General features: G+C 64.4%; 52 protein-coding genes (2 of these 52 running past the window's edge). 16 read left to right on the top strand and 36 right to left on the bottom strand.

The window, feature by feature from the left end:
- The 6 genes from JQ635_RS04555 to JQ635_RS04530 form a co-directional block, all read right to left on the bottom strand.
- Positions 1-28: the 5' portion of a cytochrome c gene (locus JQ635_RS04555; RefSeq protein ID WP_211408675.1), read on the bottom strand. 422 nt of this gene lie to the left of the window's left edge; the window shows 28 of its 450 coding nt (coding positions 1-28); it begins with the start codon at positions 26-28; its stop codon lies off the left edge, out of view.
- Between the two features lie 248 nt (positions 29-276).
- Complete coding sequence (locus JQ635_RS04550) at positions 277-2,586, bottom strand: xanthine dehydrogenase family protein molybdopterin-binding subunit (protein ID WP_211408674.1); 2,310 nt, start codon at positions 2,584-2,586, stop codon at positions 277-279.
- A 230-nt stretch (positions 2,587-2,816) separates the two neighbouring features.
- Entirely contained in the window at positions 2,817-3,092 is a 276-nt protein-coding gene (locus JQ635_RS04545) for a DUF1127 domain-containing protein (protein ID WP_211408673.1), read from the bottom strand.
- 208 nt (positions 3,093-3,300) lie between these two features.
- Positions 3,301-3,582, bottom strand: a complete 282-nt coding sequence (locus tag JQ635_RS04540) for a hypothetical protein (protein WP_246583307.1) — start codon at positions 3,580-3,582, stop codon at positions 3,301-3,303.
- A gap of 217 nt (positions 3,583-3,799) precedes the next feature.
- On the bottom strand, positions 3,800-4,225 hold the full coding sequence (locus tag JQ635_RS04535; RefSeq protein WP_211408672.1) for a GFA family protein: 426 nt from the start codon (positions 4,223-4,225) through the stop codon (positions 3,800-3,802).
- Between the two features lie 57 nt (positions 4,226-4,282).
- A complete protein-coding gene (locus JQ635_RS04530) occupies positions 4,283-4,795 on the bottom strand; it encodes an SRPBCC family protein (protein WP_211408671.1) in 513 nt (170 codons plus the stop codon).
- 230 nt (positions 4,796-5,025) lie between these two features.
- Here JQ635_RS04530 and JQ635_RS04525 point away from each other — a divergent pair, with 230 nt between their 5' ends.
- Together JQ635_RS04525 and JQ635_RS04520 are read left to right on the top strand one after the other, a co-directional pair.
- Positions 5,026-5,724: a winged helix-turn-helix transcriptional regulator gene (locus JQ635_RS04525; RefSeq protein ID WP_211408957.1), complete on the top strand. Its 699-nt coding sequence runs from the start codon at positions 5,026-5,028 to the stop codon at positions 5,722-5,724.
- Between the two features lie 362 nt (positions 5,725-6,086).
- The gene (locus JQ635_RS04520) at positions 6,087-7,478 is read left to right on the top strand and encodes a DUF1963 domain-containing protein (RefSeq protein WP_211408670.1); all 1,392 of its coding nucleotides are present in this window, start codon (positions 6,087-6,089) and stop codon (positions 7,476-7,478) included.
- A 54-nt stretch (positions 7,479-7,532) separates the two neighbouring features.
- On the opposite strand, the gene murJ is transcribed toward JQ635_RS04520, so the two are convergent.
- The 5 genes from murJ to JQ635_RS04495 form a co-directional block, all read right to left on the bottom strand.
- Positions 7,533-9,062 carry a murein biosynthesis integral membrane protein MurJ gene (murJ, locus tag JQ635_RS04515; RefSeq protein ID WP_211408669.1) on the bottom strand — a complete coding sequence of 510 codons (1,530 nt, stop codon included), beginning with the start codon at positions 9,060-9,062 and terminating at the stop codon, positions 7,533-7,535.
- A gap of 263 nt (positions 9,063-9,325) precedes the next feature.
- Entirely contained in the window at positions 9,326-10,477 is a 1,152-nt protein-coding gene (locus tag JQ635_RS04510) for a DegT/DnrJ/EryC1/StrS family aminotransferase (RefSeq protein ID WP_211408668.1), read from the bottom strand.
- 33 nt (positions 10,478-10,510) lie between these two features.
- Entirely contained in the window at positions 10,511-11,515 is a 1,005-nt protein-coding gene (locus JQ635_RS04505) for a Gfo/Idh/MocA family protein (protein WP_211408667.1), read from the bottom strand.
- 183 nt (positions 11,516-11,698) lie between these two features.
- Entirely contained in the window at positions 11,699-13,111 is a 1,413-nt protein-coding gene (locus tag JQ635_RS04500) for a mannose-1-phosphate guanylyltransferase/mannose-6-phosphate isomerase (protein ID WP_211408666.1), read from the bottom strand.
- A 7-nt stretch (positions 13,112-13,118) separates the two neighbouring features.
- On the bottom strand, positions 13,119-14,108 hold the full coding sequence (locus JQ635_RS04495; protein WP_211408665.1) for an SDR family NAD(P)-dependent oxidoreductase: 990 nt from the start codon (positions 14,106-14,108) through the stop codon (positions 13,119-13,121).
- 242 nt (positions 14,109-14,350) lie between these two features.
- Between JQ635_RS04495 and JQ635_RS04490 the strand changes: the two genes are divergently transcribed.
- Positions 14,351-15,310 (top strand): lysylphosphatidylglycerol synthase transmembrane domain-containing protein, encoded by a 960-nt coding sequence (locus tag JQ635_RS04490; RefSeq protein WP_211408664.1) that lies wholly within the window; start codon positions 14,351-14,353, stop codon positions 15,308-15,310.
- A complete protein-coding gene (locus tag JQ635_RS04485; RefSeq protein WP_211408663.1) occupies positions 15,307-16,317 on the top strand; it encodes a glycosyl transferase in 1,011 nt (336 codons plus the stop codon). The genes JQ635_RS04490 and JQ635_RS04485 overlap by 4 nt, the downstream gene beginning before the upstream one ends.
- Here the strand turns inward: JQ635_RS04485 and JQ635_RS04480 are convergent.
- From JQ635_RS04480 to rfaD, 6 genes are all read right to left on the bottom strand, one after another.
- Positions 16,305-17,252, bottom strand: coding sequence for an NAD-dependent epimerase/dehydratase family protein (locus JQ635_RS04480; RefSeq protein ID WP_211408662.1), 948 nt, complete (start codon positions 17,250-17,252; stop codon positions 16,305-16,307). The two genes, JQ635_RS04485 and JQ635_RS04480, sit on opposite strands and share 13 nt — an antisense overlap.
- Positions 17,249-18,481 (bottom strand): glycosyltransferase family 4 protein, encoded by a 1,233-nt coding sequence (locus JQ635_RS04475; protein WP_211408661.1) that lies wholly within the window; start codon positions 18,479-18,481, stop codon positions 17,249-17,251. The genes JQ635_RS04480 and JQ635_RS04475 overlap by 4 nt, the downstream gene beginning before the upstream one ends.
- A 2-nt stretch (positions 18,482-18,483) precedes the next feature.
- Positions 18,484-20,397, bottom strand: coding sequence for a nucleoside-diphosphate sugar epimerase/dehydratase (locus JQ635_RS04470; RefSeq protein WP_211408660.1), 1,914 nt, complete (start codon positions 20,395-20,397; stop codon positions 18,484-18,486).
- An 86-nt stretch (positions 20,398-20,483) separates the two neighbouring features.
- Positions 20,484-21,737, bottom strand: a complete 1,254-nt coding sequence (locus JQ635_RS04465) for an O-antigen ligase family protein (RefSeq protein WP_211408956.1) — start codon at positions 21,735-21,737, stop codon at positions 20,484-20,486.
- Positions 21,738-21,790: 53 nt separating this feature from the next.
- Positions 21,791-23,275 (bottom strand): D-glycero-beta-D-manno-heptose-7-phosphate kinase, encoded by a 1,485-nt coding sequence (rfaE1, locus tag JQ635_RS04460; protein ID WP_211408659.1) that lies wholly within the window; start codon positions 23,273-23,275, stop codon positions 21,791-21,793.
- Positions 23,276-23,287: 12 nt separating this feature from the next.
- Entirely contained in the window at positions 23,288-24,268 is a 981-nt protein-coding gene (gene rfaD, locus JQ635_RS04455; protein ID WP_211408658.1) for an ADP-glyceromanno-heptose 6-epimerase, read from the bottom strand.
- Positions 24,269-24,440: 172 nt separating this feature from the next.
- Between rfaD and waaF the strand changes: the two genes are divergently transcribed.
- On the top strand, positions 24,441-25,532 hold the full coding sequence (waaF, locus tag JQ635_RS04450) for a lipopolysaccharide heptosyltransferase II (protein WP_211408657.1): 1,092 nt from the start codon (positions 24,441-24,443) through the stop codon (positions 25,530-25,532).
- 120 nt (positions 25,533-25,652) lie between these two features.
- Here the strand turns inward: waaF and JQ635_RS04445 are convergent, their stop codons facing one another.
- The 3 genes from JQ635_RS04445 to JQ635_RS04435 form a co-directional block, all read right to left on the bottom strand.
- Positions 25,653-26,558, bottom strand: a complete 906-nt coding sequence (locus tag JQ635_RS04445) for a hypothetical protein (protein WP_211408656.1) — start codon at positions 26,556-26,558, stop codon at positions 25,653-25,655.
- The gene (locus JQ635_RS04440; protein ID WP_211408655.1) at positions 26,559-28,109 is read right to left on the bottom strand and encodes a hypothetical protein; all 1,551 of its coding nucleotides are present in this window, start codon (positions 28,107-28,109) and stop codon (positions 26,559-26,561) included. It abuts the gene before it with no gap.
- Between the two features lie 492 nt (positions 28,110-28,601).
- Complete coding sequence (locus tag JQ635_RS04435) at positions 28,602-29,639, bottom strand: glycosyltransferase family 4 protein (protein WP_211408654.1); 1,038 nt, start codon at positions 29,637-29,639, stop codon at positions 28,602-28,604.
- Between the two features lie 126 nt (positions 29,640-29,765).
- On the opposite strand from JQ635_RS04435, the gene galE reads away from it, so the two are divergent.
- From galE to JQ635_RS04420, 3 genes are all read left to right on the top strand, one after another.
- A complete protein-coding gene (gene galE, locus JQ635_RS04430) occupies positions 29,766-30,779 on the top strand; it encodes a UDP-glucose 4-epimerase GalE (RefSeq protein ID WP_211408653.1) in 1,014 nt (337 codons plus the stop codon).
- A gap of 118 nt (positions 30,780-30,897) precedes the next feature.
- Positions 30,898-32,700 carry an ABC transporter ATP-binding protein gene (locus JQ635_RS04425; protein WP_211408652.1) on the top strand — a complete coding sequence of 601 codons (1,803 nt, stop codon included), beginning with the start codon at positions 30,898-30,900 and terminating at the stop codon, positions 32,698-32,700.
- Between the two features lie 40 nt (positions 32,701-32,740).
- Positions 32,741-33,442 carry a fumarylacetoacetate hydrolase family protein gene (locus tag JQ635_RS04420; protein ID WP_211408651.1) on the top strand — a complete coding sequence of 234 codons (702 nt, stop codon included), beginning with the start codon at positions 32,741-32,743 and terminating at the stop codon, positions 33,440-33,442.
- A gap of 66 nt (positions 33,443-33,508) precedes the next feature.
- On the opposite strand, the gene JQ635_RS04415 is transcribed toward JQ635_RS04420, so the two are convergent.
- Positions 33,509-33,967: a YybH family protein gene (locus tag JQ635_RS04415; RefSeq protein WP_211408955.1), complete on the bottom strand. Its 459-nt coding sequence runs from the start codon at positions 33,965-33,967 to the stop codon at positions 33,509-33,511.
- 164 nt (positions 33,968-34,131) lie between these two features.
- On the opposite strand from JQ635_RS04415, the gene JQ635_RS04410 reads away from it, so the two are divergent.
- Positions 34,132-34,671, top strand: coding sequence for a Spy/CpxP family protein refolding chaperone (locus JQ635_RS04410; RefSeq protein WP_211408650.1), 540 nt, complete (start codon positions 34,132-34,134; stop codon positions 34,669-34,671).
- Between the two features lie 89 nt (positions 34,672-34,760).
- On the opposite strand, the gene JQ635_RS04405 is transcribed toward JQ635_RS04410, so the two are convergent.
- The 3 genes from JQ635_RS04405 to JQ635_RS04395 form a co-directional block, all read right to left on the bottom strand.
- A complete protein-coding gene (locus JQ635_RS04405) occupies positions 34,761-35,690 on the bottom strand; it encodes an aspartyl/asparaginyl beta-hydroxylase domain-containing protein (protein ID WP_211408649.1) in 930 nt (309 codons plus the stop codon).
- Positions 35,691-35,836: 146 nt separating this feature from the next.
- Positions 35,837-35,992 (bottom strand): hypothetical protein, encoded by a 156-nt coding sequence (locus JQ635_RS04400; protein WP_014493894.1) that lies wholly within the window; start codon positions 35,990-35,992, stop codon positions 35,837-35,839.
- Positions 35,993-36,139: 147 nt separating this feature from the next.
- Complete coding sequence (locus JQ635_RS04395; protein ID WP_211408648.1) at positions 36,140-37,063, bottom strand: LysR family transcriptional regulator; 924 nt, start codon at positions 37,061-37,063, stop codon at positions 36,140-36,142.
- A 209-nt stretch (positions 37,064-37,272) separates the two neighbouring features.
- Between JQ635_RS04395 and JQ635_RS04390 the strand changes: the two genes are divergently transcribed.
- Genes JQ635_RS04390 through JQ635_RS04380 form a run of 3 tightly spaced genes read left to right on the top strand, consistent with a single transcriptional unit; the run spans position 37,273 to position 39,514 of the window.
- On the top strand, positions 37,273-37,983 hold the full coding sequence (locus tag JQ635_RS04390) for an SDR family NAD(P)-dependent oxidoreductase (RefSeq protein WP_211408647.1): 711 nt from the start codon (positions 37,273-37,275) through the stop codon (positions 37,981-37,983).
- Between the two features lie 16 nt (positions 37,984-37,999).
- Positions 38,000-38,236 carry a tautomerase family protein gene (locus tag JQ635_RS04385; protein WP_211403981.1) on the top strand — a complete coding sequence of 79 codons (237 nt, stop codon included), beginning with the start codon at positions 38,000-38,002 and terminating at the stop codon, positions 38,234-38,236.
- Between the two features lie 30 nt (positions 38,237-38,266).
- The gene (locus JQ635_RS04380) at positions 38,267-39,514 is read left to right on the top strand and encodes an MFS transporter (RefSeq protein ID WP_211408646.1); all 1,248 of its coding nucleotides are present in this window, start codon (positions 38,267-38,269) and stop codon (positions 39,512-39,514) included.
- Positions 39,515-39,539: 25 nt separating this feature from the next.
- Here JQ635_RS04380 and JQ635_RS04375 read toward each other — a convergent pair whose 3' ends face one another.
- The 6 genes from JQ635_RS04375 to JQ635_RS04350 form a co-directional block, all read right to left on the bottom strand.
- Positions 39,540-40,169 (bottom strand): hypothetical protein, encoded by a 630-nt coding sequence (locus tag JQ635_RS04375; protein WP_211408645.1) that lies wholly within the window; start codon positions 40,167-40,169, stop codon positions 39,540-39,542.
- Positions 40,138-40,800 (bottom strand): ParA family protein, encoded by a 663-nt coding sequence (locus JQ635_RS04370; RefSeq protein WP_211408644.1) that lies wholly within the window; start codon positions 40,798-40,800, stop codon positions 40,138-40,140. The genes JQ635_RS04375 and JQ635_RS04370 overlap by 32 nt, the downstream gene beginning before the upstream one ends.
- A 142-nt stretch (positions 40,801-40,942) precedes the next feature.
- Positions 40,943-42,403: a flavin-containing monooxygenase gene (locus JQ635_RS04365; protein ID WP_211408643.1), complete on the bottom strand. Its 1,461-nt coding sequence runs from the start codon at positions 42,401-42,403 to the stop codon at positions 40,943-40,945.
- Between the two features lie 163 nt (positions 42,404-42,566).
- Complete coding sequence (gene ahcY, locus JQ635_RS04360; RefSeq protein WP_211408642.1) at positions 42,567-43,988, bottom strand: adenosylhomocysteinase; 1,422 nt, start codon at positions 43,986-43,988, stop codon at positions 42,567-42,569.
- 124 nt (positions 43,989-44,112) lie between these two features.
- Positions 44,113-45,309, bottom strand: a complete 1,197-nt coding sequence (gene metK, locus JQ635_RS04355; RefSeq protein WP_211408641.1) for a methionine adenosyltransferase — start codon at positions 45,307-45,309, stop codon at positions 44,113-44,115.
- A 62-nt stretch (positions 45,310-45,371) separates the two neighbouring features.
- On the bottom strand, positions 45,372-46,727 hold the full coding sequence (locus JQ635_RS04350) for a hypothetical protein (RefSeq protein ID WP_211408954.1): 1,356 nt from the start codon (positions 46,725-46,727) through the stop codon (positions 45,372-45,374).
- Positions 46,728-46,898: 171 nt separating this feature from the next.
- Here JQ635_RS04350 and JQ635_RS04345 point away from each other — a divergent pair, with 171 nt between their 5' ends.
- From JQ635_RS04345 to JQ635_RS04335, 3 genes are all read left to right on the top strand, one after another.
- Entirely contained in the window at positions 46,899-48,617 is a 1,719-nt protein-coding gene (locus JQ635_RS04345) for a caspase family protein (RefSeq protein ID WP_211408640.1), read from the top strand.
- A 244-nt stretch (positions 48,618-48,861) separates the two neighbouring features.
- Positions 48,862-49,077, top strand: coding sequence for a hypothetical protein (locus JQ635_RS04340; protein WP_246583306.1), 216 nt, complete (start codon positions 48,862-48,864; stop codon positions 49,075-49,077).
- A gap of 53 nt (positions 49,078-49,130) precedes the next feature.
- Entirely contained in the window at positions 49,131-50,246 is a 1,116-nt protein-coding gene (locus JQ635_RS04335) for an acyltransferase family protein (RefSeq protein ID WP_211408639.1), read from the top strand.
- A 57-nt stretch (positions 50,247-50,303) separates the two neighbouring features.
- Here JQ635_RS04335 and JQ635_RS04330 read toward each other — a convergent pair whose 3' ends face one another.
- The 6 genes from JQ635_RS04330 to JQ635_RS04305 form a co-directional block, all read right to left on the bottom strand.
- Positions 50,304-51,422: a cobalamin-independent methionine synthase II family protein gene (locus tag JQ635_RS04330; protein ID WP_211408638.1), complete on the bottom strand. Its 1,119-nt coding sequence runs from the start codon at positions 51,420-51,422 to the stop codon at positions 50,304-50,306.
- Positions 51,423-51,492: 70 nt separating this feature from the next.
- A complete protein-coding gene (locus JQ635_RS04325) occupies positions 51,493-52,209 on the bottom strand; it encodes an ABC transporter ATP-binding protein (RefSeq protein ID WP_211408637.1) in 717 nt (238 codons plus the stop codon).
- Positions 52,202-52,957, bottom strand: coding sequence for an ABC transporter ATP-binding protein (locus JQ635_RS04320; protein ID WP_211408636.1), 756 nt, complete (start codon positions 52,955-52,957; stop codon positions 52,202-52,204). The genes JQ635_RS04325 and JQ635_RS04320 overlap by 8 nt, the downstream gene beginning before the upstream one ends.
- Positions 52,954-53,982, bottom strand: coding sequence for a branched-chain amino acid ABC transporter permease (locus JQ635_RS04315; protein ID WP_211408635.1), 1,029 nt, complete (start codon positions 53,980-53,982; stop codon positions 52,954-52,956). Before JQ635_RS04315 ends, JQ635_RS04320 begins: the two co-directional genes overlap by 4 nt.
- Positions 53,983-53,990: 8 nt before the next feature.
- Positions 53,991-54,860 (bottom strand): branched-chain amino acid ABC transporter permease, encoded by an 870-nt coding sequence (locus JQ635_RS04310; protein WP_211408634.1) that lies wholly within the window; start codon positions 54,858-54,860, stop codon positions 53,991-53,993.
- A 134-nt stretch (positions 54,861-54,994) separates the two neighbouring features.
- Positions 54,995-56,173: an ABC transporter substrate-binding protein gene (locus JQ635_RS04305; protein WP_211408633.1), complete on the bottom strand. Its 1,179-nt coding sequence runs from the start codon at positions 56,171-56,173 to the stop codon at positions 54,995-54,997.
- A gap of 583 nt (positions 56,174-56,756) precedes the next feature.
- Here JQ635_RS04305 and JQ635_RS04300 point away from each other — a divergent pair.
- Positions 56,757-57,017 carry the 5' portion of a hypothetical protein gene (locus JQ635_RS04300; RefSeq protein ID WP_211408632.1) on the top strand. Its footprint extends 33 nt past the window's final position, so only the first 261 of its 294 coding nucleotides appear in the window; its start codon is at positions 56,757-56,759; the stop codon falls past the right edge of the window.

Genomic DNA, 57,017 nt, shown 5'->3' with positions numbered 1-57,017 from the left:
CGCCCGCGACAATCATCGTCCGTTTCATTGGTCCGTTTCTCCGGCTCTCGAGACGTTCGGGGAATGAGATTTCGCCGGCTTCACGGGAAGCCGGGACCCATCATGGGTAGAACCCCGCGCGGCGCGTTTATTCCCGTGCGCGCGGAGATCGGGTCTAAAGCATGATCCGGACCCGGAGGGCCGCGTTAGCGCAAAGTGCGAAGCGGTTTTCCGGAAAGATCATGCGTAAACAACAACCTAAAGCGCGATGACGATTCGTCCAAATCTCATCGCGCTTCAGAGGCTGTGGCGGCGATGGTGCTCGCTGATGGCGATCCACACCCGCTCCGGCGTGGCCGGCATGTCGATGTGGTCGATCTTGTATTCGCGCCAGAGGGCGTCGACGATGGCGTTGACGATGGCCGGACAGGAGCCGATCGCGCCGGCCTCGCCCGCCCCCTTCACCCCCAGCGGATTGGTCTTGCAGGGGATGTTGTGGGTCTCGAACACGAAGGACGGGCCATCAGCCGCGCGCGGCAGCGCATAGTCCATATAGGTGGCGGTGATGAGCTGGCCGTCGGTCGGCCCATAGACCACCTGCTCCATCAGCGCCTGACCGATGCCTTGCATGGCGCCGCCATGGACCTGGCCGGCCAGCAGCAGCGGGTTGAGCGTCTTGCCGAAATCGTCGACGATCACGTAGTTGACGATCTTGATGATGCCGGTGGCCGGGTCGATCTCGACCTCCGCCAGATGCGTGCCGTTCGGATAGGTGCCGTCGGCGCTGGCAAACGTCGCGCTGCCGTTGAGCTTCGACGGATCGACACCGGGCCGCTTGGCGAGATCGGCGAACGAGATCGAACGGTCGGTGCCGGCGATGCGCACGATACCATCGGTGATCTCGAGGTCGCCGACGCTGGCTTCCAGCGCCTGCGCTGCGATCTCCTTGAGCCTCGAGCCGAGCTCGCGCGTGGCACGCTCGACGCTGACACCGCCCGAGGGAATCGAGGCCGAACCGCCGGTGCCGAGGCCCGTTGCGATCTCGTCGGTGTCGCCCTGGCGGACGTGGACGCGCTCGGGCGCGACGCCGAACTGCTCGGCGACGATCTGTGCATAGGCGGTCTGGTGGCCCTGCCCGCTCGACTGCGTGCCGATCAGGACGGTGACGTCGCCATTGGGATCGAGGCGGACATTGGCCGTCTCCTCACCCATCACACCGCAAATCTCGACATAGCTCGCAAGGCCGATGCCGCGGATCAGGCCGCCCTTCTTGGCTGCCTTGGCGCGCTTGGGAAACTCCTTCCATTCCGCGATCTCCATCGCGCGCTTGAGATGCGCGGCGAAGTCGCCGGAATCGTAGACCTTGCCGGTCGCGGTCTTGTAGGGCAGCGCCTTCGGCGGAATGAAATTCTTGCGGCGGATGGCATCCGGCGTCATGTCGAGTTTTCGCGCGCAGGCATCGACCAGACGCTCGATGACATAGGCTGCCTCAGGCCGGCCCGCGCCGCGATAGGCATCGACCGGCACGCTGTGGGTGAAGATGGTGCGCACCCGGCAGTGGAAGGCCTGGATGTCGTAGAGGCCCGGCAGCATGCCGGCGCCGCCATGCGGGATGTAGGGCCCGAAGGTCGACAGATACGCGCCCATGTCGCCCATCAGGTCGCAGTCCATGGCGAGGAACTTGCCGTCTTCGGCCAGCGCCATCTTCGCGGTGGTGACGTTGTCGCGGCCCTGCGCATCGCCCATGAAATGTTCGGAGCGGTCGGCCGCCCATTTCACCGCCTTCTTCAGCTTGCGCGCCGCGACCGCCATCAGGGCGTATTCGCGATACGGAAACAGCTTTGTGCCAAAGCCGCCGCCGACGTCGGGGCAGATCACCCGCATCTTGTCGGTGGGGATGTTGAGCACGTTCTGGCAGAGGATATCGCGCAGGCGGTGGCTGCCCTGGCTGCCGACCGTCAGCGTCAGATGGTCGCGCTTGGCGTCGTATTCGCACACCGCCGCACGCGTCTCCATGAAGCTTGCGACCACGCGGGGGTTGACGATGGAGATTTCGGCGACCGCATGCGCCTTGGCGAAGGCAGCTTCCGTCGCCGCCTTGTCGCCGATCGAGACGTCGAACAGCACGTTGCCGGCCTTGTCCGGCCAGACCTGCGGCGCGCCCTTCTTGACGGCATTGACGACGCCGGTCACCGCCGGCAGCGGCGACCATTTGACCTCGATCGCCTCGATCGCGTCGCGGGCCTGGTCGATGGTCTCGGCGACCACGAAGGCGATGGCATCGCCGACATGGCGGACCTCGTCCTTGGCGAGGATCGGGTAAGGCGGGCCGGTGAACGGATCGGTCTCGAGATTGAACAGGCAAGGCAGATTGCCGAGATCCTTGACGTCGTCGGCGGTCAGGATCAGCGCGACGCCAGGCAAGGTCCGGGCGCGGCTCGCATCGATGGTGTATTTGGCATGCGCATGCGGCGAGCGCAGCATCAAGCAGCGGAGCGCGGCCTGTGGCGCATAGTCGTCGGTATAGCGGCCCTTGCCGCGGATGAGCGCGTCATCCTCCTTGCGCAGCACGCTTTGGCCAACGCCGAACTTGATGGGAGCCGCCATTTTCTATCCCGTTCTCATGGTTGTTTTGCCGGCATATTGCCGTGGAAAAAGTGGCAAGGCAAATGGGTTTAGACGGGCACATGGGTCGCAGGCAGCGAACGCGCCGCGCACCCGTCACCATGGCGTCCAGATTGCGCCGCGAAATGAGACCTCATCCTGAGGAGCCCGCCAAAAGCGGGCGTCTCGAAGGATCGGCCACGAAGACGCAGTCCACCAAGCCTCTTATCAAGTTACATCCCACCGTGCCCCCATGGATACGCCGCGCGATCTCTCAGCCTGTCGAGCGCCCGTGCAGACGTGAAGTAGTCGATCTCGCCACGCGTCAAGCCGATATCCATCAGCTCCCTGTCGCTCAGGTCGTGCAAGGTGACTCGTGAGCGCGGTCGCCAGCCCTGAAACGCGCGCCAGTATCGCCCGAGCAGGCTCAAGACGATGGAGACGTCGAGGCGAAGCCGCGCGGCGTCGACCTCCGGCTCGCTTGTGCTGTTCGTCAATTGTGGTGGCATCGGATGCTCCTGCTGTTGTGCCGGCAGGGAGCGTGGCCAATGAAAAGGCCCCGTCCGATGCCGGCGGGGCCTGGTGGAAAAGATGTCGTCGTCGAAATCCTAGCGCACGACTCCCTCCACGGCCCAGCCGAAGCGGGTCATGTGGTTGCGGTTGACGGTGCGCGACGATTTAGTCATGAGCTGCGAATACCACGGCAATCGCGCAAAATCAAGAGATGTGCGGATATTGGTTGCAGCCTGGAGGCGAGCGCCTTGTACGCCTAGCCGCGCACCAGCGAGACCAGCCACTTGCGTCCGAACAACGCGAGATCGCGAGCGCATAGACGATCGTGCCGCCGACGGCGAGCAGGACCAGCGTCGCTTCGTCCCGGAAGTGCATCGAGCCCAACAAAGAACCGCTGAAGCGCGCGATCAGCCAGAACGCTGCAGCGAAGATGATTCCAGTCAGCAGGAATTTGACGAGCGACGTCAACCAGGCGCGGTCCAGCACGAGAAAGCCCCGCCGCACGGCGTTGGCGCGGCGAGGCTGGGATTGGCCTACAGCGCAGGATCGCGACGAATCGAGGCCAGCCCCCTTTTCCATAGCTGGGGCCGCCGAAAAGAGAGCTTGGCCGAGACGAGCCGGGTTCCTCCAAGGCACTCAGCTCAGGTCATGAAAGATTCCGGCCATGGACAAGATCATCGCAATCAATGTCCAGACCAGCGGGCTATTCAGCAATGGCGACACCTGAGCCTCCGAACTCGGCGGGAAAATCCTTCAGCTTCGGCAGGCCGTCCTTGATCGGCAAGACCGTCTCAAAATAGTTGACATGCACGCCGGGCACGAACTTCAGTGCCGGGAGTGTGGCGGCATACACGTCGACGAGCCCGAGCGGAGGATGGTCGCACATGAGATGCCCCCCGCAGCGCTTGCAGTATTGTCGATGACTTAGCTCCGATTGTGCGTAGGTGGCGATGAATTCGCCGCCTTTGGTTACCCGCACGTTCTGCGGCTTCCACAATGTGAATGCGTTCACCGGGGCGGCCGACCAGGACCGGCACGACGAGCAATGGCAATACCCCATTGCCTCCGGTGTACCCTGCGCTTCGATTTCGACCGCGCCGCAAAAGCATTTGCCGCTATAAGTCGTCATGATGTCGATCTCCGTGATCTGATCTGTTGAAGGTCTGAAGCTTCGGGCGGCGGCTGCCTAATTCGTGAACCTGGCCTGAACTTCGGAGAGTCCCGCCCCATAGACGCCGATCAATGCTTCGTAGGCCGCCTTCTCTTGTCCTTCGTCGGGAGTGTAGGAGCCGCTCCAGGTGATGGTGGACCATCCATTGCCCTTCGCAGTCACCTTGATGGTCGCGACGTAGTTCGATACGGGAAGCGGGCTCGCCAAGAATTTGTATGAGTAGCTGTGCTCGGCTTCGCTCCTCGCCACTTGCGTCTCGACAAAGGCGGCCTTCCCGTCCTTCGTGACGAGAATGCGCGTCGACGGCGCCTTGCCGTCCTCGATGCACTGGCCCACCGGCGGCAACCAATCCCTGATCGCGCAGAACGGCCCGATCAACGACCAAACGTCTTGGGCAGTCGCCTTCACCTCGACGCTACGGGAGATCGTAGCCGCAACGGCGGATGCCGTGCCCGAGTGGAGCAACACCATTCCCAAAATGGCGGCGCTCGCCACGGACGGCCTGAGCTTGCACGAAGTCTTTGTCATCGCAATTGCCTTGTCATTCTAAGTTGATGCCAGAAGGCTCTCGGCCGACGCCTCGCGACGATCCTTCGAGCCGGGTGGAGCGGTTCAAGTCCGCATTGCCGCGAGGTAGCAAAGGACCTTTGCGCGCTGCTAGTTCAGGAACTGAATCAATGCCGGTACAGATTTTGAACTGGAACCCCCAGCAAGTTCGGAAGTACGGTTCGCAAATGGTCCACAGGGAGAGAAAGAACATGGCCGCTGGCAGCTACAAGCAGTTTTGTCCGGTCGCGATGGCCGCCGAGGTTCTATGTACACGCTGGACCGTGGTGCTGCTGCGAGAGCTGATCGCCGGCTCGACGCGGTTCAACGATCTCCGGCGTGGTGTTCCCCGAATGTCGCCGGCACTGCTGTCACAGCGGCTGAAGGATCTTGAGTCAGCTGGAATTGTCGCGCGCGAAGCCTCGGCTTCGGAGCCCAGCGTTTATGAATATCGGCTGACCCCGGCGGGACGTGAACTCGCTCCCATCGTCGACGGATTCGGGATATGGGGCCAACGCCGGATCAAAGCCGACCTGTCGCTTCAGCACCTCGACGTTCAACTACTGATGTGGGATATGCGGCGAAACCTGAACCCAACGCCGATGCCCCGGCGGCGAAACGTCATCCAGTTCGTCTACCCCGAGCTCTCGGCGCCCCAACGAAACTGGTGGCTGATCGTTGACCCCGAGGAAGGCGTCGATCTCTGTTCGGTCGATCCCGGATTCGACGTCGACCTCTATGTTTCTGTCGACCTGCGCAGCATGACCGCAATCTGGATGGGGCTCGACACTGTCAGCGCGGCCGTAGGCAGCCGTCGGATGATGCTGACCGGCGAGCGGCAAATCGCATCCTCGATGCAAACCTGGCTCGGTCTCAGCCCTTTCGCCAAGGAGAGAAAACTGGCGAGTTGAAGGAGGTCAATTGTCAGTCCGCCTCAATTGCGCACCAGCGAGACCAGCCACTTGCGGCCGAACAACACCAGGATCGCGAGCGCGTAGACGATCGCGCCGCCGACGGCGAGCGGGAGCAGCATCACTTCATCCCGGAAGCTCATCGAACCCAGCACAGGACCGCTGAAGCGCGCAATCAGCCAGAAGTGGTTGGGACAATGAAGCCGTCACTCGGAATTTGGCAAGCAACACAAGCCGGGCGCGATCCACCACAAGCCCGTCACGACGCAGGACGGATAAGGTGCTCTGCAATCTGAGGGTGTTTTGTTAATCGACTGTGGCGTAAAGACGTGCTTCACTTCTGGTTGAACAGGACGATTGCGATGAGCTTTTTCAAGGACTCGTTCAGCAATCCTTCGCGCTATCGGAAAGTGGCGAGCGACGACGATATACGCGCCCTGCTGCACGGGACGGCCGAGGAGTCGGTTGCCTTCAAGCATCAGTTTCCGCCGCGTTTCCCAATCGGCGGCCGCACCTATTTCGGCGGGCTGCCGACGGTCCCGCCGGATTTTCGCTGGCCCCGCGCACCCGGCGGCACGCCCTTCACGTTCATGGCGCAGGTCGATTGTTCTGAGCTTCCCGACTTCACACTGCGCAAATCCCTGCCCGACAGCGGCGTGCTGCATTTCTTCGTGAATTGGGACCTCTTCGATGGTTTGCTCGAAGCCCAGTGCTGGCCGAACCAGGTCGTTCTCAGCCGCGCCGCCGAGCCCTGGGGCGAGGCTGCTCCGCCCGCCGATCTGCCGCCATGCTATGGCGCCGCGAGCGCGGGATACCGTTTTCCCTGGCTCAGATATTCCTTGGGCACCTACCCGAGGACATTCGCCAAGAAGGCCGTGACAATGGGCCTGCTTCGCAACCTCGCCGAGGAATGTCCGCCCGAAGTGGACGACGCATGGGCCTCGCGATACCAGGAGCTCTGGGAGCACGAGCAGACCGCGGAGCTCGCTCGCTTCTATGGCGACCCCGTCGTCGCAGCGGAGCTTCCGCAACCGACAAGTGGATTTCCGCGAACTGCCATTCAGCGGCCGACCGCGACGTTTCCCGCCGCCTGGATCGATATCGAGATTTTTTGCGGCCTCCTGATCAAGTGGCTGATCGAAACAGGCGCGAGACAACTCGAACGCGGCAAGCATGTTGGTGGCTCCCCGTGGCCTTCAGACCCAGCTTCCGTCCGGGCAGCATATGACGATGCGGCGACGAGGTCCCACGCCTGGGTCGGGCAGGCGCGCAGTGCCGGTCTCATGAACGCTGTGCCGGAAGCAGACTGGACGGCCTTCTGGAGTTGGCTCGAGGAGATGAACGGTGCAACCGTCGACGAAATATACGACATCAGGGCCGGTCAACGGCTGAACGAGTTGCTGTGGGAAGCCGTGCGCGCCAGCGCTCACATTCTGCTATCGGCCGGCGAGGCCGCGTCGTCCTTGGTGCCGGCCGAAATGATGGGGGAGTTGCAGATGGAGCACAGCGTGCTGGTGGCAGGCAGATGGCCTCGCCGGGCCGGGCGCCACCAGATGCGCGGTGCCGGCCGCGACGTGCAGGGCGCACCACGCGAGGCGCTCGCAGTGGGCGACGTGTTGCTGCTGCAGCTCGACAGCGATTGGTCCGTGCCGTGGATGATGGGCGATGTCGGCGTGCTGCAGTACTGGATTTCTGTGAGCGATCTTCGCGCTGGGAGATTCGACCGGGTACGCGTCACCCTCGAAGGGCACTGATCACGCCTCGCCGAGATCCAGACCAAATGTAAAGACGAACCTATTCGGAGACGCCTAGCCGCGCACCAGCGAGACCAGCCACTTGCGGCCGAACAGCACGAGGATCGCGAGCGCGTAGACGATGGTGCCCCCGATGGCGAGCAGGACCAACGTCGCTTCGTCCCGGAAGGCGTGCACGGCGGCAAGAGCGGCTGGGCTGAAACGTGCAATCAGCCAGAACGCCGCGGCCAGAATTAATCCGGTCAGCAGGAATTTTCCGAGCGACATCAGCCAGGCGCGGTCCGGAACGAGAAAGCCTCGCCGCACGGCAAAGAACAGCACCAGCAAGAGATTGGTCCAGACGCCGACGGCGGTTGCCAGCGCGAGGCCGATCTGGGCCAGCGATCCCATCAAGGCGACCTTCAGCGCGACGTTGACGGCGATACCGGTCAGCGACGCCCGCACCGGCGTCGCCGTGTCCTTGCGGGCATAGAAGGTTGCGACCGCACTGCGGATCAGCACGAACGGGATCAGGCCGATGGCATAGGCTGCAAGCGTGGCGCCGGCGGCTGCCGCGTCGGCCTTCGAGAACGCGCCGCGAGCGAACAGCGCGCGCATGATCGCGTCGGGCACGGTGAGAAACGCCGCGACGAACGGCACCGAGAACAGCAGCGTGAAATCGAAGGCGCGGCGCTGCGCCTTCATCGCGCCGTCATGGTCGTTGGCGGTGATCCGCCGCGACATCTCGGGCAGCAGTACCGTGCCGATGGCGATGCCGATCACGCCGATCGGCAACTGGTTGAGCCGGTCGGCATAATAGAGCGCCGACAGCGCGCCGGCGGGCAGGAAGGTCGCGATGATGGTGTCGGCGAACAGCGCAACCTGCGTGCCCATCGAGCCTAGCGTCGCCGGCCCCAATGCCTTGAAGAAGCCGCGGATGTCTTCGTCGAGCCTCAAGGGCGCAAAGCGCGGCAGGCCGCCATGGCGGGCGAGATCGCCGGCCAGCAGGAAATATTGCAGGAAGCCGGAGATGAGGACGCCCCAGGCCGCGGCATGGCCCGCGGTCGGAAACCAGACGGCAATCGCCAGCGTCATCATCATCGCGACGTTGAGAAAGATCGACGCGGCCGCGGCGCTGGCAAAACGCTGCATTACGTTGAGCATGCCGCCATAGAGCGTCACCAGCGTGATCAGCAGCAGGTAGGGAAAAGTGATCCGGGTGAGCTCGATGGCGAGCTTGCGTTGCTCGGCATCCTCGGAAAAGCCCGGCGCCAAAATGCTCATGGCCTGCGGCATGAACAGCCAGGCGACGACCAGCAGCACCACCTGCGAGGCCAGCAGCAGCGTGAAGATGCGGTCGGCGAACAGGTGTGCTGCCGCCTCGCCCTTCTCGCCATGGACATGCGCATAGGCCGGCACCCAGGCGGCGTTGAAAGCGCCCTCGGCGAAGATCGCGCGGAAGTGATTGGGCAGCCGCAGCGCCACGAAAAAGGCGTCGGCCACGGGGCCTGCGCCGAGGATCGCCGCGAGCATGATGTCGCGGGCAAACCCCGTCAGCCGCGAGAGCAGCGTGTAACCGCCGACCGTGAAGATGCGTCCGAGCATGCGGACTCTTCTAGAGGCTTATCGGGCAGCCGATAAGGCTTTGAAGTCTGATGTGATCAAAAAAGACGGGCGCTCGGCTAGCGATGCGCATGGCTGCGCCCTCTCCCCTTGCGGGAGAGGGCAGCGCCGCGGGTAGATACAAACTCAATCGGGTGAGGGGTATCTCTCCGCAGTTTTCGATGCGGAGAGATACCCCTCACCCGTCTCGCCGTTCCGCGGCGAGCCACCCTCTCCCACAGGGGGAGAGCGGAAGAGTCGCAAAATCAGCCCGCGAGCGCGCCGCGGACGGCAGCGATGATTCGCTCCTGGTCGGCTTCGGTCAAATAAGCGTGCATCGGCAGGCTGATGACGTCCTGTGACAGGCTTTCGCAGCCCGGCAGGCCGCCTTCGGCGACCGGGTACTGCTTGTAGGCGGTCTGCTGGTGCATCGACTTGCCGTAATAGATCGCGGTCGGCACGCCCTGGGCCTTCAGCGCAGCGGCAAAGCCGTCGCGATCGGTCCCTTTCGGAAGACGGATCGTGTACTGCGCCCAGACCGAGGTGTTGCCGGGCGCCAGACGCGGCACGGTGACGACGTTGCTGAGCCCACGCGCATAGCGTTCGGCAACCCGGTTGCGGGTAGCGATCTCGTCGTCAAAGATCTTCAGCTTCTCGATCAGGACCGCGGCCTGCATGGTGTCGAGCCGGCCGGTGAGGCCAAGGCGGACGTTGTCGTATTTGTCGACGCCCTGCCCGTGCACGCGGATGCTGCGCAGCGTGGCCGCGAGTTCGTCGTCATCGGTGAAGATCGCGCCGCCGTCGCCGAAGCAGCCGAGCGGCTTGGCCGGGAAGAAGCTGGTCGCAGTGGCCAGCGCCAGCGTGCCAAGCTTGCGGCCCCTGTAGCTCGCGCCAAACCCTTGAGCGGCATCGTCGAGCACGAACAGGCCTTCGTCCCTGGCGATCTCGGCAATGGCGTCGTGATCGGCGGGCTGGCCGAACAGGTCGACCGGAATGACCGCGACCGGCTTCAGGCCGGCCTTGCGGGCGGTCGCGATGCCACGCTTCAGCGACTCCGGGCTCATGTTGAAGGTCGTCTCGTCGACGTCGACATAAACAGGCGTCGCACCGGTCCGCGCCACCGGCGAGGCGGTCGCGATGAAGGTGAAGGACGGACACAGCACGGCATCGCCGGGCCCGACATTCTTCGCCATCATAACCATCAGGATCGCGTCGGTGCCGCTGGCGCAGCCGATCACGTGCTTGGCGCCGCAATAGGCCGCAAGCTGCTTCTCGAGCTCGAAGACCTCGGGACCGTTGACGAACTGGCAATGGTCCATCACGCGCTTGACGGCCGCATCGAGCGAGGCGCCGAGCCGGCGGCGCTGCGAGGCGACATCGATGAAGGGAATGGGTTCGGAACGCAGATGCTGGTTCATGACGCCTTCTTGAGTAGTCGACATGGAAAGGGATCAGCCGGCGACGCGGCGTGGACCTTTGCGGGCGGGCGCCGTCGCGGCAGGGCGCGAGGGCGTCTCAAGGCACTGCGTCGCGATCTCGAGGCTGGCGACGCCCTCATCGCCCGTGACCGCCGGCGTCTCGCCATGGCGCACCGCTTTAAGGAACGCAATCAGCTCGGCGCGCAGCGGCTCGTCATGACCGACGGGCAGATGCCGCATCGAATAGCTGCCATCCGGCTTGAAGCCGAAGCATTCGGTGACCTGGCGCGTGAGCAGATCGCCCATCACGTATTTGTCGCGGGTCGCGACCGTGACGCTGCGCGCCTTGAACGGCGTCAGCCAATTGGTGTTGATGTGGGCGAGCACGCCGTTGGCGGTGCGGAACTGCAGTAGCGCGATGTCCTCGCGCTCGGCGACCGCGCTCGACAATTGCGGCTGCACCTCGACGATGTCGGATTCGGTGAACCAGCGGATCAGGTCGATGTCGTGCACGGCGAGGTCGATGACGACGCCGACATTGGACATGCGCGGCGGGAACGGGCCGACGCGCGTGATCGCGATGGAGAGAATGTCCTCACCCGCGATCGCCTGCTTGACGGCGGCGACCGCCGGATTGAAGCGCTCGACATGACCGACCATCAGCGTCACGCCGGCCTCTCGCGCGGCGGCGACGATCTCACGGCCCTCTTCCACTGTCGACGCAATCGGCTTCTCGACCAGGACATGGATGTTCTTGGCGATGCAGGCGAGCGCGACCTCGTGATGCAGATGGGTGGGCGCCGCGATGGTGACGGCATCGACGCCGGCGGCGAAGAGCTGGTCGAGCGTCTCGAAGCTCGCGCAATTGGCGAGTTCCGTCGCGCGCGTGCGATGCGCGGGCGACGGATCGACGACACCGACGAGGCTGACGCCAGGCAGGCCGCTAAGCACGCGCGCATGGTTGCTGCCCATGACGCCCGCGCCAATCACGCCGACGCGCAAGCCGGCCTTTGCCGGTTGTGACCCTTTGGAACTCATCTGAGCAAACCCCGATTCAACGCAAACCCCGCGCCGCTTCTAGCACGGTCGCCACATTTGTGGCGAATGCCGGCCTGACGGTCCGGACACGATTTGATTCAAAAAGTTACACGGTCCCCGGGCCTTAAGCCGCTGAAAGATACTGCTCTTTCGGCCCGGGTCGCGTGATTCGGAGCCTGCTGGTTACGACCTTTGATAGTCGTCTTCAATCCGGATGATGTCGTCTTCCCCGAGATAGGAGCCTGTCTGGACCTCGATCAGCTCCAGCATGATTTTACCGGGGTTCTCCATCCGGTGCACCGCGCCCATCGGGATGTAGATCGACTCGTTCTCGTGCACCGTCTTCACGGTCTCGTTGACGGTGACGCGGGCCGCGCCGCGGACGACGATCCAGTGCTCCGCGCGATGATGGTGCTTCTGCAGCGACAGACGTCCGCCCGGCTTCACCACGATGCGCTTGACCTGGTGGCGCTCGCCATTGTCGACGGACTGGTAGCTGCCCCAGGGCCGATGCACCTTCAGATGCTCCTCGGTGACCTTCGGTGCGACCGCCTTGAGCTTGGTGACGAGGCGCTTCAGGCCGTTGGCATCCTTCTGCCGCGAGACCAGCACCGCGTCCGCCGTGGCGACCACGACGAGATCGTCGACGCCTTCGAGCGCGACCAGCGCGGAATCGGTGGTGACGTTGCAGTTGCGGGAATCCTCGAACACCGCGGTGCCATGCGCCGCGTTGCCCTGCGCATCCTTCTCCGACAGCTCCCACACCGCGTGCCAGGAGCCGACGTCGGACCAGCCGCAGGACACCGGCACGACGGCTGCGCGCGAGGTCTTCTCCATCACGGCATAGTCGATCGAGATCGCCTTGGCCGCGCCGAACGCCTCCGGCTCCAGCGTCACGAAGCCGAGATCGCGGCCGGCATTGTTGACCGCGTTGGAGATCGCCTCGACGCTTGCCGCATCGACCTTGCGGTATTCGTCGAGCAGGACGCTGGCCGGGAACATGAAGTTGCCGCTGTTCCAGAGATAGCCTGAATTGACGTAGTCGGCCGCCTTCACGGCATCCGGCTTCTCGACGAAGCGTGCGACCGCGCTCACCTGGCCGGAGATCACGTCGCCCGGGCTGATATAGCCGTATTCGGTCGCCGGCCGCTCCGGCTTGACGCCGAAGGTGACGATGCGCCCGGCGCTCGCGGCGGTGAGGCCTTCGCGGCAGGCCGCGACGAAGGCGGCATTGTCCTGCACGACGTGATCGGCGGCGAGCGCGAGCACGATCGCTTCACTGGCGCGGTTCTGCGCGAACACGGCACCAGCGGCGATCGCGGGACCGGAGTCGCGCCGCATCGGCTCGAGGATCACGTCGGCCTCGATGCCGATCTCGGCGAGCTGCTCCAGCACCATGAAGCGATAGGCCGCATTGGTGATGACGATCGGGCGATCGAACAGCGATGCATCCGAGACGCGCAGCAGCGTGTCCTGGAAGGTCGAGCGCGTGCCGAACAGCGGCAGGAACTGCTTTGGGCGCACCTCGCGCGAGGCGGGCCACAGCCGGGTGCCGGCACCGCCGCACATGATCAGGGGGATAATGCGTTTGTCCATCGTCATCTCAAACCTTGAAGTAGTCCCGATACCAGGTGACAAAATTACGGACCCCCTCCGCGATCGGCGTTGACGGCGCAAAGCCGGTGTCGCGCATCAGGTCCTCGACATCCGCGAACGTTTCCAAAACGTCTCCCGGCTGCATCGGCAGCAATTCTTTGATCGCCGTCCGACCCAGCTCCTGCTCCAGGAGTCCGACGACATGCATCAGCTCCTCGGGGTGGTGGTTGCCGACATTGTAGACCTTAGACGGCGCATTTGCGGCAGCCGGATCATCCGCAGGCACCCGATCGATCAGCTTGGACACGACACGGGTGACGTCGTCAATATAGGTGAAATCGCGGCGCATCCTGCCATGGTTAAAGAGCCGGATCGGCCGTCCCTCCATGATGGCGTTCACGAACAGAAACATGGCCATATCGGGCCGTCCCCACGGGCCGTAGATGGTGAAGAAGCGCAAGGCGGTGACCGGCAGCCGGTAGAGATGGCTGTAGGCCTGCGCCATCACCTCGTTGGCCTTCTTGGTCGCGGCGTAGAAACTCACCGGATGGTCGGTGCGGTCCTTAACCGCAAATGGCAGTTTCGTGTTGGCGCCGTAAACGGAGGATGACGAGGCATAGACGAGATGGCGGCAGCCGTTGTGGCGGCAGCCCTCCAGCACGTTGAGAAAGCCCTGCAGATTGGAATCGGCGTAAGCCTGCGGCTGCTCGATCGAGTAGCGCACGCCGGCCTGGGCGGCCATGTGCACAACATGTGTGAATCTATGGCGCGCAAACAGCGCCGCGATGGCCTCGCGGTCGGCGAGATCGGCCTTGACGAAGGCGAAACGGGAATCGCGGCAAAGCAGGTCCAGGCGCGCCTGTTTCAGCGCCGGATCATAATAGCTGTTGAGATTGTCGAGCCCGACGACCGGCCGGCCTTCGGCCAGAAGCTGCCGGGCGAGGTGAAAGCCGATGAATCCGGCGGCACCCGTGACCAAAATCGCCTGATCCGTCATCCTGTTCCCGGGGGACCCGGTCCCCGGCCTTTCTGCGCTTCTTTAGCCGCCGCATCGAGGGGGTCGCAAGTACCGTCCGGCCCGTCATAACGGCCGTTCATGACCGCCGCTTATAACTGCTGCTATCACCGCTCCGATCACCGCTATTGCAAGATCGGCGCCAAGACCATACCAAAGCGGCCGAATTCGGCGCCTCGCGTCGGGTTGCCACAATCTTCGCAAACCCAGTTCATGCGGGCGAGATGCGCCGAATCCTGCTTTCTGCGGCCAAGATCCTGATTTCCGCGGCGCTGCTCTACCTGGCGCTGCGCAAGGTCGATCTGTCCGAACTGTTTTCGCGTTTCACCGTGACCAGCCTGTTCTGGATCGGCCTCGCGATCGCCGTCACGTTCCTGCAAATCTTCGTCGGCGTGCTGCGCTGGCGGCAGGTCAGCGCCGAATGCGGCGCGCCGCTCGAACTCGCCCGTGCCATGCGCTACAACGTGATCGGCACCTTCTTCAACCAGACCCTGCCCTCCGCGATCGGCGGCGATGCAGTCCGGCTGTGGCTGGTCGCGCGCGCCGGCGCCGGCTGGCGCGCGGCGACATACTCGATCTTCGTCGACCGTGCGATCGGCCTGATCGCACTTGCGATCGTCATCGTCGCGAGCCTGCCCTGGAGCTACGCCCTCATCGCCGATCCGCACGGGCGCTCGGCGCTGCTGCTGGTCGATCTCGCCGCGCTCGCAGGCGGCCTCGGCTTCCTGGTGTTCGGCGCGCTGAAATGGCGCTGGCTGAAGACGTGGTGGGCCACCCATCACCTCCACGCCTGCGCCGTGATCGCGAACCGGGTGATCTTCAGCCGCGCGCGCGGACCGGCCGTCGTGATCCTGTCGCTCACCGTGCATGTGCTCACCGTCGTCAGCGCCTGGTGCGTCGTGCAATCGATCGCCGCGCCGGTCAGCTTCGGCAACGTCTTCCTTCTCATACCGCCCGTGATGCTGATCACGATGATGCCGATCTCGATCGCCGGCTGGGGCGTGCGCGAGGCCACGATGGGGCTGGCCTTCGGCTTTGCGGGGCTTGCGACCAATGAGGGCGTCAACGTCTCGCTGCTGTTCGGCGCGGTCTCCTTCATCGTCGGCGCAGTCGGCGGCCTCGTCTGGATCCTGAGCGCGGAGAAAGCCGCGCAGGGGTCGGCGCCGCTTGGAGCGCCGGAGTGAGCCCGCCTGCTGACGCGCTCGCCTCGCTGCTGGCTGTTGCGATCGCCGCGCTGATATCGGCTCTCGTCACCTGGACCAGCCGCCCCCTGCTCCAGCGTTACGCGCTGGCGCGGCCAAATGCGCGCTCCTCGCATCGCATCCCGACCCCGCAGGGCGCGGGCATCGCGGTGATCGGCGCGACGCTTCTCGTCGCCTCAGTGTGGGCTGCCCGGGCGAACGTCGCGATCCCGCCGGCGCTGGTCGTCGCAACGATCGTGATCGCACTGGTCGGATTCGCCGATGACATCGTGTCGCTGCCGGTGACCGTGCGGCTCGTGCTGCAGGCAGCCTGCGTCGGCGCCATCGTGTTCACCGCACCCGAGACGGCGCGGATCGTGCCGGCGCTGCCGCTTGCACTGGAGCGCGGACTCATCCTGCTCGCCGGCGTGTGGTTCGTGAACCTCGTCAACTTCATGGACGGGCTCGACCTGATGACGGTGGCCGAAGTCGTGCCGGTCACCGCGGCGCTGCTGCTGCTCGGATGGCTGGGCGACCTGTCCTGGCCGGCCGCGCTCGTCGCCACCACGCTGTGCGGCGCCATACTCGGCTTTGTGCCCTTCAACAAGCCGGTCGCAAAAGTGTTCCTAGGGGATGTCGGCAGCCTGCCGATCGGCCTCCTGCTCGGCTGGTGCCTGCTCGAACTCGCCTGGCAAGGGCAAGCGGCGGCAGCACTGCTGCTGCCGGCCTATTACCTCGCCGATTCCACCATCACGCTGTTTCGCCGCATCGCGCGCCGGGAGCAGTTCTGGTCGGCGCACCGCTCGCATTTCTATCAGCGTGCGACCGACAACGGGTTCACCGTTCGGCGGGTGATCGGCGAGGTGTTCGCGCTCAACCTCATGCTCGCAGTGCTTGCCATCGTCACCGTTCGCGTCGGCTCGATGACGGTCACGCTGCCCGCGCTGCTCGCCGGCGCGATCGCGGTCGGCTTCGTGCTGCGGCGCTTCTCCCGCCCTCAAGTCTCCTGAGCCGACAGCGCAAGCAGCAAGCCCTCGTCGAGCGAGACCTCCGGCTGCCAGCCGGTTGCGATCGCCTTGGAGATGTTGAGCTCGAGCGAGCCGATCAGGCTGTCATGCGTATCCTGGCGTCCCATCACGTTGAGGAGCATACCGAGCAGGTCCGGCGGCACGCGGAACAGCCGCGGGGCCTTGCCGGCGGCCTGCCCCAGGCGCTCGATGAATTCGGGCGTCGAGACCTGTTCCCTGTCGGCCACCAGGAAGATCTCGAAATTGCTGGCGGGGTCGGGATGGGCGAGCCGGCGCAGGATGAACGACGACAGGTTCTGCACGGCAAGGAAGGCGCGGTGATTGCAGATCGCGGCAAAGGGTAGCGGCAGGCCCAGGGTGACCGCACGCGTCAGCAGCGCGAAATTGCCCTTGGCGCCGGCTCCGTAGACCAGCGGCGGCCTGATCACCGAGATCTTCATGGCGCCTTCGCGCGCGAGCGTCCGGAGGCCCGCCTCGGCGGCGGCCTTGGACATGCCGTAGAGCCCGCGCGGCGTCAGGATGTCGTTCTCGCTGAAGGGCGCGCGTCCCTCGTTGCTGCGGCCGTGCACGAGCACGGTGCTGACGAAGATGAACTGGCGCACGCCGGCCGTGGCCGCCGCGCGCGCCAAATGCAGCGTGCCGGCGATGTTGACGTTGCGGTAGAGCTGGACGGCGTGCTCCTCGTGCTTGTGATGCACGCGCGCGGCGAGATGGACGACGGCGTCGACGCCGTCGAGCGCCGCCTGCCAGTTGGTCTCGGGACCGATCGTCTCGATCACGACCTCGTCCTCGACGCCTTCAGGGCTGCGCACCGCGCGGCGCACCGACCAGCCCGCGCGTGCGAGCGCGGGCACGACATGACGGCCGACGAAGCCGCTCGCTCCCGTCACCAGCACGACCGGTTTGCTCTCGCTCATCGCGGCTCCGAAAGGTCCGGGTTGCGCAACAATTCGTCGACCAGCGCGGCATAGGCGTTCATCGCGGTGGCACGATCGAACCTCGCCGCCGCCTTCACCGCGCGCTCCGCCATGACACCGTCGTCGGAACGGGACGCCGCACGGATTGCGTCCGCGAGCTGATCGGCGCGGCCCGGCGTCACCACCCAGCCGAGCCCGTTCTCCACCACCGTCAACGCTGCCTCGGCCTCCGGCTCCGAGACCAGCGCCACGGGACGGCCGACCGCCAGCAGATTGTAGAACCGGCTCGGCACCGACACCCCTGCAACGTCCTTGCGGTATGGAATGATCCAGAGATTGGCCGACGCCAGGAACGCCTCGAGCTCGGCGTCTTCGACCCGGGCCACGAAGGACACATTGGGCAGGTTTGCTTCCGCCTGCAACTGCGTCAGCCGCGCGAAGCCGATGCCCCAGCCGGACAGCAGGAAATGGATGTCAGGCTCACCCTTGAGCAGGCGCGCCGCCTCGAACACGATCTCGGGATCGTGGGTGAAGCCGAGATTGCCGGACAGGCCGACGACGAAACGGGCGGAGAGCTTTTTGCGGAACGGATTGTCCGGCGACAGCGGACGCGGCCCGGGCACCAGCGTCGCCCAGTTCGGGATGAAGCGGATCTTGTTCCGTCGCATGCCGGAATAGCTCAGCAGCGGCCGCTCGGCATCGCGGCCGATGGTGATGACGGCGTTGAGCGCACGGAACATCAGGCTGTTGACGGCGCGCATCGTCCGCGTCACGAGCGAGCCCGGCTTCAGCAGGCCTGCCATCACCAGCACGTCGGGAAAGAGGTCGTGCATGATCAGCGCGGAGCGCGCGCCCTTGAGCCTTGCGGCGGCGACAACGGCATAAGGCAGCATGAACGGCGCGGTGACCGTGAGCACGACATCACCGCGCCGCAGCTCCCGCATCAGTGCGAGGAACGTGCGCGATGCGAACAGCAGTTCGGACAGGCCGCGCCGCACCAGCGCCGCCTTGCCCGCCATCCGGTTCTTGACCGCAACAACGCGCGGCTTGCCGGGGCCGGTCTGCGCGACCGGCAGCGCGCCTGGCGAGCCCGACAGCACAACGACCTCGTGATCCCCAGCGATGCGGCAGGCGATCTCCGCCATGATCGCCGCGGTTGTGCTCGGATCCGGCGGATAATGCTGGCTCGCGACGACGATCTTGCCAGCGATCTTGTCTTGGGGCTGCATGGTCAGGCCGCGGTCGACCCGAATTCCGGGACCGCATCCTTCAGGATGGTCCTGATCGTGGCGCGATCGTCGCGGGCGATCGCCTGCTCCAGCGCTGCGATCCATTTGCGCAGCGTCTGCATCGGCGGCTCGTTCGGCTGCGCCGCCATGATGCCGGCCACGCCGATCTCGCGGGTCGGCTCCTCCGAGGCGAACAGGATCTCGTTCAGCCGCTCACCTGGCCGCATGCCGGTGAACACGATCTCGATGTCGTAGCCGGGCTGCAGGCCGGAGAGGCGGATCATGCGCTCGGCGAGATCGACAATCTTCACCGGCTGGCCCATGTTGAGGACATAGACCGACACGTCCGGGCGCGCCGTTCCGAGCGCATGCGTCGCCGCCGTGACGACGAGGTCGCAGGCCTCGCGGATGGTCATGAAGTAGCGGACCATGTCGGGATGCGTCACCGTCACCGGACCGCCGGCCTCGATCTGGGCCTTGAATTTCGGCACCACCGAGCCGTTCGAGGCCAGCACGTTGCCGAACCGGACCGAGATCAGCCGCATCGGCGGCTTGGCACTGCTGCTGCCTGCGGCGAGATCATGGTCGAGCGCCTGGCAGTACATCTCGGCGAAGCGCTTGGTGAGGCCGAGCATCGACACCGGCTCGATCGCCTTGTCGGTCGAGATCATCACCATGGCCTCGGCGCCGGCATTGTGCGCGGCATCGGCAACGTTGATCGAGCCGAAGATGTTGGTCTTGACGCCCTCGCTCCAGTCGCGCTCGAGGATCGGCACGTGCTTGAGGGCTGCGGCGTGGAACACGATGTCAGGCTTGAATTCGGCCATCAGGCGCATGATGCGCTCGCGGTCGCGGATGTCGGCGATCCGTCCTTCGATCGCGGCGGCCGTGCCGTGCGCGGCGAGCGCCTCCGTGACCGCGTAGAGCGCCGGCTCGGAATTTTCCACGATCAACAGACGCGCGGCGCCGAAGGCGACGACGCGCTCGCAGATCTCGGAACCGATCGAGCCGCCGCCGCCGGTGACGATCACCGCCTTGCCCCTGATCAGGGCTTCGAGGCGCGCATAGTCGATCTTCTCGCTCGGCCGCAGCAGCAGGTCCTCGACCGCGACCGCCGTCAGACGCGGCGTATCGCCGCTCTCCAGCGAGGGCATGCGGTTGACGATCACGCCCAGCTTGCGCGCCCGCATCAGGATCGATTCCGGATGCGCCTCCGGCTCGAACGCCGAGGGCGTCATCACGAGGCGCGCGATCGGCTTGTTGCGCTTGGCGAAGTCGGCGATGACGTCCTCGACGTCGTCGATGCCGCCGAGCACCGGCACGTTGCGGATCAGCTGGCCGCGATCCGAGCTCGACGGCGACAGCACGCCGACCGGCCAGATCCGCTTGATCGCTCCGCTCTCGATCCCGCGCAGCAGCACCTCGGCATCGGCGGCGCGGCCGATCAGCAGCGTCGGCGCCGCATCGTCGGTGCGGGCATGACGCCGCACCCGCGTATAGCGGAAGTAGCGGTAGGCCATGCGCAGCGCGCTGAGGAACGAGATCTCGAGGAACCAGTAGAGGACGATCGTCACCTTGCCGAGGAAAAAGGCGCCGCGGACGTTGGGTGCGACGAAGATGTAGTCCAGCACCAGCAGGGCAACCGTCAGGACGCTCGCGACGCGGATGATGTTCATCGCGTCCGGCAGCGAGATGAAGCGCCATTTCGTCGTCGTCAGGTTGAAGACGAAGAACACGACCACGCTGAAGGCGAGGAAGTAGGGCAGGATCTGGAACAGCAGCGGCAGGCGGTCGTAGAAGCCTTCGCCGCCCTCGAAACGCAGATAGAAGGCGACGAACAGCGCCGCCGTGGTCGCCAGCAGGTCGTGGAGCGCGATCAGGAAATTGCGCAAGGTGAGATGCGAAAGACGCGTCATCCGCCGACCGATGAATATCCCATTGGGGGTGCAACCTGACCGCGCTGATAGCCCATCTTTACAGGACTTGCCAGCCGCGCGGCCGTTCAGGAACCGGCTTCCCCCATCTTCGCCTCGGCCTGTTGTGCCCGGATCACCATGCCGCCGGCGACGCCGACGCCGATGACGTACATCCAGCCCTCGTGGAAATCGAACAGATGGGAGTTGAACAGCGAGGTGAAGACGTTCTGCACCACGACCAGCAGGCCGACCCAGTTGGCGAGGCTGTCGCCTCGAAACAAGCGCAGATGCAGGATCCAGATCGTGTAGAGAACGGCGATGCCGATGACGCCCCATTGCACGGCGACGTTCAGCGTCTGGTTATGCGGGTTGCCGATCACCTCGGCGGAGGCCTGGTACTGACCAGCGGGTGTGGCGACGCGCTCGAACAATCCGCGCGTCGAGCCCGTCCCATGCCCCTTGATCGGTGCCTCCGCGAAGAAGCCGAGCGACTTCCGCCAGAATTCGAGCCGCAGGCCCGCCGAGGTCGGCTCGCCCTTCTCGACATAGCGCGTGTAGTCGCTGGCAAAGGTGTCGGCGGTCTTGCGCAATTGCGGCGAGGCCTGCCAGGCGATGGCTGCGCCGGCGATCAGAGCGGCGAAGATGATCGCGATGTTGCGCCAGCTCAGATGAAGCAGCGCGAACACGCCGAGCATGATCGGAACCGTGACGAGCGCGGTGCGCGACACCACCACGAACGCCATGTTGACGAAGAAGCTGAGCGCCAACGCGGTGAGCAGCCCGGCGAGCCAATAGCGCTTCTCGCGCAGCAGCATCACGACGGGATAGGCGAGCGCGACCGCGCACAGCGCGAATTCCTGGCTCTGGTCGATGTAGTTCTTGACGAAGATGCCGCGCTCCGGCGGATCGTTCTTGAGCGCGAGGTTCGGGTACACGGCGACCAGCCAGGACATCACCGACAGCAGCGCGCAGGACACCAGGAAGGCGACGAAGATCCAGCGTCCGCGCGGCGAACGCTCGAAATGGTAGAGCAGGACCGGCAGCACCAGCAGCTTGACGGTCGGATTGACGGCATAGAAGCGCGCGCCCCAGGCCGCGTCCGACCACAGCGTGCCGACCAGCGCGAGCAGGACCAGCGCGATCGGCGCAGCGCAGATCGGACGCTTCAGCGATTGCAGGAACGCGCGGACGTCGAGGAATGGCACCATGCAGAGGAGCGTCAGGGCGTTGAAGATCCCCGCCAGCGACGTCGACCAGGGCAGCGAGGCCGCGGTCAGGATGGCGAACCAGTCGACCGTCTCGTTCCAGGCTGCCGGGCTGCGCAAGCGGCGCGACAGCATCTGGCCGGCCGTCTCCCGGGCCAGCGTCGTCGCCTGACCTGTCACTTGAGCAGTCACTTGGCCCCTCCCCGCGCGCGATGCACCAGGGCCGTCGTGCTGAACCCCTGGAGGATGTCGACCAGCACGACCACCCCGCCCGCGGCCTCGACCACCTCGTGGCCGACCACCTGCTCGCGGGTGTAATCGCCGCCCTTCACTAGTGCGCTAGGCTTGATCCGGGTGATCAGCTCGATCGGCGTGTCCTCCTCGAAGATGACGACGAGATCGACGGCTTCGAGCGCGGCGAGCACTTCGGCGCGCGCACGCTCGTCCTGGACGGGGCGATCGGCGCCCTTCAGCCGCCGCACCGAGGCGTCGCTGTTGAGGCCCACGATCAGGCGATCGCAGGCGGCGCGCGCCGCGGTCAGCACCTTGACGTGGCCGGGATGCAGGATGTCGAAGCAGCCGTTGGTGAAGCCGACGCGGAGGTCCTGGCGCTTCCATTCGGCGAGCTGCGCATCGAGCGTTTCAGGTTCGAGCACAATCTTCTCCTCGGCCGCCAGATAAGCGTGCGGCAGGATCTTGCGCCGCAACTCGGCCGCGCTGACGCTGGCGGTGCCCTGCTTGCCGACCGCGACGGCAGCGGCGGCATTGGCCACGCGCAGCGCCGTGTCCCAGTCCGCGCCCGCCGCGAGCGAGACCGCCAGCGCAGCGGCGACGGTGTCACCGGCGCCGGAGACGTCGCGCACCTTCACCGGGACGGCCGGAACGTGAACCGCCTCGCCGGTGCGCGGCACCAGCGTCATGCCGTGCTCGCCCTGCGTGACCAGGATCGCCTCGCAATCGGCAAGCCGCATCACGTCCTCGCTGGCATCGACGATGCTCTGCGGGGTGTCGGCGCGGCTGCGGGTGGCTTCCGCGAATTCCTTGCGATTGGGCGTGAGCAGCGTCGCGCCGCGATAGATCGCCCAGTTCAGGCTCTTGGGATCGACGATGACGGACTTGCCGAGCTTTCGCGCGGCATCGATGGTGTGGCGGATCACGCGCGCGGTCAGCACGCCCTTGGCGTAGTCGGACAGCAGCACGATGTCGGCGCGCGCGATCTGCGGCAGGATCGCCTCGATCAGCTCGGTCTCGACGGCGTCGGAGGCCGCGATCGCCTGCTCCCAGTCCGCGCGCAGCATGTGCGTGGAAAAATGCTCGGAGACGAAGCGGACTTTTCGCGTGGTCGGTCGCGACGGATCGCACACCAGCACGCTCTCGATGCCGGCATGTTCGGCCAGCGCCGATGCGAGCCGCTTGCCCGCATCGTCCTCGCCGACGAGGCCGACGAAGATGCAGCGCGCGCCGAGCGAAGCGATATTGCGTGCGACATTGCCGGCGCCGCCGATATGGATCTCGCTGCGCTGGGCGGCGATGACCGGCGTCGGTGCTTCCGGCGAGATCCGCGACACCTCGCCATAGACGAACTCGTCCAGCATGATGTCGCCGATGCAGAGCACCGTGCGGCTTGCGATCGTTTGCGCGAGGGCGTCGAAATCGAGAATGGGCGTCGCCATGATCAAAAAGCCTCAGCGGAATCGGTCGGGCCGGTCGAGATAGTCCCCGACATAGGCTTTCACCGCGTCCTCGAGCGTCGTGAAGCCGCCGTTATAGCCGGCGCGGCCGAGGCGATCGACCTCGCTCTGGGTGAAGTACTGGTAAGCGCCACGGATGTTCTCGGGCATGTCGATGTATTCGATGTTGGGCCCGGTGCCGAGCGCGGCATAAGCCGCCAGCATCAGGTCCTTGAAGCTGCGCGCCTTGCCGGTGCCGACGTTGAAGAGCCCGGAGACGGCGGGCGTCGCCAGCAGCCACATGATGACGCGCACGACGTCGTCGACATAGATGAAGTCGCGGCGCTGGTCGCCGTCGGCGATGCCCTCGCGATGCGACTTGAACAGCTGCACGACGCGGCCCGCTTTGACGTCGTCGAAGCGGCGCGCCAGCACGCTCATCATCGAGCCCTTGTGGTATTCGTTCGGGCCGAACACGTTGAAGAATTTCAAGCCCACGCATTGCGGCGGCAGCGGATCGCCGTTCGCTACGCGCCCGGCGACCGCGAGATCGAACATGTGCTTGCTCCAGCCGTAGAGATTCATCGGCCGCAGCTTTTTCAGTGCCGGCAGCGAGGCGTCGTCGCCAAAGCCGGCCTCGCCGTCGCCATAGGTCGCTGCCGAGGAGGCATAGATGAACGGCACGGCGCCCGCCGTGCACCAGTCCAGCAGGCGCATCGACATCCGGAAATTGGTCTCGAACACGTGGTCGCCGTCGGTCGCGGTGGTGGCGGAGATCGCCCCGAGATGGATCACGGCGTCGAGCTTACGGCCCTTCAGCCAGTCGGGTAGCTCGCCCGGCGGGACGATATCCACAAGCTGGCGCTTGGCGAGGTTGCGCCACTTGCCGTCGTTGCCGAGCAGGTCGCACACCACGACGTCGCTGCGGCCGGCGTCATTCAGCGCGGCCACGACATTCGATCCGATAAAACCGGCCCCGCCGGTCACCAGCAACATTCCACCTACCTGCCCGATTTTCTTAAGACCCGATCCTGCCGTAGCGCATCATCCGCCAAAGTGTAAGCATTTTGGGCAGGCGCTTTTGGACTCGTGCTCTCCCTGCTTTACGTTCCCGCCTGGAGCGGCTAACCGAACCGCCACATCAGCCTGCCTTCGGCCCTATTAACAAATGAACCAAGATTCGCAACTTAGTGGATATGCAGATCGGGACGACACGCGCCCGATCCTGATCATTCCCTACATGTGGATCGGCGATTTCGTCCGGAATCACACCGTGGTGCGGGTCCTGAAGGAGCGCTGGCCGAACCGGCCGGTCGATCTGCTGACCACGTCCCTGTGCGCCCCGCTTGTGGATTACATGCCCGGCGTCCGCCAGGGCATTATCTGGGACCTGCCCCGCAGCCGCCTCGCCGTAGGCCGCCAGTTCGGCCTGGCCAAGCTCCTGCGCGAGCGGAACTATGGCACAGCCCTGGTGCTGCCTCGGACCTGGAAAGCGGCCATCGCGCCGGCGCTGGCCGGTATCCCCGAACGGGTCGGCTTTGTCGGCGAGTTCCGGTTCGGACTGCTCAACCGCTGGCGCTGGGGCGAGAAGAAGCTGCCCCGCTTCATCGACAAGAACGCAGCGCTGGCCCAGCCCGACGGCGGCCCCCTGCCCCCGGAATGGCCGGCACCGCAACTGCGCGTTCCCGCCGAGGAGATCGTGCGCTGGCGGCAGGCCAACGGCCTCAGCGCCGGCGCCGCAGTCGCGCTGGCCCCCGGCTCGGTCGGCGTCTCCAAGCGCTGGACCTATTATCCGGAGGCCGCCCGCCTGCTGGTCGAGCGTGGCCTCGAGGTCTGGGTGGTCGGCGGCCCCGCCGAAAAGAGCCTCGCCCAGGAGATCGTGGCGGCCGGCGGCCCTGGGACCGCAGGCGGCCCTGGGGTGCGGGACCTTACCGGCAACGATTTGCGCAACGGCGTGCTGGCCATGGCCGCCGCCGGCGTCGCCATCTCCAACGATTCCGGCCTGATGCACATCGCAGCCGCGCTCAGCACGCCCACCATGGGCATCTTCGGCCCGACCAGCCCCTATCTCTGGGCCCCCCTCAACGGCCTTGCGGCCACCGTGGTCCAGGACAAGAGCGTGCTCTCCTGCCAGCCCTGCCAGAGCACGATCTGCAAGATGAACGACCACCGCTGCATGCGGGACATTGCGGCGGCGGAGGTGGTGGGGATTGCGGAGCGGGTGCTGGGTGAAGCGGGGGCGCACAAGCGCCAAAGTTAAACCCTTAAATTCGCCGGGCGGGCGGCTCGCCAAAGTCCGCTATGCACCGATTGCGACCAAATTCTAAAACGTCGACCAATGACGCGATGAGCCAGAAGGCGACATTCCTCCAAATTCTGGCTAGCGGCTATCCATCACCGGATCAGGCCAAGGATAGTCTCTTACGATTGACGCGGAAATTGTCGTGCGGATGGATTGGTCGATTTCAATGATGCGATCGATCGGTGCTGAACTGCCCTTGTAGTGAGGAAAGAGTCTATAGCTCACGCAGACATCGTGCGTCACTTCATAGGCGATGTCGCATGGAAAGCGTGTGCCGGAGCAGTTCACCACGAACGCCCGGTTGGTTGGGGTCTCGTAGACTCCGGGTCTGGCTGTGTACGTTGCGCCCCATTCCTCTTGAGGAATAGTTGAATCATTCGGCCTGACACGGCAGACTGACATGCCGTTTGGCAGCTCTTCCCGAATAGCCGACTGTCGGCAAGTCGATCCGGCAATTCCCAACTGTGATGCCTCGCCCATCCAAATCGTGTCTGCCTTTTGCCCGCTTCTATCGATGCTATGCAGCGTCAACAATTGAAGCGCTGAGGCGAACGAGACAAGCTGTCCACCCTTTGCAAGAATTGCCGGCGTAAAGAGCGCATAGCTGCCCGATTGTAGCGGGTTGCCAAAACACCCTTTCGGCTCTTCGGGGTTAGGCGGCCTCAGCACCCGACGAGACTCATGCGGTAAAAGTGGATCGTAGACGACGGCCTGCTGCTCGGCATATTCCATCGGGAATACGTATCGACCAAGAGAGACGTAGATTTTGTCGCGCTCGCCCTCCTTGCACAGTTTCGGATCAAAAGTGAGCCTCTCGGCTGTGGCCGGAACTGATTGAGAAAACGCTGCCGATCCGCCGATCAGAACAAACGCAATCACACGACTCGCAATGCAAGGGCCGGCCATCAGCGTACAACCTTCCGCTTCAATAGTGGCAGCATCGGCCAGGCAGGAGAGAGCCTCGAGCGTCCCGATAAAGAGCAATCACTTCGTGCGCGTGCGAAATTCCCGCTGATAGCAGACACGTAAACGGGCGTTTTTGGGATCCTGGCAGAGCGTGGACGAGTACGGGTTTGTATCCTCGGCTGGATAGTGCCCGAGCATCACGTTCAGCGACTGCACCATCTCCTGCTGCCCCTCGGCGCTATAGGCGATCCGCTCGAACATATCGGGCAGCAGCGGCTTCAGGGCCTGATAGGTGTCTGACGACAGCTTGTCGGTCTCGATCGATGCGGCAAAGGCATGCTGCTTCAGCGCCAACCGGATCAACTCGATATCGTCCTGATTGAGTTGTCCGTTCTTGAGCCTTGCACTGAGGAAACTTGCGACGAGTTTCGACTGCGTCGTTGGAATCAATCCAGCTCCGTAGTCCTGTCTCAGGATAGCATTCACTGTCGCCCGGTCATTCTCCGATGTGGGCGCGGAAGATAGGCGGGCCGGCTTGGATCCCGGCACCACCGGGAAGCCATAACGGCGATTGATCATCTCGAACGGATCCGCGCGGCTGTTTGCAAAAGGTTCGGTCGCCGCGGCGAGGCACAGATTGGGAATTTCACCTCCGCCACATCGTCTCGTCGTGAAATAGAACGGAACGCGCGCATTGCTCGCGTGCAGCGCCGTCCTGATCTCGGCCGGGACGAGGTTGCTGTCATGCTGCTCGGCAATCGTGACGGTGATCGGGTCGGATTCAATGTTGGCGAACGCGATATTCAGATCCGGACGAAACTGGCCATCATCGCCCTGTACATCGAGGGGTTTGGACAATGACACGACGACATCGGCTTCGCGCTGATCGACGGTGTCTTCGATCAAGCAGCGGCCGCCGACAACCTCATGAACGAATTCAGCCGCGATGAGGCTCAGCGTCTCGGGACAGCTCTCGCGATGTTCGAGGTGAAATCTCCTCCAGCGCGGCAGCCATGTGACTTCGACCATTCGCTGCATCGAGCCGTCAAGCCCTCTCTTTTGGGTCTCGGTGCTGACCATCCGGGCGCCACGCGCGTTATGGTCTCGGATGATGACGTGGTCGATATGCCCCTTGAACAGCAACTGCTGGCAAAGATCCGCGCAGGGCGGCGGAGGGGTCGGATCGTGGCTTTCGGGTTGCCGCCAATTCGTCCAGTAATTGTCACGCTCGGGATACGGAAGCTCAAAGGATCGCGGCTGGAATGACGATGGCACTGGACCCGTGACATCTGTCGCGAGCAGCTTCTCGAGCTGGTTTTGGCTGCGGTAATGCGGCAGCAGCGCAGCCGCCGCGAGCGCGACCGCCGCAACCGTGGCGCCAAGCAAATTGCTTCCAAGGAACCGCGCCAGCAGATATCCGGGGAGTGCAGCGAGAGAGTAATAAAGCAACGTCGGAGCCGCGATCAGTATCTGCCCCGGGAGGATGAACAGCAACAGGCCGAGCGTGATCGCCCCTGGGATGAGCGCGATCAGTGTCTGTCCAATCAGGGCAAGGAAGTAGATGACGACGAAGGGTGGCACCAAGGGCAGCGCATTGAAGCGATCGGAAGGAGACATGCGGTCTGGCATTTGGCTTCGCTCACGCAACGGCCTCCGTCTTCGCGGCCGCTGCGCGCAATTAGGTAGCATCCACCGATGTCGTCAACTTCCAATGCGCCCGATGCCCAATTTTGCGTGAAACTGCGCAATTGTTCGCATGCGCGTAGCTGAATTGTAACGTTGACCATATCGCGGGTGCCGGCTCGACCGTGTCAACGGCGACGAGCTCGAAGTCACTTTCCTGCGTCAGAACGCCAAAAGAACCAGCGCGGCGAGACGCCGGCTTGATTAAATGGTGAGCGGTCCATTCGCCACAGCGCGCGGACTGCGGGCCCGCAACTACGGGTAATCGGGCATTTTGGGACGATACCTGTCTAGCACTGTTTTGCCCGACAGGTCAAATCGACTTCGTAAAATCCGCAAGAGACAACACCTGCCGCCAAGCCATTGATTCTGTTATCCTCGGCTACTGTGCATGGGGTTGTTTTGCGAGTTTTTTGTCTCGGTGGCCAAAACGGAAGTTCAGAGCAGCGGCCGATAGACCTCGCCGATCCGCGCAGCTTCGGCATCGAGGCTGAATCTTTCGAGCACCCGCGCCCGTCCGCGCTCGCCCATCACTGTCGCAGCGGCCACGTCGCGCATCAGCGGCTCGACCGCCGCGGCGAGCGCGTCGGCATCGCCGGTCGGAACCAGCACGCCGCTCACACCATCCTCGACCACGAGCTCGGCAGCTCCAGCGCGCGCGGCAACGAGGGCGCTGCCGGCCGCCATCGCCTCGATCAGCGTCAAACCAAAACCTTCATTGCGTGAGGTGAAGGCGTAAATCGTCAGCCGCTGATACCAGCGCTGCACCGCTTCGATCGGCAGCTCGCCGGTGATGACGATGCGCGATTGCAGGCCGGCGGCCTCGATGCGTTTCTTCAGGTCGTTGGCGAAAGGCGTCTGCTCGGCCGTGACCTGACCGACGATGACGGCGATGAAATCCGGATAGCGCGGCAGCAGGCGGCACATCGCATCCACGAACACGTCAGTCCCCTTCTGCGCCCGCACGCGGCCGAAGCAGCCGATGGCGTAGCGGCCCGGCAGCGCGGCTTCCGCGAAGGCCGCAGCGCGATCGATCGGCGGCGCGTAGACGTCGGTGTCGACGCCATGCGGGATCACGGTCGCCTCCACCTTCAGGAACGAGGCCGAGATGTCGCTCGTCGCGATGATCGCGTCCATGCGCCGGATCAGCCAGCGCGTGATCCAGCTGTGGTGCCGCTGCGCCGCCGAGGTGAACACCAGCTTGAGCGGCCAGCCGAGCGCGCGCAGCAGCACGCCCGCGATCATCTCGTTGTTGCGGCGCGCGTGCCAGATCAGCGGCGCCTTGCGGCGCCAAAACCGCAGGAAATCAGCGCCGCTCAGCCGCGCGATCCCCGCCGGCGCGTCCGAGCCGAACCAGGCGGCGCGATACAGCTTCGCCAGCCGCGGCGCCACCATCCGGTTGGTCGCAGTGACCCCGGAATAGCGCCTGTGCAGATTTGGCACGATCACCTCGAGATCGCCCTGGGAATTCGCCACGTCATGCTCCGTTTGACAGGCCCCCTATACGCAACATTAAGCATAGTGACCAGTTCAGCTCTGCCGATACCCCCTCTTCACCACGCAGACGCTAGCATCCCGCGTTGATCGAAGACGGGTGAGATCATGACTGTGCTAGTCACCGGCGGCGCCGGTTATATCGGAAGTCATACGGTCCTGGCGCTGGCGGAAGCCGGCGAGGACGTCGTCGTGATCGACGATCTCTCCACCGGCTTCTCGGCGTACTTGCCGGAAGGCGTGCCGCTGTTCATTGGGGACGCCGGCGACGAGAACCTGCTCGAGGGCGTGATCGCCCAGCACAACATCGAGAGCATTATCCATTTCGCGGGCTCGGTGGTCGTGCCGGATTCGATGCGCGATCCGCTCGGCTATTACCGCAACAATTTCGTCACCGCGCGCAACCTGCTCAGCGTCGCCGTCAAGCGCGGCATCAATCGCTTCATCTTCTCCTCGACCGCGGCGGTCTACGGCAATCCCGACCAGGTGCCGGTGCCCGAGCACGCGCCGACGCGGCCGCTGTCGCCTTACGGCTCGTCGAAGCTGATGACCGAGATCATGCTGCACGACGTCGCCGCCGCCTACGGCATGCAGTACGTGACCCTACGCTATTTCAACGTGGCCGGCGCCGATCCGCAGGCGCGCATTGGGCTCGCCACCGTCGGCGCCACGCATCTGCTCAAGATCGCGGTGGAGGCCGCAACCGGCCAGCGCGCCAAGATCGACGTGTTCGGCACCGACTATCCGACCCAGGACGGCAGCTGCATCCGCGACTTCATCCACGTCACGGACCTGTCGCAGGCCCATCGCTCGGCGCTCGCTTACCTGCGCGATGGCGGCGCCTCGACCACGCTGAATTGCGGCTATGGCCGCGGCTATTCGGTGCTGGAGACCATCGACGCCGTGCGCCGGGTTTCGGGCCGCAGCTTCGCCGTCCAGTACGCCCCGCGCCGGCCCGGCGACATCATGACCATGGTCGCCGACACCAGCCGCATCCGCGGCCTGCTTGACTGGAAGCCGCAATATGACGACCTCGAGACCATCGCAGCCCATGCGCTGGCCTGGGAGGACAAGCTGTTCCGCGAGCGCCATGGCGAACTCCGCCAGGCCGTCTCGGCCTAGATTCCGTCCGGACGCAAGCCCTTAATTGGGCTTGAAAAACCCCGCTTGAGCGGGCACAGAGGCCATTCGATCCCTGACGCGCGGGCAGGCTTTGTCCTGCGCCGTCAATGGACTACGGATGGCCCAGTTTCCAAAGAAAATCACCGACGATCCCTATGCGGCAGCGGTCCTGATTCGCCGCCTGGTCACGGAACAGGGCGTCGTCTACTGGCGGCGCTACCTCGTCGCCTTCGCGCTGATGGCGCTTGCCGCGGGATCGACCGCGGGCGCGACCTATGTGCTCGGCCAGGTCATCAACCAGGCCTATGTCGACAAGAACATCCCGGGCATCGCGATGTTCTCGGGGATCACGGTGATCCTGCTCTTCATCAAGGGCGTGGCGACCTACGGCCACATGGTGATCCTGACCAAGATCAGCAACGCGATCCTTGCCACCAACCAGCGCCAGCTGTTCGCAAAGCTGATGCGCGAAAGCGTCGGCTTCTTCTCCGAGCGGCATTCGTCCGAGTTCCTGGCGCGGCTGACGGCCGGCGCCAAGTCGATCACCGACGTGCTCAACATGCTGGTCAACGCAATCGGCCGCGACTTGCTCATGCTGCTCGCCATGATCGGCGTGATGGTGTGGCAGGACCCGCTGATGTCGTTCATCGGCCTCGTCGCGGTGCCGCCGGCGATGCTGGTGCTGCGTAAGCTGGTCAAGCGCATCAAGGGCCTCGCCTTCAACCAGTTCACCGGCACCGCCGACATCATGGAGACGATGCAGGAATCGCTGCAGGGCATCCGCACCGTCAAGGCGTTCACGCTCGAAGACACCATGCAGAAGCGCATCGACGAGAACATCGCGATCGTCGAGCGCAACGCCAACAAGATGGCCCGCGTCGCCAACCGTTCCAACCCGCTGATGGAGATGCTCGGCGGCTTCGCCGTTGCCGGCTGCCTGATGTACGGCGGCTATGCCGTGGTCGCGCTCAACGCCACGCCCGGCGCGTTCTTCTCCTTCATGACCGCGTTCCTGATGGCGACCGAGCCGGCCAAGCGGCTGGCACGGCTCAACATCGACCTCAACAGCCAGCTCGTCGGCGCGCGCATGCTGCTCGAGATCATCGACAGCCCCGCCAGCGAGCAGTCCGACGACGACAAGCCGGCGCTGAAGCTCTCCGACGCGCGGATCGAGCTGCGCGACGTCAGCTTCTCCTATCGCGCCAATGAGACCATCCTCAATCGCATGAGCTTCACGGCCGAGCCCGGCAAGGTCACCGCGCTGGTCGGCCCCTCCGGCGGCGGCAAGTCGACCGTGCTGGCGCTGCTGTTGCGCTTCTACGAGGTGACGCAGGGCGACATCGTGATCGACGGCCAGCCGATCTCTTCGGTCTCGCGCAAATCACTGCGCGCCCAGACCGCCTATGTCGGCCAGGACGTCTATCTGTTCCGCGACACCATCCGCAACAACATCGCCTTCGGCAAGCCGGGCGCGAGCCAGGACGAGATCGTCGAGGCCGCGAAGGCGGCCTGCGCGCATGATTTCATCATGGGCTTCCCGCTCGGCTACGACACGCCGGTCGGCGAGCACGGCACGCAGCTCTCCGGCGGCCAGCGCCAGCGCATTGCGGTGGCGCGCGCGCTGCTCAAGAACGCGCCGATCATCCTGCTCGACGAAGCCACCGCCGCGCTCGATTCCGAATCCGAGCGGCAGGTGCAGGAGGCGATCGAGCATCTCTGCCAGAGCCGCACCACCATCGTGATCGCGCATCGCCTGCACACCATCATGCACGCAGACGCGATCCTGGTGGTCGAAGGCGGCGAGATCGTCGAGCAGGGCCGCCACGACGAGCTGCTGCGCCGCGGCGGGCGCTACGCCTCGTTCTTCCGCCTGCAGCATCGCGACGCCGGCGCTCTGGCGCCGATCAGCGCAACCGCATAGAGTTCCTTACCACCCCCACCAAGAGCAGCGAGACCGCTCCATGAACGCCGCCTCCTACGTCATCCCGCTTCCGCCCCAGGCTTCGCTTCCCGTCGTCGGGGAGAGCGGCCGTTATCCGGTGCGCCGCATCTGGTGCGTCGGCCGCAACTATCTCGAGCACATCCGCGAGATGGGCAATGACGAGCGCGCCCCGCCGTTCTTCTTCGCCAAGCACGCCGACATGCTGGTGCCCGATGGCGCCACCATTCCCTATCCGCCGCTGACCAAGGATCTTCATCACGAGGTCGAGCTGATCGTCGCGCTCAAGAGCGGCGGCCTCAACATCCCCGCGGAGAAGGCGCTCGACCACGTCTACGGCTACGCCGTCGGCATCGACCTCACCCGCCGCGACCTCCAGATCGCCTCGCGCAAGAAGGAGCGTCCGTGGGAGATCGGCAAGTCGTTCGACGGCTCCGCGCCCGCCTCCGCGGTGCAGCCGGCCTCCAAGATCGGTCATCCCACCAAGGGCAAGATCTGGCTGACGGTGAACGGCAAGGAAGCCCAGACCGGCGATCTCGAGCAGATGATCTGGAACGTGCCGGAGACGATCTGGCAGCTCTCCCAGCAGGTGAAGCTCGCCGCCGGGGACATCATCATGACGGGCACGCCGGCCGGCGTGTCGCAGCTCCAGCCCGGCGACAAGCTCGAATGCGGCGTCGACGGCGTCGGCACGCTGAAGGTGAGCATCGGCCAGCCGGAATAGGTGGCGGCACATCTCGAATTCAAAAGGCCCCGGACGTATCCGGGGCCTTTTCTATTCGGACCGCATCTACCAGGCCTTCACCGGCCGGTTGGCGTGGCTTGCTTGCGGCACACCGCGATTGAGCGACATGTGCGAATGCACGCACAGCCAGCCGTCAGCGTTTTTGCAGAACACCATCGTCGCTCGGCCCGGCCGCGGAAATGCGCTGCCGTCGGGATGATAGCCCGTGCTCGTCCACGGCGCGATCACGGTCGCCATCGTGCCGTCGGCAGACGCCAGAACGGAGGTCTGATCGAGGACGAAACGGAAGTCGGCCGTCTTCGGCCAGACGTTGTCCCATTGCGTTGTGACCCATTGATCGAGGCCGGGAATGACATCGTTGTGCGTGCCGAAGGCAAGCACGTCGGGATGGAACAGCGGCCGCGCCGAGGCGTAGTCGACCTCGCGGACATAGCCCGCGAAGGTGTCCAGCCACTGGCGGAAGAACTGCACGGTTTCGGTGTTCGCGGTCGGCAAGGGCGCCATTGCCTGCTCCATGTTCGTCTGCTCAATCACGGCAAACTTTGTTGCCATGAGCCGAACCATCCAGCAAGACTTGGACCCCGAGACCACCCGATCGCGATTAGGCAAGGTCACAGCCGGGCCTGATGCTTCGACATCGGCCCGCTCGATTTGATGGAGCCAGATTCATGAGACGCCTTCTGCTTGCGGCCTCACTCGTCCTCACCTGCAGTGCAGCCAGTGCGCAGTCCAGCCAACCCTATGCCGGCCTCGAACAGCGCCCCATCAAGGCGCTGTCACAACAGCAGGTGGACGATCTTCGCGCCGGGCGCGGTATGGGCTTGGCTCTTGCCGCCGAACTCAATGGATATCCCGGCCCAAGTCACGTTCTCGAACTGGGTGATCGCCTCGACTTGACCCCAGATCAACGCGTCCAGGTTCAGCGTCTGTTCGATGCCATGAAGCAAGAGACTGTTCCGCTGGGTAACAAGCTCGTCGAACAAGAGAGAGCCCTGGAAGACCTATTCTCTTCCCGCGTCGTGACATCGGAGTCGCTCAAGGCGAGCATTGCAGCGATTTCCGAAACTCAGGGCCGGCTCCGCGAGAGCCACCTCAAATATCATCTGTCGACCGCTGCCTTTCTCGATCAGAGCCAGATGCAGCGATATGCAGAGCTACGGGGCTACCAGAATCCTGACCGCGCCTCAGGGCACAAGCATCATCACTAGACCATGCCGACCGCGTGTTTCACCGTCATCGGCGATCAGGCGATCGCGGTAGGGCGGACAAGTCGCCAGTCCGCCCTACGCACCTCGGCTTACCGCAACGCCGACAGCACGATCAGGCCGAGGATCAGCGCCGTCAGCGAGTACTTCAGCGTGTAATAGACGTTGCGGTTCCACTCCTTGACCTTGCGGCTGCCGAGATGGATCTCGTAGAGCTTGCCGAACACCTTGTTGAGCACGCCGACATTCTCGCCGTCGACGTTCTGGGTCGCCGACGCCTTGACGATGTGATGGCTGACCCAGCGGTTGATCGCGGTCATGAAGCCATACTTCATCGGACGCTCGACGTCGCAGAACAGGATGATACGGTTGACGTCGGTCGCGTTCTCGGCGCTGTGGATGAAGGTCTCGTCGAACATGAAGGCTTCACCGTCGCGCCAGACGCATTCGACACCGTCGACGAGGATCCGGCACTTGTTCGAGTTCGGCGTGACGAGGCCGAGGTGATAGCGCAGCGAGCCGGCAAAGGGATCGCGGTGCGCCCCTAACTTGCCACCCGGCGGCAGCATCGCGAACATCGCACCATGCACGCTCGGGATCGACTTGAGCAGTTCCACCGTCTTCGGGCACAGCGTGTTCGCCGACGGCAGGAAGTCGTCGTACCATTTCAGGTAAAAGCGCTTCCAGCCGCTCTTGAAGAATGAGTAGAAGCCCCAGTCGTTGTTCTTGGCAGCGGCGCGGATGAAGCCCTCGTCGAACAGGCGCACTGCCTCGTCGCGGATGGTCTCCCAGTTCTCGCTGAGCGGCTTGAGCTCCGGAAACTGCTCGACCGAGATCACCGGCCTGTTCGGCACCGCCGAGCCGGCGTACATCAGCACGTTGTAGGGCGCGAGATAGGTCGAGTGGTCGCCAAGCTGGCGCGCGAAGCGCAGCCGCTGCTTGCCGCGGAAGTGAACGTAGATCGTCGAGGCCGCAAGCACATACAAAATGACGAGTTGCGGCGCAAAAAGCTGTTTCAACATTTCCCCAAGTTCCCCAGTGACCCAGCCGGGGACGTCATCTACTCCGCCCCGGACCCAGCAGCAAGATATTCACCGGTGGGTTGCAATCACGTCGGAGAGAGCAAGGGGTTGGAGCTTGGGGGCCGAACCGGCCGAAACGAGCCGAATCAGGCCCGCGACAGTGCCTGCAGGCCCTTGAAGGTCAGGCGCTTGGGGTCGGTGACGCCGGCGAGATAGAGCCGGCGGATGAACGCAATCACGGCGTCGCGATCGCAATCGGTCAGCGCGACGACGGCGTCGACCGCGATCTTCTGGGCTTCCATTGGGCTCACCTCGGCCTTGCGAGTAACCCCGGCCGAGACAGGCTAGGACTCATCCGTTAAATCGGCGTTAACCGTTTGGGAACCATCGCCGATTCAGCCGACCCGCCGTATACGCAAAACAACGCATTGCGGACGGCGCGAAGCACTTCAGCGCGCCTTGATGCTCTTCTTCAGCAGCGCAAACTGCTTCTTCAGCCGGGGCACGGCGAAATCGGTGAAAGCCCGCACCTTGGGCACCGAAAGCCGGCCCTGCGGGCAGATGAGATGTGCGGGCATCTCCGGATCCTCATCGTCCGCCAGCACGATCTCGAGCTCGCCGCGCGCGACCTGCTCCGCCACCTGGTACGAATACATCCGCGCCACGCCGCGCCCGGCCACAGCGGAGGCCACCGCCGCATAGGTGCTGTTGACGACGAGCCGCGGGGTGAACTGCACGGTGCGCGGCGCCGATGAGCCGGCTTGCGGCGCAAAGGTCCAGGAATTGGGCAGATGCGCCATCGCGACGATCTGGTGTTTTGCGAGATCGCCCGGCTCGGTGATGCGCGGATGCTGTTTCAGGTAGCGGGGAGCTGCCACCACGACACGGCTGATCCCGCCGACCCGCATGGCCACCATCGCCGAATCCGCCAGCGGACCGATGCGAAGCGCAACGTCGACGCCGTCCTCGATCAGGTTGACCGCACGGTCGAACAGCAGCAGCTTGGCTGACACGGTCGGATAGGCGTCGAGGAATGCGTCGAGGATCGGCCGCAGCACCATCTCGCCCGAGACCACCGGAGCGGTGATCGTGAGCAGACCGCGCGGCGCCGTGCGCGGTCCGGCCGCGATGTCCTCGGCCTCCTCCAGCTCGGTGAGCACGCGGCGGCAGATAGCGACATAGCGCTCGCCCTCCTCGCTCAGCTTGATCGAGCGCGTCGTCCGGTGCAGCAGCTCGGCACCGACCCGCTCTTCCAGAAAAGCGATGGCACGGCTCACCGCCGCCGGCGAGCGGCCGAGCTTGCGCCCTGCGGCAGCCAGGCTGCCCTCGTCCACCGCAAGGACGAACACTTTCATCGCATCCAGACGATCCATGCGCGTCCCGCCCCGAGTTTTCGGCTGCAAACTAGGCGTTCGCTGCGGCCACGACAACTGCTGCCGGGCAGCCGATCCGGCATTCGTTCGCGCCGCGGAAGAGTGTCTGCCGGGCAACGGATATTCGCAAGCAAGCCGCCGCAGCGTACCTCACCGGGCAAGCCAGCCGCTGCTGGCGCAGGTCCTCAAGCCAACAACAGGAGCCCGTCATGGGTATCGAGCAGAAGGTCGCCATCATCACCGGTGCATCGCAGGGTATCGGCGCCGCCCTGGTCCAGGGTTTTCGCGATCGCAACTATCGCGTCGTCGCAACGGCGCGCTCCATCAAGCCGTCTGGTGACGATGACGTCCTCGCCGTCCCCGGCGACATCGCCGACCGGTCCACCGCAGAGCGCGTGGTCTCGCAGGCTGTCGCCCGCTTCGGCCGCGTCGACACGCTGGTCAACAATGCCGGCATCTTCGTCGCCAAGCCGTTCACGCAATACACGGCCGAAGATTACGCGGCAGTGATGGGCACCAACGTTGCGGGCTTCTTCAACATCACGCAGCTCGCCATCGCCGAGATGGAGAAGCAGGGGTCCGGTCACGTGGTCCAGATCACGACCACGCTGGTCGACCACGCCAATTCCAACGTGCCCTCGGTGCTGGCCTCGCTGAGCAAGGGCGGGCTGAACGCCGCGACCAAATCGCTTGCGATCGAATACGCCAGGCGCGGCATCCGCGTGAACGCGGTGTCACCCGGCATCATCAAGTCTCCGATGCACTCCGTCGAGACGCATGCGCAGTACGGCGCGATGCATCCCGTGGGCCACATGGGCGAGATGTCCGACATCGTCGATGCCGTCCTCTATCTCGAACGTGCCTCCTTCGTCACCGGCGAGATCCTGCATGTCGACGGCGGCCAGAGCGCCGGCCACTGAGCCGAGGAGAAAGACAATGCCCATCGTCACCATTCAAGTGACCCGCGAAGGAACGACGCCGGGTGCGGCGTCGCTCACGGCGGAGGAGAAGGCCGCGCTGATCAAGGGTTCGAGCCAGCTCCTGCTCGACGTGCTCGGCAAGCCGCTCGAGTCCACCTTCGTCGTGATCGAGGAGGTCGACACCGACAATTGGGGCTGGGGCGGCCTGCCCGTGCAGGAATTCCGCCGCCGCCGCGCCGCCCAGACAGGATGATCCGCGCGCCATCGCGCGCAGGAGAATGACATGACCAGCGCAGATACGAAGCGACACGTCGAGACCCGGCCGCACCCGCGGCCGGGCCCAGACTCACAATCAACTTCACAAAGAACTTGGCGATATGCAGTTGCGGGCCTGTCGGCATCGCTGGTCGGACTCGGCCTCGCCCGCTTCTCCTATACGCCGCTGATCCCGGCGCTGATCGCAGCAAAGTGGTTCAGCGCATCTGATGTCGTCTATCTCGGTGCTGCGAACCTTGCCGGCTATCTCGCCGGCGCGCTCGCGGCTCGCGCCGTCGCAAACCGCATCGGCGCGGTCCGCGCGCTGCGGGCGATGATGCTGCTTGCCACGCTTTCCTTCTTTGCGAGCTCGGCCCCGGTGTCGTTCATCTGGTTCTTCGCCTGGCGCTTTCTGTCGGGCCTCACCGGCGGCATCATCATGGTGTTGGCAGCGTCCGTCATTCTGCCGCACACCTCGCCCGCAAGGCGCGGCATCGTCGGCGGCGTGATTTTTGCCGGCGTCGGGCTCGGCGTCGCGGCATCGGGCACGCTGGTGCCGCTGCTGCTGCAACAGGGTTTGCAGCAGAGCTGGTACGGCCTCGGCGTACTCTCGGCCGTGCTCACACTCGCGAGCTGGTGGAACTGGCCTGCTGAGGCCAAGGCCGATGCTACGCCTTCACACCATCACGCGAAGCACCACCATGCATCGACGGCCACTCGTGCGCTGCTGGTCCAGTACGGCCTCAATGCCGTGGCGCTGGTGCCGCACATGGTCTTCATCGTCGATTTCGTGGCGCGGGGGCTCGGCCAGGGCATTGCCGCGGGATCGCGCTACTGGGTGCTGTACGGCCTCGGCGCGATCGCCGGTCCGCTCGTCACCGGCCATCTCGGCGACCGCTCCGGTTTTGGTCCCGCCCTGCGCGCGGCGTTTCTGATCGAGGCGGCGGCCGTGCTGCTGCCGACCGTCAGCACCGCGCCTCTCTCACTGATCGTGTCCAGCGTCGTGGTCGGCGGCTTCACGCCGGGCATCGTGCCGCTGGTGCTCGGACGCATCCACGAGCTCGTGCCTCATTCGAGCGAACAGCAGCGCGCGACCTGGAGCCACGCCACCACCAGCTTTGCGCTGTTCCAAGCGGCGGCCGCGTACGGCTTCTCCTGGATCTACGCGCAGACCGGTGGGGACTATCTGGTCCTGTTCGGCCTCGGTGGCGGCGCGGTCGTCCTTGCGCTGGCGATCGATCTCGGCCTCGCCCTGATCGTCCCGCGTAGATCCTGAGCGCGATGACGGCAGGCGAGCGGCATCACCTGGCACTGGGCTTTGTCATGCTTTGGGCAAGCGACCTCAGCAACTCGGTTTGCTTCAGGACTAACTCACATTGCTTTCGCGCATGCGTGCCCGACAGCTCAACCAGCTCCGCCAACGTGTTTGCACGGCCTAGCTCCCGCGCATACTCCAAGGTCGCGCCCGCATTGACCTTCATCAGTTCGAGCACAACGGTGCGACACTCGGCTGCCGTTCCAATCGCGTCGATGAGGTCACTTGCCGCGACGGCGGTTCCATTGACCTCCGATGTCACACCGGCCAGCCGTGACTTTGCGAGGTCATTGGCGTAGTTGAGCGTAGCGCTCATGCCGTCCAAAGCGCGGGCTTGATACTCCTTGGCCATGTCCACGATGAGATCAGTGGTGGTACTGCTCGGAGGTTCAGGTCTTGCAACGATGACGCTGGCCGCTTCTTGTACCGGAACAGTCATCGGAGCAGGCGCTTCTTCCTGCGCGATCGGCGGCGCATCCTGGGGGAAGACGGCGGAGCCCGGCGGCATGGCCAAGCCCTCGTCGACCGCCCGGCTCACTTCCGCCGCCAGTTCCAGCAGCGATCGACGCCCGGCGCGTGCAACGTCAGCAGGCAGCTTTGAGCGCGCCTTTCCCATAATCATCCGACTCCTCGGCCACGTGCGCCGCGATCCAACCCCACAAACTGACAATTTCGTCCGAAGCTTTGCCCGCCGGCGCGAACTCCGTCACGCCCAACCCTGCTCCGAGCGCATCCTGGTGATCGTTACGCTGCGCAATAAGCGGGAGCGCAAGCACGCCGAGCGAGCTTAGCGATGTGGCAGCTTCGCTCAGCCGGCCTCCTCGCGTCGGCGTCTGATTGAGGATGAAGGCAAATCGGCGGTTGAGCCTGCGAATGGCGATCAGTGTAGGGATTGCGGCTTCGATATCGGCCGGGCTCGGCCGCGCCGGGATGAGACAGAGATCGGCGCAGGCGATGACGCGCATCGCCAGGCTGTTGGTCGTGGCAGCTGTGTCGATGATGGCAAGCCAGACGCCTTCGGCCCTCAGGCGCGCAATCAACGGTTCGATCTCGGCAGAATCGGTAACGCGCTCGACGCGAGGATAGGGATGCTCGCGGCGCTCTTTCCATTTCGAGATCGTACCTTGCGCGTCCGCTTCAATGAGAGCGACACGCTCCGCACGCTGCATTGCTGCCACCGCCAGTCCAACGGACAGCGTACTCTTGCCGCTTCCGCCTTTTTGCGTGACCAGGGCAAGGACGTGCATGTCCTGCGCTCCCCTTAAGACGGCAACGACGCGGAACTCAGACGTTGTCGGAACTAAACTTCTTGCAGCGCAAAAACACTACCGCAAGTCGCGATTCGTCTCAAGCGAACGCGAGGCTAACCCGGTATCCCACGTAGCAAGATCAGGAATACTGCATCACGCCGTCGTCGATCCGGCCGAAACGCAGCGAGACGATGTCGAGCGCGTAGTTCTGGTACAGCCGCCACGGCCGCTTCGAGCCCTGCTTCGGCATCTTTGCGACCGAGCGCTGCACGTAGCCCGAGGTGAAATCGAGCGAGGGCTGCGCGGTGATTTCAGGGTCGTCATTGTGCGGCATGCATTGACGGAAATTGTGCCGGTCCATGTAGTTGATGAGACGGCAGACATATTCGCAGGTGAGATCGCATTTCAGCGTCCAGGACGCGTTGGTGTAGCCGAAGGCCGAGGCCATGTTCGGCACGTCGGCATACATCATGCCCTTGTAGGTCAGCGTACTCGCGAAATCGACGGCGCGGCCATCGACGCTGACTTCGAGCCCCCCGACGACCTGGAGCACCAGGCCCGTCGCGGTCACGATGATGTCGGACGCAAGTTCCCGACCGTCCTTCAAGCGGATGCCGTCGCGCGTAAAAGTGTCGATCTCGCTGGTGACGACGGAGGCGCGCTGCTCGCGGATCGCCTTGAAGAGATCGCCGTCGGGAACGAGGCACAGCCGCTGGTCCCAGGGATTGTAGCGCGGCGTGAAATGGGTCGCGACGTCGTAGTTCGGGCCGAGCGCCATCTGCACGCCCTTAAGAATGAGGTCCTTCACCTTCGCAGGCCGGCGCCGGCTGAGCTGGAAGAAGAACATCCCCCACATCACGTTGCGCCAGCGGATCAGATGATAGGCAAGCCGCGCCGGCAGATTGCGGCGCAGCTTGTTGGCGACGGGATCCTGCGCCGGGCGCGACACCACGTAGGTCGGCGAGCGCTGCAGCATGGTGACCTGCGCCGCCTTCTTGGCAAGCTCCGGCACCAGCGTCACCGCGGTTGCGCCGGAGCCGATCACGACGACGCGCTTGCCCGCGTAGTCGATGTCCTCGGTCCATTTCTGCGGATGCACGATGCGGCCGGCGAAATCCGCCGTACCCTTGAACTCCGGCGTATAGCCAGCTTCGTACTTGTAATAGCCCGAGCACATGAACAGGAAATTGCAGGTGAAGCGCACGAGCTCGGTCGCGCCCTCACCCATGATGCGCTCGGCCTCGACGGTCCAGCGCGCATCCGGCGTCGACCACGCCGCGCGCTTGACGCGATGGTGGAAGCGGATGTGCTTGTCGATGCCGTTCTCGGCTGCGGTCTCGCGCACATAATTGAGGATCTGCGGGCCATCGGCAATCGCCTTCGGATCCGTCCACGGCTTGAAGGAATAGCCGAGCGTGAACATGTCGCTGTCCGAGCGGATGCCGGGATAGCGAAACAGGTCCCAGGTGCCGCCGATGCAGTCGCGCCCCTCCAGGATGACGTAGCTCTTGCCCGGACACTTGGTCTGCAAATGATAGCCTGCGCCGATGCCGGATAGCCCGGCACCGACGATCAGCACGTCGACATGTTCTTGTTGCATGGTTTCCTCCGCCAGGGAGGATTGTCCGCCCGCCACTGCTGGCCGTCAATTGGCAATCAGCCGTGCCGCAACCGCAAAGCGAGTTGAATTCCATGCGCCGAAACAACAAAGCCCCGGATCGCTCCGGGGCTTTGCGTCGATGGTCGGTCGAACCGGTGTGGACTCAGTAGCGGTAGTGGTCCGACTTGTACGGACCTTCCTGCTTGACGCCGATGTAGTCGGCCTGGTCCTTGCGCAGTTCGGTGAGCTTGACGCCGATCTTGGCGAGGTGCAGGCGGGCGACCTTCTCGTCGAGGGTCTTCGGCAGCACGTAGACTTCCTTCTTGTACTTGCCGTCCTTGTTGTTGGCGAACAGCTCGATCTGCGCCAGCGTCTGGTTGGTGAAGGACGCCGACATCACGAAGGACGGATGGCCCATCGCGTTGCCGAGGTTCACGAGGCGGCCCTCCGACAGCATGATGATGCGGTGCTTGTCGGGGAATTCGATCTCGTCGACCTGCGGCTTGATGTTGGTCCACTTCAGATTGCGCAGAGACGCGATCTGGATCTCGTTGTCGAAGTGACCGATGTTGCAGACGATGGCGCGATCCTTCATCGCGCGCATGTGCTCGATGGTGATGATGTCCTTGTTGCCGGTGGCGGTGACGAAGATGTCGGCGCGGGGCGCGGCGTCTTCCATGGTCACGACCTCGTAGCCTTCCATCGCGGCCTGCAGCGCGCAGATCGGATCGACCTCCGACACCATCACGCGGCAGCCGGCCTGGCGCAGCGAGGCGGCCGAGCCCTTGCCGACGTCGCCGAAGCCCGCGACCATCGCGACCTTGCCCGACAGCATCACGTCGGTGCCGCGGCGGATGCCGTCGACCAGCGATTCACGGCAGCCATAGAGGTTGTCGAACTTCGACTTGGTGACGCTGTCGTTGACGTTGATGGCCGGCCACAGCAGCGTGCCCGCCTTCTGCATGTCATAGAGACGATGCACGCCCGTGGTGGTCTCTTCAGACACGCCCTTGATGCTCTTGGCGATCTCGGCGAAGTAGCCCTTGGGCTTTTCCTTGAGCTGCTTCTTCAGAAGCGCAAAGAAGACTTCCTCTTCCTCGGAGCCGGGCTTGTCGAGGAAGGCGGTGTCGCCGTTCTCGGCGCGCAGACCGAGATGGACGTACATGGTGGCGTCGCCGCCGTCATCGAGGATCATGTTCGGGTGACCGCCGCCGTGCCAGTCGAACAGCTTTGCGGTGTAGTCCCAGTACTCTTTCAGAGTCTCGCCCTTGACGGCGAAGACGGGAATGCCGGCGGCCGCGATCGCGGCGGCGGCGTGATCCTGCGTCGAATAGATGTTGCAGGAGACCCAGCGGATGTCGGCGCCGAGTGCAGCCAGCGTCTCGATCAGCACGCCGGTCTGGATCGTCATGTGCAGCGAGCCGGCGATACGCGCGCCCTTCAGCGGCTGCTTCGGGCCGAACTCCTCGCGGGTGGCCATCAGGCCGGGCATTTCGGTTTCGGCCAGCGAGAGTTCCTTGCGGCCGAAATCGGCGAGCGAGATGTCCTTGACGATGTAATCGGTGAAGCCGGGCTTCGCGTTCATAGGGGGTTCCTGTTTGTTGGGATCGTCATTCCGGGACGCTCGCAAAACGAGCGAACCCGGAATCCGTAAGGTTCGAGACTCCGGGTTCGCCGCTGTCGCGGCGCCCCGGAATGACGCAAGAGAGCTAGAGCGCGCGCTTCAGCTGCTCGACGAGATCGGTCTTCTCCCAGGAGAAGCCGCCCTCGTTGTCCGGCGTGCGGCCAAAATGGCCGTAGGCCGACGTGCGCGCGTAGATCGGGCGGTTGAGGTCGAGATGGCTGCGGATGCCGCGCGGGGTGAGGTCCATCGCCTTGGCGGCGGCCTGCTCGAGCTGGTCCTCCGACACCTTACCGGTGCCGTGGGTGTCGATGTAGATCGACAGCGGGCGCGCCACGCCGATGGCGTAGGCGAGCTGCAGCGTGCAGCGGTCGGCAAGACCGGCCGCGACGATGTTCTTGGCGACGTAACGCGCGGCATAGGCCGCCGAACGGTCGACCTTGGTCGGATCCTTGCCCGAGAACGCGCCGCCGCCGTGCGGGGCCGCGCCGCCATAGGTGTCGACGATGATCTTTCGGCCGGTCAGGCCGGAATCGCCGTCGGGACCGCCGATGTAGAACTTGCCGGTCGGGTTGATGTGCCAGATGGTCTTCGGCGTGATCCACTCCTTCGGCAGCGCCTCGCGCACATAGGGCTCGACGATCTCGCGGACCTGGTTCGAGGTGAGGTCCGGAACCAGGTGCTGGTGCGAGACCACGATCTCGCGCACGCCGACCGGCTTGCCGTTCTCGTACTGCACGGTGACCTGGCTCTTGGAGTCCGGACCGAGCACCTTCTCGTTGCCGGAGTGACGGGCTTCGGAGATGAGGCGGAGGATCTTGTGGGCGTAGAAGATCGGCGCCGGCATCAGATCCGGGGTCTCGTTGGTGGCGTAGCCGAACATGATGCCCTGGTCGCCCGCGCCCTCTTCCTTGACCTCGCCCGGCTGAAGCGCATCGACGCCCTGGGCGATGTCGGCCGACTGCGGATGCAGCAGGATCTCGATGTCAGCAGTCTTCCAGTGGAAGCCTTCCTGCTCGTAGCCGATGTCCTTGATCGCGCCGCGAACGACGCTCTCGATCTGCTCGTTGGTGACGGACTTCGGACCGCGGGTCTCGCCCGCAATCACGACCTTGTTGGTGGTCGCCAGCGTCTCGCAGGCGGCGCGAATGGCCCAGGGATCGATGCCGGCTTTCGGCCCCTCGCGGTAGAACAGATCGACGATTTCATCGGAGATCCGGTCGCAGACCTTGTCGGGATGCCCCTCGGACACGGACTCGCTGGTGAAAAGATAGGACGCGCGCATCTGTAACCCCTTGTTCCGCCACTCGACGGCGGTTCGTTTGCGATGTTTACGGTTGGATTGTGTCAATCACGCCGGCGCGAGATGACGTATGATTCGTCAAGAAACCAGAGGCCGTTGTACTTTCTCAGCACGTCCCTGGCGGCATCCAGAGTGCGGCCGTTTTGAGTCATTTCTGTCAACCGGTCGTCCTCGATCTGAGCGACATACACCGCCGCATTCCACGCTGCAAAGGCCGTCGAGGTTCCGATATTGCCCGTAACCTCGTTGGGCAGCGCTTCCATATCATACCTGAAGATCGAACGGTTGTCCGCATATGCGTTAAAATTTAAGTCACGGCCCAACGATCCAAGCTCGTACTTCACGGCGCGCAATATCTCATGCCGGCTGACTGCGAAAGGATTTTCTCCAGGCCAGATCGCCTGGATCATTTCCATGCCGGGATCGTGACCATGGGAGTGGATTCCGATCAGCCGTCCCCCGGGCCGAAGGGCCCGCGCCAGCGGCGCAATGATCCGTTTTGCCCGGAAATTGACCGAGGACAGGGCACGGTATGGCTGGGATGCAATAACGAGGTCGAAATTGGCCTCGGTCTGGCCCGGCCGCGGGATCGTCGAATCCAGCAGGAACCTGTGGTCCTCGCGATAGAGCACGAGGACGACCGGCCGCTCGTAGAGCGGCATCGCCGTGCGCGGGCTGATCGCGGCGCGCCAGTTCTGCTCCAGGAACGGCCGCAGCTCAGCAATCTGCTGCTCGAACTCGCCCGATGAAGAGCCCCGGAGCGGGACTTCGTGCCAGACAGTGGCCGCTGCCGCCGCGGGCGATGCCGGCGTGAGCCAGGGCGCCTCCGAATAGAACATGTTGGTGAAGACAAAAACCGACGCCGGATGCTCGAAAATGCGGTCCGGCACCTTTTCCAGCGTCAGGCGTAGGTCCTCGAGGCTGAGCTCCTTGCCGGCTACGTAGAACGGCATGTGCGGGTAGCGTTGGTGCGTCGCCCGCAGCACCCGCGCCAGCACCGTGCCGTCGCCGACGCCGGCGTCGAACATGCGCAGCGCCGGCGGGCGCGGGTGGATCGCCGAAAGCTCCAGCGCGACCCGGTCCGCGATCACCCGCTTTTCGCTGCAGGTGTGGACGAACAGCAGATATTTCTGCCGGTTCTCGAAGAAGCGGAAATTGCCGCGGGGATCGCGCTTCTCCGGGGGCACCTGAAGCCCCCGCGGCGGCGGCAGGCCGCCGGTCGTCGATGCGGCGATATAGGCCTGGATCCGCTCAAGCGTGTCGATGGTGATGCGCTTGCCCTCGCGCAGGCGCTGCACGAGCTTCCCATCGTTCACCGCACGCCGGCCGAAGGTCGATTCGGCCATGCCCGCCTTGCGGCAGAACTCGGTGATTTGGCTCAGGATTTCGTCGTTTTTCATGAGTGGGACGAGAGTGGGCAGAGCAATTGGGGACTGCCTCTTAGCAAATTCTGCCCACCGGGGAAATAGGGGCCAAATCCCTTCCCCCCGCCTTCTCACTGGCAGGACGGGTGAACCCCTTGGCGCGGCCGGGCAACAAACAAGCGCCTCTCCTCCTATGGGACGACCACCATGCGCCGCCTGTTTGTCGCGCTCTGCCTGCTCACCGCCGCACTGTGGCCGGCATCCGCCCTGGCGCAGGCGCGCAACCAGCTCGGGCCGCTCTGCACGACCGAGACCACCCCGGCAGACAAGATGGTCGACGCCTGCACCAAGATCATCGCGCTGAAGGTGTTCAAGGGCGAGCAGCTCGCGACCGTCTATTTCTGGCGGGCCGTGGGCTGGAACAAGAAGGGCGACTACGCCAAGGTCATCACCGACACGACGGAGGCGATCCGGCTGCAGCCGAGACAGGCGGTCTATAACCTCAGGGGCTCGGCCTATTACGACAAGGGCGACTACGACATCGCGATCGCCGATTTCGACGATGCGCTGAAGCTCGGCCCGCCCAGCGGCATCATCTTCCACAATCGCGGCAATGCCTGGCGCGGCAAGCGCGACTATGCCCAGGCGATCGCCGACTACGACATGTCGATCAAATCAGATCCGAAATCGGCGTTCTCGTTCCAGAACCGTGGCATCTCGAAGGAAGCGCTCGGCGATCTCGACGGTGCGCTCGCCGACATCAACCAGGCGATCCGGCTCGACCCGACGCTGCCGCAGCCGCTGATCAACCGCACCTCGATCTGGCGCGCCAAGGGCGATTTCGATCGCGCCATCGCCGACGGCAGCGAAGCGATCCGGCTCGCCAAGGACAAGCCCCCGGTCAACATCATGACGCCGCCCAACAGCGTGCTGATCTCGGGCTACACCCACCGCGCGCTGGCCTATGAAGCCAAGGGCGACTACGCACGCGCACGCGACGACTACACGGCGACGCTGGCGATCGTGGCGTCCGATGCCGGCAGCAGGGCCAACCAGGCAACGGCAAAGGTGCGGCTGTCGCTGGTGACGGATGCAGCCGCGCCGATCCCGCGCGATGCGCCCTCACCCACAACGCCACCGACGACAACCCCTGCCCCGCAGCAGACCGGCGCGGTACCTCTTCCCTCGCCCGCTCCTGCCGTCCGCGGCGCACGCATGGCGCTGATCATCGGCAACGGCGCCTATGCGCATGTGAAGGCGCTGCCCAATCCGCCCAACGATGCGCGCGCGGTCGCGAAAAGCCTGCGCGACATCGGCTTCACCGTGTCGGAGGGCGTCGACCTCGACCGCGCGACGATGCAGAAGATGACGCGTGACTTTCTGCGCGAGGCTGCGCGGGCGCAAGTGGCATTGGTCTACTATGCCGGCCACGGCGTGCAGGTAGACGGCCGCAACTACCTCATTCCCGTCGACGTCGAGCTCAAGCCGGGCGCGGGCATGACAGAGGCGATGATCGACATGGACACGATCATGGCCGGCCTCGACGACCAGGTCCGCACCAATATTTTGATTTTCGATGCCTGCCGCAACAATCCGATGGCGCAGCAGGTGGCGAGCGCCGGCACCAATCGCGGCATCGAGGGCGCCTCGGGTCTCGCTGCGCCCACGAGCCTGGGCGCCGGCGCAACGCTGGGTGCCGGCACTCTGATCGCTTTCGCTACCGCACCGGGCCAGGTCGCGCTCGACGGCGAAGGCGCGAATTCACCGTTCTCCGCTGCACTGTCCCGCCATATCGGCACGCCCGGACTGGAGGTGCAGCAGATGCTCACGCGCGTGCGGGCGGAGGTGGTCTCGAGCACGAAGAACAAGCAGGTGCCGTGGTCGAATTCGTCGCTGCTGGGCGAGGTCTATCTGGCGGAGAAGTGAGGGCAAGCTTGCATCGTGCCTCCAGAGTGCCACAGCCAGACGAGCGCCCCGAGGAACAAGCAGCCCCCAACCGTTGCGATTTGCGGTTCTAGCGAGGGTGACGACTCCAGGCGCAAGCGCGCTAAAATTGCAACAGCCAGCGAGATAGTCGAACGCAACCTGAGGATGCTCTATCCCGTCGCCTATCGTTATCCTACAGTACCGGTAACACCGACCGTCGGTGGACTGATCGCTGGGGGAACCCGTGGGAAAATTCGTTGCCGCTGTCGGCATCGTCCTGTCTGTCGTATCCGGATCACAACCTGGTTTCTCGCAAGGTGCAGCATCGAGCGAGGCGGCGCGCAAAGCGGAGTTCGCTGCCGCGTGGCAGGCAGCCGGCACTGCTCCCGCCGACATTCCGCTGATCGATCAGGCGACGCTGAAAATCCCGACCGGCAGAACGACCCGTGGCTGGTGGTGATCAACCACATCAAGGAAGGCTGACGCGGCCCGGTTAGCCGAGACAGTATCGTCATGCCGGAAACGTCGACATTGCCGCAGGCCCAGAAGCTGCTGGGACTGGAGGGGTTGCGTTTCCTTGCAACCATCGCCGTCTTGATGTGGCACTACCAGCACTTCGCCTTCGCTGCCGGGCCCCGCGTCAATCTCAACAGAAGCGAGCTGCCGTTCTACGGCGCTCTGTTCCCATTCTACGAGGCCGGCGAATACGGCGTCTGGTTCTTCTGGTGCATCTCGGGTTTCATTTTCTTCTGGAAATATCGCGCCGTCGTCGCCGATCGCACGATCGACGCCCGAACCTTCTTCGTGTTCCGGCTGTCGCGACTCTACCCGCTCCATATCGCGACGTTGCTGCTGGTCGCCGTGCTGCAGCCGATCTATTTCGCGCAGCATGGCGTCTACTTCGTCTATCAGAACAACGATGTCCCGCACTTCGTCGCGCAGCTGTTCATGGCAAGCGACTGGCTGCCGCCACGCAGCGAAAGCTTCAACGGACCGATCTGGTCGGTCTCGGTCGAGATCGTGGATTATGCAACCTTCTTCCTGACGCTGCGCTTTGTGACCGCATCCCCGCTGCTCAATCTTGTCGTGATCCTCGCCTCGATCACGTTTGGCAGCCAGGTCGGAACCAGCCTGGCTTTCTTCTATGCAGGCGGGCTTGCCGCCATGGCCCGGCAGGCCGTCGTCTTTTCACGGCATCGACGGATGTTGGAGGCGATGGCCGGGTGCGCCGCCATCGCGGTGCCCGCGGCGCTCTGGCTGGCGGACATCGAGCTCGTCCCGGTCGCAGGACCGCTGCTGCTGACCTATGCGCCGATCCTGTTGTTCTGCTGCTCGGACCAGCTCACCTTGCCGCGGCGGGTCGAGACATTGCTGGAGACGGCCGGCAACATGACCTATTCCTGCTATCTCCTGCACTTCCCCATCCAGCTCGTCATCGCGCTCGTCTGCGCCGCCCTGCAGCGACCGATTCCCTATGGCGATCATCTGTTCTGGGCGGCCTTCGTGCTGCCGACACTCGTCGCCTCGCACCTCACCTATCGCTGGTTCGAGGCGCCGGCGCAGCGGCTGATCCGCAAGACTCTGCTGCGCAAAAGAAAAGCGGGGCGGACAAGTCCGGCCCCGCTCTGATGTCGACGATTAAGCAGCTCCGATGCGTCGCTCACGCGATGCCGCGGCTGCGCCGGATCACTGCCCCCAAACTTCCTTCGCGATCTCGACCGCGAGGCTGAGCTTGGCCCACTGCTCTTCCTCGGAGAGGATGTTGCCTTCCTCGGTCGAAGCAAAGCCGCACTGGGGCGACAGCGCGAGCTGCTCCAGCGGCGCGAACTTGGCGGCTTCCTCCAGACGACGCTTGATGTCGTCCCTCTTCTCGAGCTCACCGAACTTCGAGGTGATGACGCCGACCACGACGACCTTGTTGCCCTTGGGCAGGAAGCGCAGCGGCTCGAAGCCGCCGGCGCGATCGCTGTCGTATTCGAGGAAGTAGCCGTCGTAATTGGTGCCGGCGAGCAGGGTCTCGGCCACCGGTTCGTAGCCGCCCGAGGAAATCCAGGTCGAGCGGAAATTGCCGCGGCAGACATGCGTCGTCACCACCATGTCGGCGGGCTTCTCCGCCAGCGCGTAATTGATGATGCGAGCATAGATCTGCTGCAGGCCGTCCGGATTGTCGCCGCGCTCGCGCGCCTTCTGCAATTCGTCCTGCGAGCAGAGATAGGCCCAGACGGTGTCGTCGAATTGGAGATAGCGACAGCCGGCGTCGTAGAACGCCTTCACCGCCTTGCGGTAGGTCTTGCCGAGGTCCTCGTAGAAGGCCTCGAGATCGGGGTAGACGTCCTTGGAGATCGCCTTGCGGCCGCCGCGGAAGTGCAGCACGGCCGGCGACGGGATCGTCATCTTGGCGGTGACGTGGGCCTGGTCCGCGACCTTCTTCAGGAAGCGGAAGTGGTCCAGCATCGGATGGTCATCGGGGAAGTCGAGCTTGCCGATCACACGCACCGCATCGTGACGGGTCTGCACGCCCGTGAACTGGATGCCGGTGTCGGGGTGGAACAGCTCGCAGCCGGTCAGCTTGGCCAGGAAGTCGAAATGCCACCAGGAGCGGCGGAATTCGCCGTCGGTGGCGAGCTTGAGCCCGAGCGAGGCCTGCTTGTGCACGACCTTCTCGATCTCCATGTCCTCGATCTTGCGCAGATCATCGGCCGAGATCTCGCCCTTCTCAAGCTTTGCGCGGGCTTCCTTGATCTTGGCGGGACGCAGGAGGCTGCCGACCTCGTCGGCGCGGAAGGGGGCTTTGGTTCGCTGCATTCTTGTTTCTCCCGAATTTCAGTCGGCACAATTTTTACTGCCTCGCCCCGCTTGCGAGGAGAGGCGGAGATCAGTGGGCCGCCGCCCCTGCGACGCCGAGGTGGCGCTCCAGGACCGAGGGGTCGGCCTTCAGCGCGGCGCTCGGGGCGTCGTGGACGATCGTTCCGCGCTCCAATATCACAACGCGGTCGGCGAGCCCCAGAATCTTTTGGGCATTCTGCTCGACGATGATCGAGCAGATGCCCCCTGCCCGGGTGATGGTCCCGATCGCCTTGAGCAGCTCCTCGACGATGATGGGGGCGAGGCCCTCGGTCGGCTCGTCCAGCAGCAGGACCTTCGGATTGAGGGTCAGCGCGCGGCCGATCGCCAGCATCTGCTGTTCGCCGCCGGAGAGCTGGTTGCCGAAATTGGTCCGCCGCTCCTTCAGCCGCGGGAACATCTCGTAGACCTTCTCCACCGTCCAGGGACCGGGCTGGGCCACCGCCGTCATGTTCTCCTCGACGGTGAGCGAGCGGAAGATGTTGCGCTCCTGTGGCACCCAGCCGATGCCGGCGCGCGCCCGCTGATCGGGCCGCAAGGTGGTGACGTCGGTGCCGGCCAGCGCGACGGTGCCGGAGAAGCGGCGGGTGACGCCGACGATGGAATTGATCAGCGTGGTCTTACCGGTGCCGTTACGGCCGAGCAGCGCGAGCACCTGCCCCTCCGCAAGGCGCAGGGACATCTTCGGCAAAACCACGGCCTCGCCGTAGCCGGCGCGAAGTGCATCGATTGCGAGTAGGTCAGACATTGACCGCCTCCTCGCCGAGATAGACCGCCTTCACCTGCGGATCGCGCGCGACCTGCTCGGGCGGGCCCTCGGTGAGCAGCGCGCCGGAGACCAGCACCGAGATGCGGTCGGCAAAGGAGAAGACGAGATCCATGTCGTGCTCGATCAGCAGCACCGTGACGTCGCGCGGTAGCGCGCCGACGACGGCGAGAATATCGTGGCGCTCGCTTTCGGGCACGCCGGCGGCGGGCTCGTCGAGCAGCAGCACGCGCGGCTTGGCAGCAATGGCGACCGCGATCTCGAGCAGGCGCTGCTTGCCGTAGGGCAACGTCACGGTCTCTTCGTTCATGACGTCAAGCAGATGGAAGCGTGTCAGCAGCTCGGCGATCTCGCCGTTGACGTCGCTGCGCGTCCCCATCCGCCGCCACCAGTCGCCGCCGTGGCCGAGGCGCTCTGAGACCGCGAGACCGATGGTCTCGAGCGGGGTCAGGTCGGGATAGAGCTGGTTGATCTGGAAGGTGCGCGACAGGCCGCGCAGCACGCGCTTGTGCACGGGCAGGTCGGTGATGTCCTGGCCTTCGAGCAGGATGCGGCCCGAGTTCGGCTTCAGCACACCGGTGAGCTGGTTGATCACCGTGGTCTTGCCGGCGCCGTTGGGGCCAATCAGCGCATGGCGGGCGCCCTGCTCGATTTTCAAGGACAGGTCGCGGGTGACGCGCAGGCCACCGAACTGCTTTTCGAGATTCCGGGTTTCGAGCGCGATGGTCATGCGTCGTTCTCCGGCACGGCCACGACGGCCTTGCGCCCGGCGACCTGCTTGATCACGAGGTTGGGCACATACAGCACCCAACGGTGCAGCCGCTGGCGGCCGACCAGCACGATCACGACCAGCACGAGGCCGATCCAGAACTGCCAGTATTGCGGCGTGATGGTGGAGAACAATTCCTGGAGCATGCGGAACACCACCGCGCCGATCAGCCCGCCATAGAGATAACCGGTGCCGCCGATCACGAGGACCAGCATCAGGTCGGCGGAGCGCTCGAAGGCGAACACGTCGAGGGAGGCGATCGCGGTGGTCTGGGTGAACAGCGCCCCAGCAATGCCGGCATAGAATGCTGCCAGCGTGTAGATCGCGATCAGGCGGCGGTTGACGGGGATGCCGATGGCGGCAGCCCGCAGCGCATTGTTCTTGATCGCGCGCAGCGACAGTCCGAACGGCGAATGCACGACGCGGCGGGCGAGCAGGAACAGGAGGAACAGGACGGCGAGCGAATAGAAGAAGCCGGTCTTGCCAAACATGTCGAAGGCAAACGCTCCGAAGATCGGCTGGATCTCGATGCCCTGCAGGCCATCGGTGCCGCCGGTGATGTTGGAGAAGCGCTCGGCGAGCGCTTCGAGCAGCAGCGCGATGCCGAGCGTCACCATCAGGCGGGTCAGGTCAACGCCGCGGATCACCAGGAAACTGGTGGCGAAACCGAGCACCATCGCGGCAAGGCCTGCGACGATGAGCGCGAGCACCGGCTCGTTGACGATGCCGTGCAGCGCCAGCAACCCCGCGGCATAGGCGCCGACACCGAAGAAGGCGGCGTGGCCGAGCGAGACGATGCCGGCATAGCCGAGGATCAGATCGAGCGACATCGTGAACAGCGCCAGCCGCAGGATGTCGGTCATGATCAGATAGCGCGTGGGAAACAGAAAGCCGCAGGCCAGCACGATGAGCCAGAAAGCGACTTCGCCATAGTGCCAGCGCGCCTGGCGCTGGGCGTGATACCCGACGTCGGAAGCAGCGGTCATCGGCGAACTCAACGCGCAGCCGTGCGGCCGAACAGGCCGTTCGGGCGCCAGATCAGGATCACGATCATCATGGTGTAGATCACGAAGGGTCCCATCTTCGGCACGTAATATTTGCCGGCGACATCGCCGATGCCGAGCAGGAGCGAGGCCAGGAACGGACCAGTTATCGAGGAGGAGCCGCCGACAGTGACCACGATCAGGAAGTAGATCATGAACTTCAGCGGGAAATACGGATCGAGACCGAGGATCTCGGCGCTGAGCGCACCGCCGAGACCGGCGAGCCCGCAACCGAAGGCAAAGGTGAAGGCGAACACCTGCGGCACGTTGATGCCGAGGCCGCTGGCGGCGCGCGGGTCATCGACCGCAGCGCGCAGGCGGCTGCCGAAACGGGTTTTGGCCAGCACCATCTGAAGCCCGATGGTGAGCAGGCCGCAGATCACGATGATCATCAACCGGTAGCGGCCGATGCCAACGCCGAACACGTCGAACTGGCCTTGGAGCGCGGCCGGCAAATTGATGAACACGCGCGACGAGCCCTGGATGTAGTCGACGGCCGCGACCGACATGAAGGTCAGGCCGATGGTGAACAGCACCTGGTCGAGATGGCTCCGCGTGTAGAGGTGGCGGTAGAGCGTGCGCTCCAGTGCGATGCCGATTGCAGCTGATGAGACGAAGGCGAGCGGCAGCGCGGCGAAGAACGGCCAGCCCATCCGGTTGACCAGCACCATGCAGACATAGCCGCCTGTCATCGCGAAGGCGCCATGGGCGAGGTTGACGAAGTTCATCAGGCCGAGCGTGACCGCAAGCCCGCAGGCGAGCACGAACAGCAGCATGCCGTAGGCAACGCCATCGAACAGGTTGGTGAGGATAGAGGTCATCGAGGGTAGATCGTTCCTGGTGGACGCTCGTCATTCCGGGGCAGCGCGGGGCGCTGAACCCGGAATCTCGCTTCAACAACTTCGAGATCCCCGATGCGCGCTAAGCGCACTCGGGGATGACGCGCTTTCGCGCGTCACTTCTTGGTCTTGCCGAGATCCTTGACGGCCTCGAAGGTCGCGAACTCGACATTGTAGAGCTCGCCGTCGACCTTCTCGACCTTGCGGATGTAGATGTTCTGCACGATGTCGCGGGTCTCGGGGTCGATCGAGATCGGACCGCGCGGGCTCTCCCACTTCTGGCCCTTCATCGCCTCGATCAGCTTGTCGCCGTTGGTGTCGCCACCGGTCTTCTTCAGCGCCTCGTAGATCAGGTGGATGCCGTCATAGCCGCTCACGGCCATGAAGCCGGGACGGTTGCCGAAGGCCTTCTTGTAGGCAGCGACGAAGTCCTTGTTCATCGCGGACGGATGCGCTGCGGAGTAGAGATGCGCGGTGACCGTGCCGAGCACTGCGTCGCCCATGTTGTTGAGCAGGTCGTCGTCCGTGACGTCGCCCGGCCCGATCACCTTGATGCCGGCCTTGTCGAGACCACGCTCGGCATATTGCTTCATGAAGTTGCCGCCCTGGCCGGCCGGCACGAACACGAAGATCGCGTCGGGCTTGGCGTCCTTCATGCGCTGCAGGAACGGCGCGAAGTCCGGGTTGGCGAGCGGGGTCTTCACCTCTTCGACCACTTCACCGCCGCCCGCGGTGAAGTTCTGCTTGAAGAAGTTGAGCGCGTCATTGCCCGGCGCGTAGTCCGAGGTCAGCGTCGCCACCTTCTTGATGCCGTTCCTCACCGCCCAGTCGGCGATGATGGTCGAGGACTGCGCCAGCGTGAAGCTGGTGCGCACGATATAGGGGGAGCGCTCGGTGATGATCGAGGTGCCGGCCGCCATCACGACTTCCGGAATCTTGGCCTGCGTCGCCAGCGGCGCGGCGGCAAGCGCTGCCGGCGTCACGCCGAAGCCGGCGATGAAGTTGACCTTGTCGTTGACGATCAGCTCCTGCGCGGCGGTCTTGGTCTTGTCGGGGATCGCAGCGTCGTCCTTGACGATGATCTCGACCTTCTTGCCCGCGACGGTGTCGCCCTTCTGCTGCATGTAGAGCTTGATCGCGTTCTCGATCTGCTTGCCGGTCGAGGCCTGGCCGCCGGTCATCGGCAGGATCAGGCCGACCTTCACCGTGTCTTCCGCCTTGGCGGGCGCGACGGCCGCGAGGCCCGCGATGGCAGCGACCGCTGCGGTGCGTGAAAAAATCTTGCGTTCGAACATCAGATGTCCCTCCCCTTCATTCCTGACCTCTTGTGAGCCGGACCGAGTGCCCGGTCCTTGCCGCGCTTTACTTACGGACAAGCCATGCCGCGCGGCCACATGGCGTCCTCTGCAACCCCGTTGTCAATCGAACGTTGGGCGACCATTCGGCGCAAGCCGCGTGATCTGCCTCAACGGCGACAGGGAGAGATTTGTACGATTGTACAAATATAATGGTCCTGTCAACGAAAAAGCCCCTCGTGGCGCTGGCCGATTGGGCGGTGGTTGTTGAGGCGCCATTTTATGAAGACTGCGCGACGCCGTAGATGGAGGATTCCGCCTCTCATTTGCAGAATCTGGACATCTCACCTGCTTCGCGGTGAGGCCACTTGGGTGACGCTCACCCAAGGGGAAATACGTGATGTATACCGTACCAGCTAAACCTACCCCTTCAAGGGCAAAATTTGCTTATTATAATACCTTCTTTGTATACAGCCTTGCCCACCCTCGAATAGGCCAATTTTACATGTTGAGGGCTATAGTTCGCCGCTGGCGCCTATCCGGCGCCCCCTCATCCCGCGCCCGATCGGGCACGACCTAGAAGATGTCCATGCGTTCCCGTTCGCTTTCGATCGCTGCTGCAGTCGCCCTGCTCGCTTCCAGCCTTGCAGGCTGCGGCACGGTCAACGAGAAACTCTCGGCCGGCATGGGCGACTACGTCCCGCAATGGGCCGGCGGCCTGCCGGCCGATGCCCCGCCGCGACCGGGCACGCCGCAATACGACGCCTACATGAAGGAGCGCGAGCGCAAGCGGCTGATGCCGGCGGCCGATCGCGAGAAGGAAGAGCAGGCGCAGAAGGGCGCG

Origin of the sequence: Bradyrhizobium iriomotense, assembly GCF_018130765.1 — a bacterium.
Classification (GTDB): domain Bacteria; phylum Pseudomonadota; class Alphaproteobacteria; order Rhizobiales; family Xanthobacteraceae; genus Bradyrhizobium; species Bradyrhizobium iriomotense_A.
Note: the sequence above shows the minus strand (reverse complement) of the source record. Positions and strands in the feature narration are given on the sequence as shown.

Bases quoted from the DNA above. Each gene is read 5' to 3' on its own strand.
- JQ635_RS04550 (WP_211408674.1), bottom strand. From the start codon at position 2,586: ATGGCGGCTCCCATCAAGTTCGGCGTTGGCCAAAGCGTGCTGCGCAAG.
- JQ635_RS04545 (WP_211408673.1), bottom strand. From the start codon at position 3,092: ATGCCACCACAATTGACGAACAGCACAAGCGAGCCGGAGGTCGACGCC.
- JQ635_RS04535 (WP_211408672.1), bottom strand. From the start codon at position 4,225: ATGACGACTTATAGCGGCAAATGCTTTTGCGGCGCGGTCGAAATCGAA.
- JQ635_RS04530 (WP_211408671.1), bottom strand. From the start codon at position 4,795: ATGACAAAGACTTCGTGCAAGCTCAGGCCGTCCGTGGCGAGCGCCGCC.
- JQ635_RS04525 (WP_211408957.1), top strand. From the start codon at position 5,026: ATGGCCGCTGGCAGCTACAAGCAGTTTTGTCCGGTCGCGATGGCCGCC.
- JQ635_RS04520 (WP_211408670.1), top strand. From the start codon at position 6,087: ATGAGCTTTTTCAAGGACTCGTTCAGCAATCCTTCGCGCTATCGGAAA.
- murJ (WP_211408669.1), bottom strand. From the start codon at position 9,062: ATGCTCGGACGCATCTTCACGGTCGGCGGTTACACGCTGCTCTCGCGG.
- JQ635_RS04510 (WP_211408668.1), bottom strand. From the start codon at position 10,477: ATGAACCAGCATCTGCGTTCCGAACCCATTCCCTTCATCGATGTCGCC.
- JQ635_RS04505 (WP_211408667.1), bottom strand. From the start codon at position 11,515: ATGAGTTCCAAAGGGTCACAACCGGCAAAGGCCGGCTTGCGCGTCGGC.
- JQ635_RS04500 (WP_211408666.1), bottom strand. From the start codon at position 13,111: ATGGACAAACGCATTATCCCCCTGATCATGTGCGGCGGTGCCGGCACC.
- JQ635_RS04495 (WP_211408665.1), bottom strand. From the start codon at position 14,108: ATGACGGATCAGGCGATTTTGGTCACGGGTGCCGCCGGATTCATCGGC.
- JQ635_RS04490 (WP_211408664.1), top strand. From the start codon at position 14,351: ATGCGCCGAATCCTGCTTTCTGCGGCCAAGATCCTGATTTCCGCGGCG.
- JQ635_RS04480 (WP_211408662.1), bottom strand. From the start codon at position 17,252: ATGAGCGAGAGCAAACCGGTCGTGCTGGTGACGGGAGCGAGCGGCTTC.
- JQ635_RS04475 (WP_211408661.1), bottom strand. From the start codon at position 18,481: ATGCAGCCCCAAGACAAGATCGCTGGCAAGATCGTCGTCGCGAGCCAG.
- JQ635_RS04470 (WP_211408660.1), bottom strand. From the start codon at position 20,397: ATGACGCGTCTTTCGCATCTCACCTTGCGCAATTTCCTGATCGCGCTC.
- JQ635_RS04465 (WP_211408956.1), bottom strand. From the start codon at position 21,737: ATGCTGTCGCGCCGCTTGCGCAGCCCGGCAGCCTGGAACGAGACGGTC.
- rfaE1 (WP_211408659.1), bottom strand. From the start codon at position 23,275: ATGGCGACGCCCATTCTCGATTTCGACGCCCTCGCGCAAACGATCGCA.
- rfaD (WP_211408658.1), bottom strand. From the start codon at position 24,268: ATGTTGCTGGTGACCGGCGGGGCCGGTTTTATCGGATCGAATGTCGTG.
- waaF (WP_211408657.1), top strand. From the start codon at position 24,441: ATGAACCAAGATTCGCAACTTAGTGGATATGCAGATCGGGACGACACG.
- JQ635_RS04440 (WP_211408655.1), bottom strand. From the start codon at position 28,109: ATGCCAGACCGCATGTCTCCTTCCGATCGCTTCAATGCGCTGCCCTTG.
- galE (WP_211408653.1), top strand. From the start codon at position 29,766: ATGACTGTGCTAGTCACCGGCGGCGCCGGTTATATCGGAAGTCATACG.
- JQ635_RS04425 (WP_211408652.1), top strand. From the start codon at position 30,898: ATGGCCCAGTTTCCAAAGAAAATCACCGACGATCCCTATGCGGCAGCG.
- JQ635_RS04420 (WP_211408651.1), top strand. From the start codon at position 32,741: ATGAACGCCGCCTCCTACGTCATCCCGCTTCCGCCCCAGGCTTCGCTT.
- JQ635_RS04415 (WP_211408955.1), bottom strand. From the start codon at position 33,967: ATGGCGCCCTTGCCGACCGCGAACACCGAAACCGTGCAGTTCTTCCGC.
- JQ635_RS04410 (WP_211408650.1), top strand. From the start codon at position 34,132: ATGAGACGCCTTCTGCTTGCGGCCTCACTCGTCCTCACCTGCAGTGCA.
- JQ635_RS04405 (WP_211408649.1), bottom strand. From the start codon at position 35,690: ATGTTGAAACAGCTTTTTGCGCCGCAACTCGTCATTTTGTATGTGCTT.
- JQ635_RS04400 (WP_014493894.1), bottom strand. From the start codon at position 35,992: ATGGAAGCCCAGAAGATCGCGGTCGACGCCGTCGTCGCGCTGACCGAT.
- JQ635_RS04395 (WP_211408648.1), bottom strand. From the start codon at position 37,063: ATGGATCGTCTGGATGCGATGAAAGTGTTCGTCCTTGCGGTGGACGAG.
- JQ635_RS04390 (WP_211408647.1), top strand. From the start codon at position 37,273: ATGGGTATCGAGCAGAAGGTCGCCATCATCACCGGTGCATCGCAGGGT.
- JQ635_RS04385 (WP_211403981.1), top strand. From the start codon at position 38,000: ATGCCCATCGTCACCATTCAAGTGACCCGCGAAGGAACGACGCCGGGT.
- JQ635_RS04380 (WP_211408646.1), top strand. From the start codon at position 38,267: ATGACCAGCGCAGATACGAAGCGACACGTCGAGACCCGGCCGCACCCG.
- JQ635_RS04375 (WP_211408645.1), bottom strand. From the start codon at position 40,169: ATGGGAAAGGCGCGCTCAAAGCTGCCTGCTGACGTTGCACGCGCCGGG.
- JQ635_RS04370 (WP_211408644.1), bottom strand. From the start codon at position 40,800: ATGCACGTCCTTGCCCTGGTCACGCAAAAAGGCGGAAGCGGCAAGAGT.
- JQ635_RS04365 (WP_211408643.1), bottom strand. From the start codon at position 42,403: ATGCAACAAGAACATGTCGACGTGCTGATCGTCGGTGCCGGGCTATCC.
- ahcY (WP_211408642.1), bottom strand. From the start codon at position 43,988: ATGAACGCGAAGCCCGGCTTCACCGATTACATCGTCAAGGACATCTCG.
- metK (WP_211408641.1), bottom strand. From the start codon at position 45,309: ATGCGCGCGTCCTATCTTTTCACCAGCGAGTCCGTGTCCGAGGGGCAT.
- JQ635_RS04350 (WP_211408954.1), bottom strand. From the start codon at position 46,727: ATGAAAAACGACGAAATCCTGAGCCAAATCACCGAGTTCTGCCGCAAG.
- JQ635_RS04345 (WP_211408640.1), top strand. From the start codon at position 46,899: ATGCGCCGCCTGTTTGTCGCGCTCTGCCTGCTCACCGCCGCACTGTGG.
- JQ635_RS04335 (WP_211408639.1), top strand. From the start codon at position 49,131: ATGCCGGAAACGTCGACATTGCCGCAGGCCCAGAAGCTGCTGGGACTG.
- JQ635_RS04330 (WP_211408638.1), bottom strand. From the start codon at position 51,422: ATGCAGCGAACCAAAGCCCCCTTCCGCGCCGACGAGGTCGGCAGCCTC.
- JQ635_RS04325 (WP_211408637.1), bottom strand. From the start codon at position 52,209: ATGTCTGACCTACTCGCAATCGATGCACTTCGCGCCGGCTACGGCGAG.
- JQ635_RS04320 (WP_211408636.1), bottom strand. From the start codon at position 52,957: ATGACCATCGCGCTCGAAACCCGGAATCTCGAAAAGCAGTTCGGTGGC.
- JQ635_RS04315 (WP_211408635.1), bottom strand. From the start codon at position 53,982: ATGACCGCTGCTTCCGACGTCGGGTATCACGCCCAGCGCCAGGCGCGC.
- JQ635_RS04310 (WP_211408634.1), bottom strand. From the start codon at position 54,860: ATGACCTCTATCCTCACCAACCTGTTCGATGGCGTTGCCTACGGCATG.
- JQ635_RS04305 (WP_211408633.1), bottom strand. From the start codon at position 56,173: ATGTTCGAACGCAAGATTTTTTCACGCACCGCAGCGGTCGCTGCCATC.